The following is a 43,429-nucleotide window of genomic DNA, read 5'->3' on the forward strand; positions in this document are numbered from 1 at the left end:
CGCATCGGCGACGCGCCGATGCTGCCTGAGCTGCTGACGCAGATCCCGGCAACTGAAGCCGTGGCGACGGTGAGCGGCGATGGTGCCTATGACACCAAGGCCTGTCATGCCGCGATTGCGGCACGCGGAGCCGCCGCCGTGATCCCGACCCGCAAGAATGCGCAGACCTGGAAAGGCAGCAGCGCGGGCGTCGAGGCTCGCAACGAAACCTTGCGATCAACCCGGCACCTGGGCCGGACGATCTGGAAGAAATGGAGTGGTTACCACCGGCGCAGCCTGGTGGAAACCAAGATGGGTTGCTTCAAGTTGCTGGGCGAGCGGGTCATGGCCCGAGATTTCGACCGCCAGGTGACGCAGCTTCAGGTGCGCGCGGCGATCCTGAACCAGTTCACGCGCTTGGGCACGCCACACACGATACGTGTGTCCTGAGCAGACTGGGGAAAGGGGTAGCTGCGCTCAGTGGGGCAATTGCGCAACAGCGCCCCCAGGGTGGCAAGCGGGCCATTGCACCCCCGCTCATAGGGCTGTGCTCGGTGCTCCTTCCTCCGGTCGCTATGGCGCTGATTCAGAACGCGGCCAATAAGGCGCAGACGGCGATCTAGTGCCCTGTCCAACAAATTCGCTGCGCGCAAGACGTTGCCGGCGCCGAATGAAAGCACCGCTGCTGTGCCTCGCGCGGAAAGGCACTGAAAGCCCGCGCATGTACTGTGCGCTGTTGTGCGATTGCAGCCTTGAGGCAGCGGAGCAAACGCCGGGAAATTCCTTCTGATACGCGGCGGCGTGGCGGCACGCAGCAACACCGCCTCAGAGCCTATTTACGCGCGACGCCAACATGTGGCACATCCTGTTGAACAGCACTCAGCAGGGCGCGATTGCCGACGACCGCCATGTCGGCCTCGTCATCAATATGATCCGTGGGGCGATCTGGTACAGGCTGGTGTTCGACAAACCGCTGGACGACGCATTCGTTGATGCTCTGACAGGACTGGACGCACGCATGGACTTGGCATCTGGCCAAGGCCCATACCGTCTGGAAGGTCCGCCAGGGCGTCAGGCCACCCGGCCGTGCTACCACTTGCCCAGCGCCACTGCCAGAATGCCGGCGGCAATCAGGGGGCCGACCGGCACCCCCTTGAAGAAGGCCACGCCGATCACGGTGCCCACCATCAGACCCGGCACCAACCCAGGGTTGCTCATCATCAGCGGCACGCCCCGTCCACCAAGCCAGGCCACGCAGATACCTACTGCCACGGCCAGCAGCGATTTCCAATGGGTGAAGGCGCGCATCAGATCCAGCATGGAGATCTTGCCGCTGGCAATGGGCGCCATCACTCCCATCAGCAGGATGATGATGCCAATCGTCAGGCCGTGCCTTTCAATCCATGGCAGTGCCTGCTGCAAAGGCGTCAGACGAATCAACAGCAGTAGTAGCATGGCAATGGCCACCGCCGTGTTTTGGCTGATGATGCCGACTGCGGCGATGAGCAGCAACACCAGCAAGGTGGGATCAAATGCAGGCATAGGACGGAAATCGAAAGGCAACTGCCGCGAATGCGACAAAGCCTGCACTATCGCACGATTGGCCCCTGCGTGGCGCACCGGCCCGTACACTGGCAGGCTGTTTCGCACCGCTGGCAAGAATCTGTTCGACGCCCTGCGCGCAGGGTGGCGCGTGGAACGACGACGCCAGCACGGTGCACCGCACTGAGGAGGAATGTTCGCCATGCAACCGGCCTGGGTGATTCTGGTCTCGCTGCTGTATGCGGGCTTGCTGTTTGCCGTGGCCTGGCTGGGTGACCGCCACGCGGCCTTTACGCAGCATCGGCATGTCCGCCCGGCGGTGTACAGCCTGGCACTGGCGGTCTACTGCTCGTCATGGACCTTCTATGGCGCTGCGGGCACGGCGGCGATGTATGGGCTGGGCTATCTGCCGATCTACCTGGGGCCGATGCTGATGCTGCTGCTGGGCTGGCGCCTGCTGGAGCGCCTGGCCACAGTGGCACGCGCGCAGAAAACGGTCTCCATCGCGGATTTCATCGCATCCCGGTTCGGGCGATCACAACGGTTGGCGGCGCTGGTCACGGTGGTAGCGTTGGTGGCGGCCATACCCTATCTCGCGCTGCAATACAGGGCGGTCGCCAGCAGCCTGGCGGTACTCACGGGCATGGAAAGCAGCCCGACTAGGTTTGCCGATCCTGCGTTCTACATTGCTGCCATCATGGCGCTGTTTGCCATCTTGTTTGGCACGCGCCGCGCCGATGCATCCGAGCACCGCCCCGGTCTGATGCTGGCGGTCGCACTGGAATCGATTGTCAAACTGCTGGCACTGGTGGCTGTCGGCGTGTTCGCCGTCCTGTTCTTCCAGGATCGCCCGCACAACGCCGTGCAGGCCGTCGCCCAGCTGCTGGAGAACACCACGCCTGTGGGTTTCGCGACGCAGACGCTGTTGAGCTTCGCCGCCATCATTTGCCTGCCCCGCCAGTTTCACATTGCCATTGTCGAGTGCGGTGATCTGGCTGACATTCGCCGCGCGCGCTGGTGGTTCAGTGCCTACCTGCTGATCATCAGCCTGATGGTGCTGCCCATTGCCGCTGCCGGACTGGCCCAGTTCGGCATGCGCAGCCAGATCGCGCCCGATGCCTTCGTGCTCGCGCTGCCCATGGCACTGGGCCACGACACGCTGGCGCTGGCTGCCTACATTGGCGGGTTCTCCGCGGCCACTGGCATGGTGATCATGGTCAGCGTGGCGCTGTCGAACATGGTCAGCAATGATTGGGTGATGCCGCTGCTGCTGCGCCGGCACTGGCAACGTGCCAGCGGCAGTGCCACGCCACACGATGCCGCCATGGCGCACACGGCCAGGCAGGTGCTGTGGGTGCGCCGCATCACCATCGTGCTGTTGGCCCTGCTGGCCTATGCCTACTCCCTGGGCATGGACCAGCGCATGCAGCTGGCAAGCTTTGGGCTGTTGGCCTTCGCCGCCGTCGCCCAGTTCGCACCCGCGCTTGTGTGTAGCCTGTACTGGCCTGGTGCGAGCCGCCGCGGCGTGGAGCTAGGCCTGCTGGCGGGTTTTGCCGTCTGGCTCTACACGCTGCTGCTGCCCAGCCTCGCGGAAAGCGGCTGGCTGTCCGCAGGATGGCTGGCCAGCGGCCCGTTCGACATCGCCTGGCTGCGCCCCTACCAGCTTTTTGGCGCCGTGGGTTGGGATCCACTCACGCATGGCGTGTTCTGGTCCTTGCTGGCCAATCTCGCCACTCTGGTGCTGGTGTCGCTGCGCTGGCCTCCGGGCCTGAGCGAGCAGATGCAGGCGCAGCCGTTTCTCGCTCCCTACGCAATGCGCGGCACGGGTGCAGACAGCACAGACCTGCCATCGCATCGTGGGCGCATTCGCGTCGCCGACCTGCAAATGGTGGCCAGCCATGTCGTCGGCGCACAGACGGCGGCACGCGCGTTCGCTGCCCAGGCCCAACAACAGAATCTGCAGTTGACGGCTGACTCGATCGCCGACCGACCTTGGCTGCGCTTTACCGAACGCCTGCTGGCCGGTGCGGTGGGCGCAGCGTCAGCGCGCATGGTGATGACGCGCGCGCTGCAGGGCTCCGGGCTGGAACTGGCAGCCGTTGTGGCCCTGCTTGACGAGGCAGGCCCTGAGATGCGCTTTAACCGCGACATTCTGCTGGCAACGTTGGAGAACATCGACCCCGGCGTTAGCGTGGTGGATGCCGAAATGCGTCTGGTGGCGTGGAATCGTCGCTACGAGCGGCTGTTCAACTATCCACCCGGCATGCTGTACGTAGGATGCAATGTGGCAGAGCTGATTGCCTACAACCTTCAATGCAATCCACTGGGTCTGGCCAAGCCCGCGCCTGCGCCACAGGAGATCGCCACGCAGGTCGACAAGCGCATTGCGCTGATGCGCTCGGGACGCAGCTATACCTACGTGCGCGCGCTCAATGACGGGCGCTACATCGAGATGCGCGGCAACCCCCTGCCCAGCGGCGGCTACGTGACTGCCTACAGCGACATTACCGCTTTCAAGAACGCCGAGCGCGAGCTGCGTGAAATCAACGAGACGCTGGAGCAGCGCGTGGCCGAGCGTACCCGCGAGGTAGAACAGGCCCATGCCACGCGCTCACGCTACCTCACCGCCATCAGCCATGATGTGCTGCAGCCCATTCATGCTGCACGACTGTTCGCCACTGCCCTGCAGGACGAACAGAACCCGGCGCAGATGCGCCATCTGGCCGAGCGCGTCGACGCTTCGTTGACGGCGGCGGAGGAATTGCTCGATGGCGTACTGGACATCTCACGCCTGGATGCGGGCGCGCTGCAGCCGCAATGGCAGCGCGTGAACGTGGCCCAGCTGCTGCAGGCCTTGTTTGACCAATACGCACCGATTGCTGCCAAGCGCCACATCGCCTGGCAGCTGCGCTGCAGCACGCAGCGTGACCGCCTGTGGGTACGCAGCGATCCGCGCATGCTGCGCCGCATCGTGCAGAACTTCATCGCCAACGCGCTGCGCTATACCCAGCATGGGCGCATTTTGATGACCGCCAGGCCTGCCGGCAACGGAGTACGCATCCAGGTCTGGGACACGGGCCCCGGCATTCCGCAGGTCCATCTGGCGCGCATCTATGACGAATTTCACCGCTACCACCAGGTGTTCGACTGGGATGGCCGCGGCCTTGGACTGGGCCTGTCGATCTGCCAGCGCATCTCGCGTCTGCTGGAGCATCCGCTCGAAGTGCGCTCACGGACAGACCATGGCAGCGTGTTTGGAGTATGGGTGCCACATGCCCCCGCCACGGATGCGACAGAATGTTCCTCCACCCTGCGCACTCCTGCCGCGCCCCGAGCGCCTGCGACAGGCGCCGACCTTGCAGACATGTGTGTGCTCTGCCTGGACGACGATCCGGACATTCTGCAAGGCATGGCGGCGCTGCTGGCGCGCTGGGGCATTGCGATGCGCAGCGCGCTGACATTGCAGCAGGCCTTGCAGACCCTGCAGCAGGGCTGGCGCCCAGACTGCCTGCTGATCGACTACCACCTCTACGACCAGCTCGATGGCCTGCAGGCGCTGGCACGGCTGCGCCGGCTGGCTCCCGGTGTACCTGCCGCGCTGATTACCGCCAATGGCAGCGACACGCTCCAGCGCGAAGCCGCACAGCACCAGTGCACTGTGCTCACCAAACCCGTCAGGCCCGCTGCACTGCGAGCGTGGCTGATGGCACAGCGGCGGGCTAGCCGAAGCAGCTAGGGCCTGTGCCACCCAAGGCGATGCGCCATGGCCACGGCCTCGGTACGGTTGGTCGCACCCAGCTTGCGCAGCACGGCGGACATGTGCGCCTTCACGGTCGCCTCGGACGTACCCAGATCGTGGGCGATCTGCTTGTTCAGGCGCCCGGCGGCCACCAGCTGCAGCACCCGCATCTGCTGCGGTGTCAGCGTCGCCAGCCGCTGCGCGGCGTCCTTTTCCTCGTCGCCTGCGCCACCCTCGGCTTGCGCCTGCCCCGGGAACCACGGCTCGCCATCAAGCACCTGCTGCAGCGCGGCAGCCAGCGTGGTCACATCGCTGGACTTGGGGATGAAACCAAACGCGCCATGGTCCAGCGCACGGCGCATCGATTGGGCATCCTCGTGCGCGGAGACAATCACCACCGGCAGCTGCGGATGGCGCGCCCGCAGCCACACCAGCTGCTCGAAGCCGTCGCTGCCGGGCATGGTCAAGTCCAGCAGCAACATGTCCGCCTGGCCATGCCGATCGACCACCGCATGCAGCGCAGGCACATCATGCGCCTCGGCGATCTGCGCATCGGGCCAAAGCCGGGAAATGGTGGTGCGCAGTGCCTCGCGAAACAGCGGGTGGTCGTCGGCGATCAGGATCGTGGGCATATTTACATCTACGCAAATGCTGCCAGCGGGCAAAGTCCCTATTCTCGCGTGCAGCGTACACATATGCCAAGCACGTCGCAGCGATTGCCGCGCATCTGACCAAGCGCGCGGCGCACACGTGCGTTAGCCGACGGTAAAAAACGCCGATGCGCCAGAGCCTGGGCTCCGGGGCATCGGACGTATGTCAGAGGCGAGGTCGCGCACAAATGCGCGCTCGCCAAGGCACGCGTCGCTCAGGTGTTCAGCCGCTCACTCACCAGTGTGTCAACCACGCTCGGATCGGCCAGCGTGCTGGTGTCGCCCAGCTGGTCGGGCGCGTTTTCCGCGATCTTGCGCAGAATGCGCCGCATAATCTTGCCCGAGCGCGTCTTGGGCAGTGCCGGCGCCCACTGCAGGTGGTCGGGCGTGGCAATAGGGCCGATGACCTTGCGCACATGGGCGATGAGCTCCTTGCGCAGCTCGTCGCTGCCCTCGACCCCCGCAACCAGCGTGACGTAGACGTAGATGCCCTGGCCCTTGAGGTCGTGCGGATAGCCCACGGCGGCGGCCTCGGCAACCTTGTCGTGCAGCACCAGCGCACTTTCCAGCTCGGCCGTGCCGATGCGGTGGCCGCTGACGTTAATCACATCATCGACCCGGCCCGTGATCCAGTAGTAGCCATCGGCATCCCTGCGGCAACCGTCGCCCGTGAAGTACATGCCAGGATAGGCCTTGAAATAGGTATCGATGAAGCGCTGGTGATCGCCGAACACCGTACGCGCCTGGCCGGGCCAAGAATCGACGATCACGAGATTGCCCTCCCCCTCACCCTCGACGAACTGGCCTTGCGCATCCACCAGCGCTGGCTGCACGCCAAACCAGGGCCGGGTGGCTGACCCTGGCTTGAGCGCCGTGGCACCAGGCAACGGCGCGATCATGATGCCACCGGTTTCTGTCTGCCACCAGGTATCTACAATTGGCAGCTTGCCATTGCCAACGACCTCGTGATACCAGCGCCAGGCCTCGGGGTTGATCGGCTCGCCCACCGACCCAAGCAGCCGCAGCGACTGGCGGGAGGTCTTCTTGACCGGTTCCTCTCCCTCTCGCATCAGCGCACGAATCGCCGTCGGCGCGGTGTAGAAGATGGTGACCTGGTGCTTGTCAATCACCTGCCAGAAGCGGGCACCATCCGGGTAGCTGGGCACCCCCTCGAAGATCAGCGAGGTGGCGCCATTGGCCAGCGGCCCGTAGACGATGTAGCTGTGGCCCGTGATCCAGCCAATGTCAGCGGTGCACCAGTAGACATCGTCCTCGCGCAGGTCGAACACGGTTTCGTGGCTGTAACTGGCATGCACCAGATAGCCGCCGGTGGTGTGCACCACGCCCTTGGGCTTGCCCGTTGAGCCAGAGGTGTAGAGGATGAACAGCGGATCTTCCGCGTTCATGCGCTCGGGCTCGCATTCGGTGGACTCGGCGGCGGTGATCTCATGCAGCCACAGGTCACGTCCTGACTGCATGACGATGTCGCCACCCGTATGCCGCAGCACGATGACTTTTTCTACCGTGTCCGTGCCCTCTTGCTGCAAGGCCGCATCCACGTTCGCCTTGAGCGGAACCTTGCGCCCGGCACGCAAGCCCTCGTCGGCGGTGATGATGACCTTGGCGCTGCTGTCGCGCACGCGGTCGGCCACGGAGCCTGGAGAAAAGCCGCCAAATACCACGTTGTGGATGGCGCCGATGCGCGCGCAGGCCAACAACGCAACGGCGGCGTCAGGCACCATCGGCAGGTAGACGGTGACGCGATCGCCCTTCTTCACACCCAGGCGCCGCAGTGCGTTGCCCAACCGAGCGACCCGTTCATAGAGCTGCCGGTAGGTCACCTTCTCACCCGGCTGGTTCGGATCGTCGGGCTCCCACAGCAGTGCCACCTTGTCGCCTCGCGTGGCCAGATGCCGGTCCAGGCAGTTGACGCTGACATTGAGCTCACCATCGGCAAACCAGCGGATGTGAAAGTTCTCCGGATCAAAGCTCGTGTCCTTGACGACCGTCGGCTCCTTGAACCAGTGCAAACGCTTGGCCACACGTCCCCAGAAAGCGTCGGGATTCGTGACGGACTCCTGGTACATCTGCGCGTACTGCTCGGCAGTGATGGTGTTGGGGCCGGCAAGGGCCGGGTTGACTGGGTAAACGTCTTCGCTCATGGACATGTCTCCAATAATCAGTTGTCGATGAATCAGGTTCCGCCTTCAGGCCGGCCGCTTTCGCTAACGGGCGCCCGTGCTCACATCCACAGGGCCCTGGAATCTGCGCTCAATGGGCACTGGCAGACGAAGCACCGATGCCGGTCTGGCTGCGCACCGTCAGGGCGTCAAACGCTGCCCGCTCACGCACCGCACGCGCGGACTTGTCCGTCACGGAGAAGAACCAGATTGCGATGAACGCCAGCGGAATCGATACGATACCCGGATTCGGGAACGGCGTGATGGGTGTGGCGAATCCGAACACGTCCACCCACACCGTCTTGGACAGCACCACCCAGAGGGTTGCCACGACCAGTCCGATAAAGCCGCCCAGCGTGGCACCACGCGTGGTGCAGCCGCGCCAGGAAATGGACAGCACCAGCACCGGGAAGTTGGCACTGGCAGCAATCGCAAACGCCAGCCCGACCATGAACGCCACATTCTGGTTCTCGAAAATGATGCCCAGCAAGATGGCAATGACCCCCAGCGAGATCGTCGAAATCTTGGAAATACGCATCTGCATCTTCTCCGTTGCCCGGCCGCGGGCAAACACATTGGCGTACAAATCGTGCGAAATCGCTGCGGCGCCAGCCAGCGCCAGACCCGCCACGACGGCGACGATCGTCGCAAACGTCACTGCGGCCAGGAAACCCAGCAACAGGCTGCCACCGACCGCATTGGCCAGGTGCACCGCCACCATGTTGGTGCCGCCGATCAGGGAGGTGAGCATGTCGAAACTGCCATCCGGATTGGTCGCGTAGTACTCGGGATGCCGCACCAGCAGTGCGATGGCGCCAAAGCCGATGATGAATGTCAGCAAGTAGAAGTACCCGATGAAGGAGCTGGCATAAATCACCGATTTGCGCGCCTCCTTGGCGTTCGAGACGGTGAAGAACCGCATCAGGATGTGCGGCAGACCTGCCGTACCCAGCGCCAGCCCAAGCCCCAGTGACAGGGCATTCCATGGGTTGCTGATGAGCGACTGGCCGGGCGCCATGATGCTGATGCCATTGGGGTGCGCAGCCACCGCTTCGGCAAGCATGCGATCAGGATTGAAACTGAATGCCGCCAGCACCAGAAACGACATCAGCGTCGCGCCAAACAGCATCAACACCGCCTTGATGATCTGCACCCAGGTCGTGGCCGTCATGCCGCCGAATGTGACGTAGATCATCATCAGGCTGCCAACGATAACGACCGCCAGCTTGTAATTGATACCAAACAGCAGCACGATCAGCTTGCCAGCGCCCACCATCTGCGCAATCAAATACAGCGCAATGATGATCAGCGAGGCGCTTGCCGCCAGCAGGCGAATCGGCGTCTGCTCCATCCGGAAGGACGTGACGTCGGCAAAGTTGTACTTGCCCAGATTGCGCAGCCGCTCGGCGATCAGGAACATCACCACCGGCCAGCCAAACAGGAAACCGATGGCGTACACCATTCCATCGAAGCCACTCACGTACACCATGCCAGCAATGCCCAGAAAGGACGCCGCCGAGAGATAGTCTCCGGCGATGGCAAGGCCATTCTGAAAACCGGTTATGCCACCGCCTGCGGTGTAGAAATCCGAAGTCGTCTTGGTCTGCCGTGCGGCCCAGTAGGTAATGCCCATCGTGCCCACGATGAACACCAGAAACATCACGATGGCAGGCACGTTCGCCTGCCCCGGTGCGGCTGCATAGGACGCACCTGACACGGCCATCAGACCGGCAAAGAGAGCGAGGGTCTTTTTCATTGCACGTCCTTCAGAATGGCTGCCAGCATTGGATCAAACACCTTGTTGGAGATGTACACGTACAGGCTGATCAGCACCACCGCGCTGATGCATACCAGTACGGCGCCCAGGACGCCGTAACTCAGCGTCAGATTGCCCACGGGCTGCCCCATCACGTCAGGCAGAAACGCCAGCGTGAGGATGTAGCCCGCATAGATGATCCATGTGATCGTGAAAAAGACCAGGCTGGTGCGTCCGCGTCGTGCCAGTAACTCCTGGTAACGCGGATGCCGCAGCACGCTGGCCACCACCTGCTCGGATGTACTCATTGTCCTGTCTCCTTTGGCACTGCGCGGCGTCAAGGCCCGACAGTGCATTCTTGATATCACCCCCCATGCGCACTGGAAGGGCCGCCTTTTTCGGAGACTTCAATGTACCGGCGCACCGGCGCGCCAACCAGACGACTTTGGTAGTAAGGGTCAGTCCGGATGCCAGGCGCAGCGCACCTGATTCGGCTTCCGCACGCACCGCTTCGCCCTGCCTGAGCCGGTAACGTGCCCCTGCCTGCGCCCTGGACAATAAAAAAGCCCTTGCGAAAACCGACCCAAGGGCTCAATGAGATCTGGAGGCGCGGCCCGGAATCGAACCGGGGTAAACAGATTTGCAATCTGAAGAAAATTTCAGGCACCTCAAGGCGATAGATCAGTGAAAGTCTGACTCTCTCTGATGCCTCACGGCCAAAACAGTCACTGTGTCATTGGGCTCGATCTCAAATAGCGCCACATAGCCCGATGAACCAAAAGAGATAACAAGTTCTCGCAGGAAAGGATTGCCGTCCTCCACTTTCCTGCAACTGTACGGCAGTATCTTCAGAAACTCGATGCCCTTCATGATGGCCGAAAGGGCGCGCTCGGCCACATCAAAATCAGAAGCGTCACGTTCAAGAAGGAATTCGTACAGGCGTCGCAAGTCCTCTTCGGCATCTTCCGTAAAACGAACCGAATACTTCATGCGTTGGCGCGCTCGTCTTTTGCCTGCTGCAGGCGCTGCCTGAGCTTGCCTACCACGGCATCCGCATCCACATAGCGGCCCGTCGCTCGCGCCTTATCTCTGGATACCAAGGCACGTGCTAAAAAGTCCGCTTTGGCCTGGCGCAGGGCAACCTGGCTGCGCACTGCCTTCTCAATGAACTGCGACAGGCTCTCGCCCTCTTGCAGCACACTTTCAGTGTCTTGACGCAGTTGTGGGTCGACTCTCAAAGATGGAAAAGTTGCGGTTTTCATAACAGCCCTTTGCATTGCAATTGCAATGCAATCTAGCATAGCAGCTAACTTGCTGCAAGGCGCTTGATCTGTAAGGCTGTCAATCAGGGCGGGGGGAGCTGTTAGGCGGTGGAAAAGTCGTCGCACCCGAAGGGCTGTCCACGGGCCGTTATCCACGGGCGCAGCCGGTGGGTAACGGACGGTGGGCAGGACGGCTTTTCCACGGTCAACGGCGCTGGGGGCGGGGCTCCGCCACCAGGCCGCCGAACAGGCGGCAATAGGTAGTTTCAAGTCCCCTTCCCTGCTATCCTTTGCGCATGCCTACGCCAAAACCTATTGCCACTAAAACTCCTCCTGCCACCCCCGAGGAGGCGATCGAACGCTACGCAGTGATGGATAGGGCGATCCGACAAACAGGCATCCAGATTGATGAACTGGAATCTGCGCTTGGGATGTACATGATCGGCTTTCACTTCGGGTGGCGTGTACTGGTGGTCGTGCATAACAAACGCACGATTGCCAAGTACGAAGACATCTTAGGCATCAAAATTCGCGAGGTGTTTCCGGAGTACGGCCCAGATGCCGATCGCACCAATGCGTACAAGATCATTCAGTCTGTTTCCAACTTCTGGAAGCTTGTCTCCGGAGACATCAAGCCCCCTGATGGTCTGGACAAGCGCGGACTCGCAGAATAAAGGGTATGCAAACACCTTGACAGGGTAATAAATATCCTTTCAAATAAAGGGTATGTCATACCCTTTATTTATCCCTGCTGCGAAAACGCCTACTGCACAATCCAACGTTGATTCCTTGCGACGGCATGCGCCTGCTGGCGAGCCGCCGACTGCCGCGCCGAGGGGCCCCGCTTGCGGGGAGACTGGCGCGGCATCGGGGCGCTCGCAGGAAGCGGGCGGAACGCCTGCTTCTGGGCTTGTCAACACTTCAACAAGTGCGACGTCGTCTCCTGAATACTTGGAGATAGATTCCAAAAAATCCCGGATTCAACGTCTTCGCAGAACCATTCCCGCAGCAGCCAACATCCTGCAGCAGGAGCTGGGGCCAAGACGCTTCAAGCCTGCCATGGTCACATTGACCTATCGGGATGTGGACGGGTTTGAGGCATGCCACATTTCCCGATTCTTGGACAGCGCACGCAAGTGGATGGCTCGGCGCGGGCATACCCTGCATTACGTTTGGGTGGCAGAACTGCAAAAGCGTGGCGCGTTGCACTATCACGTGCTGATCTGGCTGCCCAAGGGGCTGACCCTGCCCAAACCCGACAAGCAGAGCTGGTGGCCGCACGGCATGACCAAGATCGAGTGGGCACGCAATGCCGTGGGCTACATGGTCAAGTACCTTTCCAAGATGGACAGTGGCGGACTGTTTCCGCGAGGGTGTCGCCTGAGCGGTCGAGGGGGCCTGCCCAAAGAAGGCCGCGCAATCTGTCGTTGGTTGAACTATGCAGGCTGGCTTAAACGTCTGGCAGGGGTCAATACACCCATCAAACGCATCAAAGGCGTGGGGTTGGTCAACATCGAAAGCGGCGAAGTGTTGCCAAGCCCCTGGCATGTTTTCTTCAGCAAGGGCAAGGTGCTTGCCATCCAAATGTTCGCGTACGCGGGCGGTATCGACCACAAGGGGCCGTACTCAATGCTGGGAGATGCGCATGCCTGAGCCGCCAATCGGCAAGGTCGTGCGCATGTACCAGAAGGGCAAGACGTGGTACCACGTCACTGCTGGACGCAATCGGATCTGGACGCCATTGTCCGAAGATAAGCAAGAAGCGCTGATCTTATGGGCACAGGTGGAAGCGCAGTCCGCACAGGGCGCACCTGATTCTCTGGCAAACGTGGTTCAGCGTTACATGCGCGAAGTCATGCCCAAGAAGGCTGCACGCACACGCAAGGATAACGAGGCCGAGGTGCCAAACCTTCTGAGGGCATTTGGTGCCATGCGTGTGGGCGATATTCAGCCCTTTCACGTGCGCCGCTACATGGATGCAAGGGGCGAACAAGCACCAGTGCGCGCCAACCGTGAAAAGGCTTTGCTTTCACACATCTTCAACAAGGCGAGGGAATGGGGTTACACCAACGCAGCCAATCCGTGCCAGGGCGTGCGGGGGTTTCGAGAAGCTGGCCGCTCACGCTATGTGCAAGACCATGAATTCAAGGCCGTCAAGCGCGCGGCAAAGCCCGTCATTGCCGATGCCATGGACTTGGCCTATTTGACGGCACAGCGCCCAGCAGACCTGCTCAAGATGCGCTGGTCGGACATTTACCGCGGCGCTCTGCACGTACGGCAGAACAAGACGGGGGCGCTTTTGTCCATCGAGGTAAGCGGTGACCTGGCCGACGTTCTGGAACGCATCAAGCTGCGGCGCGGTCAGGAGATTGGTGAATGGCTACTACAGCGCGAAGATGGGCAGCCGTTGAGCTATCCGGGCCTGTTCAAGGGCTTTGAGAAAGCGCGCAAGGCAGCCGGCGTGTTCTTCCAGTTTCGCGACATCCGTGCCAAGGCTGCTACGGACTTGGGCGATCTGGCCCATGCACAGCAATTGCTCGGGCACTCCAAGAGGGACATGACGGAACACTATGTGCGCTCGCGCCAAGGAGTGCACGTTGCGCCGCTACGGCTCCGGTAGGAAGGTGTAGAAGAAATGTAGAAAAGGGCTTACCGGAAAACCGTGTAAGCCCTTGATTTATTTGGAGGCGCGGCCCGGAATCGAACCGGGGTAAACGGATTTGCAATCCGGTGCATAACCACTTTGCTACCGCGCCAGGTTTTTCCGCATGGTGCGGAAAAGCGGCGATTCTACACGACTCTGACCAGAGCGCTGGCGAGGCAAAAAATCCCCTCCATGCGCACTGCGGCGCCGCGTCTGCCCGCGCGCATCAGGCCTTCTTGACCTCTTCCCGGTAGACCAGCAGCGGGGCCTTGCCTTCGGTGATGGTCGACTCCTCGACCACTACTTTCTGCACGTTGGTCATGGACGGCAACTCGTACATCGTGCTCAGCAATGCTTGCTCAAGGATTGAGCGCAAGCCCCGCGCACCGGTCTTGCGAGCGATTGCCTTGCGCGCAATGGCCCTCAAAGCTTCCGGCCGGATCTCCAGTTCCACGTTCTCCATGGCAAACAGCTTGGCGTACTGCTTGACCAGCGCGTTGCGCGGCTCGGTGAGGATCTTGACCAAGGCCTCCTCATCCAGCTCGGACAGTGCCGTCACGACGGGCAGCCGACCGATCAGCTCGGGAATGATGCCGTACTTGATCAAATCCTCGGGTTCGATCTCGGCAAACAGCTCGGTGACACTGCGGTTTTCCTTGGACTTGACCGCAGCTCCGAACCCGATTCCGGAGGCCTCGGTGCGGTTCTCGATGATCTTCTCCAGGCCAGCGAATGCACCGCCGCAGATGAACAGGATGTTGGTGGTGTCGACCTGCAGGAAATCCTGATTCGGGTGCTTGCGCCCGCCCTGCGGCGGGATGCTGGCCATCGTGCCCTCGATGAGCTTGAGCAGTGCCTGCTGCACCCCTTCACCAGAGACATCGCGGGTGATCGACGGGTTGTCGGCCTTGCGCGAGATCTTGTCGATCTCGTCGATATAGACGATGCCGCGCTGCGCCTCCTCGATCTTGTAGTCGCAGCTCTGCAGCAGCTTCTGCACGATGTTCTCGACGTCCTCGCCCACATAACCGGCTTCGGTCAGGGTCGTGGCATCGGCCATGACGAATGGCACGTTGAGCATTTTTGCCAGGGTCTGCGCCAGCAGTGTCTTGCCAGAGCCGGTAGGCCCGATCAGCAGGATGTTGCTCTTGGTTAGCTCGACATCATCCTTGCTGCTGCCGCTCTGATCCTTGTGCCACAGGCGTTTGTAATGGTTGTACACCGCCACCGCCAGCGCCTGCTTGGCCTTTTCCTGACCAATGACATAGTTGTCGAGGTTGGCCTTGATCTCGGCCGGCGCGGGCAGATTCGGGCGCGACGCGCCCCCTGCTGCTTCCTCGCTGCTGGCTTCGTCGCGCACGATTTCATTGCACAGGTCAATGCATTCATCACAGATGAATACCGACGGCCCGGCAATCAGTTTCTTGACTTCATGCTGACTCTTACCGCAAAACGAGCAGTAAAGGGTTTTCTCACCAGCGCTTTTCTTCTCTGCCATGCGGGCAATACCTTCTTCAGTTCAGGATGGGCAGAGGCACTATTCGCCAGGCGCCTCTGCCGTCGGATCGGGACTGTGCCGCTGGTGTCGCAGCATACATGCCCCGCTCCGGCAATTCAGGCAATCTTCGCCACAGCAGGCGAAGATTGCAATGGGCCGTTATAACGCAAAACGCCATGTGGCGCACCCTGCAAACGGCTCAAGGGGGCGCACATGGCACGAATGTGTGGTTTTGCGCAGACCCCCCGATGGGGGCCGAGGCGCGTGAGCGCGCCTGACGCGTCAGCTGCGTTTTTCCACTACCTGATCCACGAGGCCATAGTCCTTGGCCTCCGGAGCGGTCATGAAGTAGTCCCGCTCGGTGTCATGTTGGATCTTCTCGTACGGCTGACCAGTACGCTCGGCCAGGATGCGATTCATCTGCTCCTTGGTGCGCAGAATGTCACGCGCATGGATTTCGATGTCCGTTGCCTGACCGCGCGCGCCTCCAAGTACCTGATGGATCATGATCTTCGAGTTGGGCAGTGAATAGCGCTTGCCCTTGGCCCCCGCAGCCAGCAGGAACGCGCCCATGCTGGCGGCAAAGCCCAGACACATGGTCGAGACATCCGGCTTGATGAACTGCATGGTGTCGTACACCGACATGCCGGCAGTGACGCTGCCACCCGGCGAGTTGATGTAGAGCGAGATGTCCTTGTCGGGGTTTTCGCTTTCCAGGAACAGCAGCTGTGCCACAACGAGGTTGGCGGTCTGGTCATTGACTTCGCCGACCAAAAACACCACGCGTTCCTTGAGCAGGCGCGAATAGATGTCAAACGCGCGTTCACCGCGGCCCGACTGTTCGATGACCGTGGGGATCAGCCCCAGGTTCTGCATTTCCAGCATGTTCATGTTCTCTCTCCTAGTGAGCGCGGCGTTTCCACACTGCGGGGGCATACCGCACCCCATGCAAGCATGGTACAAGAATTGGATCGGCAGCGCGGCCGCAGCCTCAATCTGCCCCGCCAACTCCCCAACAAATAAGGGCTTGTGCACGCTGACACAAGCCCCTGCCGGCAATCTACTGTTCGGCCCACCGGCCCAGGCGGGCCAGAATCAGGCCTGTTGCGCGTCCTGCTCGGCCGATTCGGCAGCCTGTGCGGGGTTCATCAGCTCGTCAAAACCGATGGTCTTATCCACTGTCTTGGCCTGGCGCAGCACGAACTCGGTGACATTGTTCTCGATGACCACAGCCTCCACCTCGCCCAGGCGCTGGCGGTCGCTGTAGTACCACTTGACGACTTCATCAGGCTTTTCATAGCTGGCGGCAAGCTCCTCGACATGCGCGCGCACCTGATCGGGCGTAGCCTGCAGCTCATTGGCACGCACCAGCTCGGCCACCACCAGACCGAGCCGGACACGGCGCTCGGCCTGCGGGCGGAAGATCTCGTCCGGGATCTGCGACTGCTCGACGTTCTCCACACCGCGCTGGCGCAGCTCGTCGCGGGCGCCTTCACGCAGGCGCTCGATCTCGGCCTGCACTGCGGCGTTGGGCAAATCGAGCTCAGCCTTGGTCAGCAAGGCATCCAGCACGTTCTGCTTGTTGCGCGCCTGCACGCGGAACTTGACCTCGCGCTCCAGATTCTTGCGGATGTCCGCGCGCAGTCCCTCGACCGTGCCGGCCTCCACTCCCAGCGCCTTGGCGAAGGCATCGTCAACGTCGGGCAGCTCGGCCACTTCGATCTTCTGCACCGTTACCAGGAAGTCGGCCGTCTTGCCAGCCACTTCCTGCCCATGGTAGTCAGCCGGAAAGGCCAGCGGGAAGGTCTTGCTCTCGCCCACCTTCATGCCGCGCACGGCATCCTCGAACTCCTTGAGCATCTGGCCTTCGCCCACCAGGAATGCAAAGCCCTCGGCCTTGCCACCGGCAAAGGCGTCGCCATCGATCTTGCCTTCGAAATCAACGGTGACGCGGTCGCCATCCTGCACCGCCTCATCTTCGCCGCGCGGCGCAAAGGTACGGCGCTGCTTGCGCAGGATGTCGATGGTGCGGTCGATCGCGTCCTCATCCACGGCCACACTGATACGTTCGATCTCCAGATCGGTCAGATCGCCGATCTTGACTTCCGGAAACACTTCGAACACCGCCTCGAAGTCGAGAAAGCCTTCGGCCGCGCCTTCCTTCTCGCTGATGCGCGGCTGGCCGGCGATGCGCAGCTGGGCCTCGCTGGCGGCCTGGTTGAAGGCCTCGCCCACCTTGTCGTTGAGCACTTCGTACTGGATGGCGCTGCCATAGCGCTGGGCCACCACCGACAGCGGCACCTTGCCCGGCCGAAAGCCGTCCATCTTCACCGTGCGGGCCAGGCGCCGCAGGCGCGCCTGCACCTCATCCTGAACGCTGCGCACAGGCACATTCAGCGTGATCTTGCGCTCGAGCTTTTCCAGTACTTCCACATTGACTGCCATGAAAACTTCCCTGTAAGGCCGACGCCGCGCCATCGGCAGCGCCACACTGCCCGGCCTGAGCCGCGCCATTGAAAAATCCGTGAGCGTTCGCCCCAAAAAACCGAACGGTCCACCACAAAAGCTGGTGCGCGGGGGGGGACTCGAACCCCCACACCATTGCTGGCGTCAGGACCTAAACCTGGTGCGTCTACCAATTTCGCCACCCGCGCAACGCTTTACTGGCTTTGGCACCAGTAAAACCGGCCGATTCTACAGATGTTTGCCAGCGCAGCCAAAAATCTGCATCGGCACTGGCGGCGTCGTGCGCCTTACATCACGCCGCCTGCCTCTCGCGCCGCACCCTGAACCAGGCCGCATACATGGCCGGCAGTGCCAGCAGTGTCAGCACGGTGGCCACGATCAGACCTCCCATGATGGCAATGGCCATCGGGCCCCAGAACACACTGCGCGAGAGTGGAATCATTGCGAGCACCGCCGCGGCGGCCGTCAGCGCGATCGGCCGCAGCCGGTGCGTGGCCGCGTCGATGATAGCGTCCCACGCCGGCACGCCCGCAGCGCGCTCCATCTCGATCTGGTCGATCAGAATCACGGCGTTGCGCTGGATCATGCCCATCAGGGCAATTACACCCAGTAGCGCCACGAAACCAAATGGCTTGCCCGACAGCAGCAATGCTGCGGCGACGCCGGCAATCCCCAGCGGGCCAGTGAGGAACACCAGCAAGGCGCGCGAGAAGCTGTGCAACTGAATCACCAGCAGCGTGAAAATGATGAACAGCATCAGAGGCACGCCTGCAGCGATGGAGGCCACACCCTTGGCGCTCTCGGCCACGGCACCGGCCACTTCAATGCGGTAGTCCGTATCGCCTTCGGCGTGCCACTGCCGCTCCAACTGCCGCAATTTCGGCAGCAGTGCCTCGCTGACGGTGGCGCCCTGCATGCCCTCGACCACATCGCCCTGCACGGTAACCGCATATTCGCGGTTGTAGCGCCACAACACGCCCCATTCCCAGGCAAGCTCCGGCGAGGCAATCTGCGACAGCGGAATAGCCCCGCCGAACTTGGTGTTGATGTAGGCATTGCCCAGCGCCGTAAGGCTCTCGCGCTCCTGCAACGGTGGACGCAGCACGATGTCGATGAGCTCATCCCCCTCACGGTACTGGCCAATAGTCTCCCCTTCCAGAATCAACTGCGTGCCGCGCGCAATGGACTGGCTGCTCACGCCCAGGGCCAGCGCCTTGTCCTGATCGACGTTGAAGCGCCATGCCTTGATCGGCTGGTTCCAGTTGTCATTGACGCCGCGCATGTCAGGGTGATCGGCCATCAGCGCGCGCACCGCATCAGCATGTTTGCGCAGCTTGGCGGGATCAGGCCCCACGACGCGAAACTGCACCGGATACGGCACAGGCGGGCCCATCGGCAACAGTTTCACGCGTGCGCGCGCCTGCGGCAGCTGTTGTGCGAGATAGCCCGGCAGCGACTGCAGCAGGACATCGCGCTCGTGCAGCGACTGCGTCTGCACCATCAGCTGCGCAACATTGCTCTGCGGCAGCGTCTGGTCCAGCGGAAGGTAAAAACGCGGCACCCCCGAGCCGATCCAGGTGGCGACATTGCGCACACCGGGCTGACCATGCACCAATGCCTCGGCGCGCAGTGCAACCTGCTCAGTTGCCTGGAAGGAAGCGCCTTCGGGCAACCAGAGATCCACCAGAATCTCCGGACGATTGGAGTCGGGAAAAAACTGCTGTTGCACCCGACTCAGCCCCACCAGACCCGCGGCAAAGATCAGCAGCGTGATGCCGATGGTCAGCCACCGGTGCACGAGGCACCCATCCACGATGGCGCGAAAGCGCCGGTAGAACGCAGTGTCATAGACGTCATGGCCAGCCTCGCCATCCTGCGTGGCGTCCGCCTGCGTGGCCACCGCGGGACCGCCGCGGTTCATCGGGTGGTGCGCGTATTCGTCATCGGCGCGGATGGCCTGCACATGTGCCGGCGTGCGTAGCAGCAGCAGCCCCAGATAGGGCACGAAGAACACCGAGACGATCCACGACAGCAGCAGCGCCACCACTGTCACGCCAAAGATCGCGAAGGTGTACTCGCCGGTCATCGACTTGGCGATGCCGATGGGCAGAAAGCCGGCAGCGGTGATCAGCGTGCCCGTGAGCATGGGCTTGGCGGTAATGTCGTAGGCAAACAGGGCCGCGCGAAACTTGCTGTAGCCTTCTTCCATCTTGCGCACCATCATTTCAACGGCGATGATGGCGTCATCCACCATCAGCCCCAGCGCGATGATGAGCGAGCCCAGCGACACCTTGTGCAGGCCGATGCCCCAGTAAAACATGGCCAGGAATGTCAATGCCAGCACCAGCGGGATGGTGATCGCGACGACTAGCCCAGGACGCATGTCCAGTCTATAGCGGCGCCACCACGGCTGCGTTCCGGAGCGCTTGTGCAGGCCCAGGCTGAGAAAGCTCACCGCAAGCACAATGGTCACGGCCTCAATGAGCACCTTCACGAACTCGTTGACGGCGCCGGTCACCACTTCCGGCTGGTCCTGCACGTTGTCCAGCACCATGCCCGCAGGCAGTAGCGGTGCCAGGCGGCCCACCTCCTCATGCAGCGCCTTGCCCAGCGCCACGATGTCGCCGCCCTTGGCCATGGACACGCCCAATGCCACCACCGGCCGCCCTTCGAAACGTACCTTGACAGAGGGTGGATCCTCGTAGCCACGCCAGACCCGTGCAATATCCCCCAGGCGCAGTTGCTGGCCACTTGCCGCGCGGATCGGCATCGCACGCAGGTCCTCCAGCGCTTCGAACTGACCTTCGATGCGCACGCGCACCTGTTCGTCAGCGCCATGCACGCTGCCTGCCGATGCCACGGCGTTCTGCTGGCCCAGCTGCTGCAGCACTTCGTTCATGTTCAGCCCCAGCTGTGACAGACGCTGCTGCGGCGCCTCGATGTAGATGCGCTGCGGCTGCTCGCCAAACAGCTCCACCTTGGCCACATCCGGCAAACGCAGCAGGCGCTGGCGCACCTGCTCGGCCACGTCCTTCAGCTCGGCGTAGCTGTAGCCATCGCCCGAGAGCGCGTAGATGACGCCAAACACGTCGCCAAACTCATCCATGAAGAATGGCCCCTGCACGCCTTGTGGCAGCTGCCAGGCCATGTCGCCAATCTTCTTGCGCACGGTGTACCAGAGCTGGTCGATCGCCTCAGGCGGACTGTTTTCCGCCAGCTGGAAGATGATCTGCGACTGGCCGGGCTTGGAGTAGCTCTCGATCTTGTCGGAGTACGGCACCTCCTGCAGGGTTCGCTCCAGCCGGCTGGTAACCTGCTCGGTGACCTGCTCGGCCGTCGCGCCAGGCCAGTTGGTCTGCACCACCATGGCGCGAAAGGTAAAGGGAGGGTCCTCATCCTGACCGAGCTGGAAGTACGCGGCCAGGCCCAGCAGCATCAGCACCACCAGCAGGTAGCGCGTCAGCGCCGGATGCTCCAGCGCCCACTTGGAAACGTTGTGGCGGGATACTGGCGGACTGGTGCTCATGGCAGCTCTCCGCTGCCGGAAGTGCTCGCTGCAGGCGCATCCGACGGGTCGGCAGCAAAGCGCACCACACGCTCGCCATCATGCAGCACATGCACGCCAGCGGCCACCACCAGCTCCCCATCCTCCAGCCCGTGCGTCACCACCCAGTCATTACCCTGAACGCCAGCAAGTTCCACGGTACGTTCATGCACCGTCTGCGCAGCGGCGTCAAACACCCAGACGGCGTTCTGGCCGGCATCGTTGCGCCACACGGCCGCGCTGGGCAACAGGATGTGCGTTTGCCCGTCGATGCGCTGTGGCCAGTCCACGGTAACCGTCGCCCCCAGCGGCGGCTGCGGTTCATCGAGAATTTCCACTTTCACGGCAAAGGTGCGCGTGGCCGGATCGGCACTGGCGGCGATCTCGCGCACGCGCGCCTGTTGCACCGTTGTGCTGTCAGCCCAGGCCCGCACTGTCACGCGCTGGCCCACCTTGACCTGCGCCACGCGCTGCTCCGGCACCGCGAACGCCACGTCGCGCGCGCCATCGCGCGCCAGTCGCACCACCGGCGCGCCTGCAGCCACCACCTGCCCCGGCTCGGCCAGCGTTGCCGTGACCACGCCATCGGCATCGGCCAGCAGCCGCGTATATTGCGCCTGGTTGCTCTGGGCGGCCAGCTGCGCGCGCGCCTGCTCGACGCGCGATTCCGCTGCCTTCAACGCGGCAATGCGCCGATCAAGTTCCGCCGCGCTGATGAAGTTCTGCGCGCGCAGCTCCCGATACCGCGCCAGATCAGCCGCCTGCAGGTCACGCTCGGTGATGGCCGCGCGCAATTGCGCCTGTGCCGCGGTGGCAGACAGTTGGAAATCCGTCGCATCCAGTTGCGCCAGCAGCTCGCCGGCGTGCACGCGCTGGCCCTGCATGACCGGGCGCTGCAGCAGCTTGCCGGCGACACGAAAACCCAGATCCGCCTCGCTGCGCGCCGTCACCACACCGGCATACTGAATGGGCGCCCACACGTTCTGTGCGCCCGCTGCGATGACTTTGACCGCGCGCACCGGCGCTGGTGCCGGCTCCGGCGGTGCACAGGCGGCAAGAAACACCGCGACCACCGCGGTGACAAAGACTTGATGCGGAAAGCGCAACATCATCGTATCCGTGCTTGAAGAGAGGATCCTGAACAGGCTCTGGCCACGGCCAGAGCCGCAGCCTACACTGCGACGCGCCATTGTGACGCAGGAGAACGCCGCGGCTGTCCCCTGCGCTGCCGCTTAGGCATGCAACACGCATCACCGCGGCACGCCGACCTGCCCTGGCCTTGCGCCGGAGGTCCAGTGCGCGGCGCATAAAAAGACCGTAAACAGGTTCTAATACGCCCCATGGCCACTTCGACCTCTGCCTACACACCGATCCACCACTACGAGAATTTCCCGGTGGCAAGCTGGCTGTGCCCGGCGCACCTGCGCGCGCCAGTGGCTGCGATCTACCACTTTGCACGCACCGCTGACGACCTCGCCGACGAGGGCAACGCGCCCATGGCCGAGCGGCTGCAGCAGCTGCGTGAGTTCCGGTTATGTCTATGGCAGCAGATGGAGCCGCCGCCGGCGTGGCAGCCGCTGTTTGCGGCGCTGCATGCACAAGTGGCGCGCCACGGCCTGCCGGTGCCGCTGCTGGATGCATTGCTCGATGCCTTCGAGCAGGATGTAAAGAAAACCGCCACCGGGCAAGGCTACAGCGACCGCGAAGAGCTGCTGGACTACTGCAGCCGCTCGGCCAATCCGATCGGCCGGCTGCTGCTGCATCTGCACAACGTGCAGGACGAAGCCTCGCTCGCGCAGAGCGATGCCATCTGCACAGCCTTGCAGCTGACCAACTTCTGGCAGGACCTGCAGCACGACATTCCACGAGGACGCTGGTACGTGCCCGAACGCGATGCCAGCGCATTCGGCGTGACCCGGCCGATGCAGGCGCATGCCATCGCGCAGCGCAGTCAGCCAGCCGCACTGACCCAGCTCGTTGCTGAGCTCGTGCAGTGGACGCGTGAGTGCATGCTGGCAGGAACGGGGCTGACGCAGCGCCTGCCCGGGCGCAGCGGCTGGGAATTGCGCCTGGTCATCCAGGGCGGCCTGCGCATCCTGCAGAAAATCGAACAAAGCGGCTACCAGAGCTACCACGTACGCCCCACGCTCTCCAGGCGGGACCTGCCCGCCATGCTGTGGCAAGCCTGGCGGATGAAAAACGCATAGGCAGGCTCGCAAGTGGGCACTCAGTCCAGCACCTTTTGCCAGAACTGCGCACGGCCCAACGCGGGGTCCAGCACATAGGGTGCGAAGCCGGCCTTGCGGTAAGCGGCCTGCGCTGGCGCGTTGCCATCCAGCACCTCCAGCGTCAACTTGCAGGCCCCGATCTCGCGGGCCACCACCTCGGCCTCCGCCAGGAGCTTCTGGCCGACGCCTTGCCCGCGCCAGCCGGGGGCCACGGCAATGTCGTGCACTGCCAGCAGCGGTCTGCAGGCAAAGGTGGAAAAACCCTCGAACGCATTGAGCAGACCAACAGGCTGCGCTTCGATAAAAGCCAGCAGCACATGCGTACCCGGGCGGGCGGCCAGGGTCTCGGCCAGATGCGCGCGGGCATAGGCCGACAGCGGCTCGCCACCGCCCATGGGGTCGCGCGCATAGCTGTCAAGCAGCGTCACCAGCGCCTGCGCATGCGCCTGGCAGCGCAGATCGGCACGGACAATCACCACCGGTCCGGACGATGCAGAACACTCGAAAATCATGGATTGGAAGCCTCGAGAGGTAGCAGGATCGGCAGTATCGCATCGCCCATGGGTCTTGCCACCAGCACATCCAGACGTGCCAGGCGTTTGCGCAAACGCAGCACCTGCTTGTCTTTCGACAGCAGCGCGGCGCGATGCGCAACGGCCAGGTCGATGAACTTCTGGTCATCGGGGTCGCCGCAGCGCAGCGGAACCGCCTCGGCCTCTGCCACCAAGGTCACCTGCGCATCAAAACGCGCCAGAATCTGCGCGGCGGTGCGCCCGTAATACTGCATGCGCGGCTGCAAATGCGCATAGTCCAGCACATGCTGGAGCTCATCGCGCATGGCCTGGGTGGCAATCCATTGCCAGCGCGCTGGCGCGGCCAGCGCCGCATCGATCTGTGCCTGCAGCTGTTGCGCCTGGGGATCGCCGAACAACAGCCAGTCCAGCACGATGTTGGTGTCCAGCACCAACGCCCGTGCGGGAGCAGCGGTGGCAGCGGCGCCTTGCGGCATCACCGAGGCCACGCCATCAGTGCGCCGGCACCACCGATGCAGCCGCGGGCATATAGCCGCGGCGCAGCTGCGGCAGCAGCGCCACACCCATGGCAACCAGCGAGACCAGCACCACATAGTAGGCAGGCGCCATGGGCGAGCGCTGCATCCACAGCTGCGTCAGCACCGGCGTCACCCCGCCGAACACCGCATAGGCCATGTTGTAGGAAAAGGACAGGCCCGAAAAACGCACCGCCGCAGGAAATGCCTGCACACCGACGATCGGCATGGTAGCAATGGCCCCGACGAAAAAGCCTACCAGGCCGTAGCGCACCGTCAATTGCGTGCCGTCCAGCCCGGCAACCGTGGCGAAGAAGTACAGGCTCGACAGCGCCAGCCCGCCCCAGGCGATCAGCAAGGTGGTGCGCATGCCCAGCCGGTCGCTGAGCCAGCCAAACACCACGCAGCCGATCACCAGCATCAGCGTGGCCAGACAATTGGCCTGCAGCGCCACGGCCGGTGCAAAGTGGTAGGACTTCTGCAGGATGATCGGCGTCATCAGGATCAGCACGACCACCGCCGTGGACAGCGACCACGTCATCGCTGCGGTGATCACGCAGCTGGTGCGATGCTCGCGCAGCACCGTCTTGACCGGCAGTTCCTGCGCGACGGCACGGCGCTCGGCCAGCTCCCGGAAGACCGGTGTCTCGGCCAGGAAACGCCGCAGGTACACCGACACCAACCCGAATACACCGCCCAGGATGAACGGAATGCGCCAAGCCCAGCCGTTGATCTCCTCGGGCGTGAAGAAGTGGTTGATGGCAATGCCCATCAGCGAACCGAGCAAGATGCCGCCGCAAATTCCCGAGGTCAGCACACCAACGCCCAGCCCGAAGTGGCGCGGCGGCACGTGCTCGGCCACGAACACCCAGGCACCGGGCATCTCGCCGCCAATCGCAGCGCCTTGCAGCACCCGCATGACCAGCAGCAACAGTGGCGCGGCAATACCGATGGCCGCATAGGTTGGCAGCAGTCCGATGATCAGGGTCGGCGCGGCCATCAGGAAGATCGACAGCGTGAACATGTTCTTGCGCCCGAGCTTGTCCCCATAGTGGGCAATGATGATGCCGCCCAGCGGCCGGGCCAGATAACCGGCCGCGAAAATACCCAGCGTCTGCAGCTGTACCATCCACTCGGGCAGCGATGGGGGGAAAAACAGGTGCCCCAGCACGGTCGAGAAGAACACGAACACCACGAAGTCGTAGAACTCCAGAGTGCCGCCAAGAGCGGACAGCGAGAGGGTCTTGTAATCGTCGCGCCCGAGTGGGCGCGCAGCACCAGTGGGCATGGAAGGGGACGCACGCATGATGATCGCCTGGTAAAAGATGGCTGCCGCTGCCTGCGTCACAGTACGCGGGCGTGGCAAAAACCCTTTTTCAACAACAAAAAAACCCGCAAGCGGTGGGCCTGCGGGCTCGGGGAGGAAGTCCTGTCAATCGCGCAATCGCTGCTGTGTCACGCCATCGGAGAAACCTACCTAAGCCGCAAGGCCCGGTAGGCAAATAATCACGCCAATATCCAGAAATTCCATGGCGCGCGATTGTACGCCTTGCGCACGCCACGCGCCATCTTCCTTTGCGCGGACGTCATCCAAGCCGCGCCAGCTGGTCGCGCAGCCGTGCCAGCGTGGCCCCGAAACTGGCCACGCGCTCTTGCTCCTGCGCAATCACCGCAGGGGGGGCCTTGGCCACGAAGTTCTCGTTGGCCAGTTTCGCCTGCGCCTTCTTGACCTCGCCTTCCAGGCGCGCGATCTCCTTGGCAAGGCGGGCCTTTTCCGCGGCCACGTCGACCTCCACGAACAGGCACAGGCGCGCCTCGCCCACCACGGCAACCGGTGCAGCCGCTGCGGCCTGGCTCCAGGCAGATTCGTCGGCAAACACCTGCACTTCACTCAGTTTCGCCAACGCCTGGAGTGCTGGTGCTGCGGCCTGCAGGCGCTGCAAGCTGGCTGCATCACTAGCGGTTGCCAGCAACGGTACCCGCTGCGCCGGAGAGATACCCATCTCGCCACGCAGATTGCGGCAGGCATCGACCAGCGCCTTGACCTGGGCCATTTCGGCTTCAGCCACCTCATCGATGAAGGCCGGGTTGGACTCGGGGTATTGCGCAATCGCCACCGACTCGCCCGGCTTTCCGGCAACCGGCGCCACCACCTGCCACAGGGCCTCGGTCACGAACGGAATCAGCGGATGGGCCAGCCGCAGCACGGCCTCCAGCACGCGGATCAAGGTGGCACGCGTGGCGCGCTGCTGCGCTGCATCACCGCCTTGCAGCTGGGTCTTGGCGATCTCCAGATACCAGTCGCAAAACTCGTTCCAGACGAATTCGTAGATGGCGTTGGCCACGTTGTCCAGGCGGTATTCGGCAAAGCCCTGCGCCACCTGGGCCTCGACCTTCTGCAGCAGCGAGACGATCCATTTGTCGGCGCTGCTGCGCGCCGCGGCAATGTCCGCGGCAGCGGCATCTGCGCCACAGTCGTAGCCCTCGCAGTTCATCAACACAAACCGGCTGGCGTTCCAGAGCTTGTTGCAGAAGTTGCGGTAGCCCTCGCAGCGCTTGCTGTCGAAGTTGATGTTGCGCCCCAGCGAGGCCAGCGCGGCGAAGGTAAAGCGCAGCGCATCGGCGCCATAGGCGGGAATGCCGTCCGGGAATTCCTTCTTGGTGTTCTTGATGACCTGCGGCGCGGTTTCGGGCCGGCGCAGGCCGGTGGTGCGCTTTTCCAGCAAGGGCTCCAGCGCAATGCCGTCAATGAGGTCGACGGGATCGAGCACGTTGCCTTCGGACTTGCTCATCTTCTTGCCCTGCGCATCGCGCACCAGGCCATGCATGTAGATATGCCGGAAAGGCACCTTGCCCGTGAACTGCTCGGTCATCATGATCATCCGGGCGACCCAGAAGAAGATGATGTCGTAGCCCGTCACCAATACGGAGGAAGGCAGGTACAGGTTGAAGTCCGACAGCGGATCGTCGGCGCGCTCGCCGCCCGGCCAGCCCATGGTGGAAAACGGCACCAGCGCGGAGGAGAACCAGGTATCGAGCACGTCCGGGTCGCGGCGCAATGTCTTGCCGGGCGCCTGCACCTGCGCCTCGGCCTCACTGCGCGCGACGTAAACGTTGCCGTCCTCGTCGTACCAGGCGGGAATCTGGTGGCCCCACCAGAGCTGGCGCGAGATCGTCCAGTCCTGGATGTTGTTCATCCACTGGTTGAAGGTGTTGATCCAGTTCTCCGGCACGAACTGCGTGGCACCGCTGCGCACGGCATCGATGGCCTTGTCGGCAATGCTCCTGCCGCTGGCATCGGGCTTGGTCATGGCGACAAACCACTGGTCGGTCAGCATGGGCTCGACGACCTGGCCGGTGCGCGTGCAGATGGGCAGCATCATCTTGTGCGGCTTGATGGCCTCAAGGAAGCCGCCGGCCTCCAAATCACGCACCACGGCCTTGCGCGCCTCGAAACGGTCCATGCCCTGGTAGGCTTTGGGGCCGTTTTCGTTGACGTGAGCATCCAGCGTGAAGATTGTGATCAGCGGCAGGTCATGGCGCAAGGCGCAGGCGTAATCGTTGAAGTCGTGCGCGCCGGTGATCTTGACGACACCGGAGCCGAAATCGCGATCCACAAAATCATCGGCAATGATGGGGATGTTGCGATCCATCAACGGCAGCTGCACCAGCTTGCCCACCAGGTGCTTGTAGCGCGCATCTTCTGGATGCACGGCCAGCGCACCGTCGGCCATCATCGTCTCCGGCCGGGTGGTGGCAATCGTCATACCGCGCCTTTGCTCGCCTTCGATGACTTGCGGGCCATCGACAAACGGGTAGGTGATGTAATGCATCTTGCCATCGGACTCGACGCTTTCCACCTCCAGATCCGACACCGCCGTCTTGAGTTGCGGATCCCAGTTCACCAGCCGCTTGCCACGATAGATCAGGCCCTGCTGGTACAGCTGCACGAAGACCTCCATCACGGCCTTGGAGCGCGCCTCGTCCATGGTGAAGTACTCACGGCTCCAATCCACCGTGGCGCCGATGCGGCGCATCTGGTTGGTGATGGTGTTGCCGGATTTTTCCTTCCATTCCCACACCTTGGCGACGAAGTTCTTGCGCGCCTCCTCCGGCGTGGGTCCCATGTCATGGCGGCGGAGGCCCTGCTGCTGCAGCTGGCGCTCGACAACGATCTGCGTGGCAATGCCGGCGTGGTCCGTGCCCGGAATCCAGGCCGTGTTGTAGCCGCGCATGCGGTGGTAGCGCGTGAGCGCATCCATCACCGTCTGGTTGAAGGCGTGGCCCATGTGCAGCGTGCCCGTCACATTGGGCGGCGGCAGCTGAATGGCAAAGTTCTTGCCGGCTGCAGCAGCTTCGGGATCAGGCCTGCCGGTGCCACGGTAGCCGGCGCGGCCATAGCCGCGCCGCTCCCACTCGGGCCCCCAGACCCGCTCGATCTCGGCGGGCTCAAACGATTTGGCAAGGCTTTGCAGGCCGGGTTGAACGGGGGTGTTTGGGTTCATGGTCAATGGACTGCAGCAAGGCCGCCGCGGTGAGGCGCTACCGCGTCAGGCATGCGCTTCCGGGCCAAGGCGGACAACACCGCATCAACAATACTGGGAAAGACGGCGATTCTACCGGGCCACAGTCGCCTACAACGGGCATGCGCTCCCGCGCATTGCACGCCCCCTCCATGACAAAGACCGCCCCATGGGGCGGTCTTTGTCATGGAGGTATCGGCGCGCCTGTCGGCGCCGCAATCAACGGGCGCAGGACGCACCGCCACAGGGCCAGGCCAATGCCGGCGACAGAGCCTGCCCCGTCGGCACTCAGTCGACCTTGGCCGCCTCGATCTGGACAATCACCTTCACTTCCTTGGGCACGCCAAAGCTCATGCCGTAATCCACGCCCCACAGGCTGCGGTCGATCGTGGCAACGAAGTCACCACCGCAAGTCTCGCGGCCCTGCAGCATTCTGTTCTCGTAGCAGTTGAACTTCTGCGCCTCCAGCGTCACGGGATGCGTCTGGCCCAGCATCGTCAGCTGCCCCTTGACTGCCTGCAGCGTATCGCCATCGAACACGAACTCGTCGCTGACAAAGCGCGCCACCGGATGCGTAGCCGCCTTGAAGATGTCATCCGATTGCAGGTGCTTGTCAAAGCCCGGCGTGCCAGTATCGACCGAGTTGATGTGGACGGTGATGTCAGCCTTGCCCGTCTTGGCTGCACGATCGAACGCGATGCTGCCCTCGATGTTGTCAAAGCGACCGCGGTTGGTGGAGGTGCCCATGTGATCGATCTCGAACGTCACGAACGTGTGTGTCGGGTCGATGTTGTAGGTCGCGGCCATGGCCGGTGCCATGGCCGCGAAAGTGGCGGCGGCTGCTGCAGTCAAAAGGATTTTGCGCATGGTTCTCTCTCCTCAGAAGTGGTGGGTGGTTAAAAAAATGGATAGGGGTGTCCGAGGCGCCGCACGGTCAGGGCGCGGTCATGCCGTCGAGCGTGAGCTTGAAGTTGACCTGCACCTCGTTGGCAACCATGGAGGTATCGCTCCAGGCACCATCGCCGATCTTGAAGGCCAGCCGTTCGATCGGCACCGAGCCGGTGGCCACGGCGACGCTGCCGTCGTAGTCAAGCTTGACAGGCACACTGACCTGGCGCTGTTCGCCCTTGATGGTCAGGGTGCCGGTGGCCTCGTACGCGTTGTCGCCCGTGGCCTTGATGGCGGTGGACTCGAAGGTGGCATGCGGAAATGCCGCGGTATTGAACCAGTCGGCCTTGATGAGTTCCGCATCCGTCTCGGCATTGCCGATGGTGGCGCTGGCAGTGTCCACGTCGATCTTGACGCGACTCGTCTCCAGCTGCGCGGGATCAAGTGCGATCTCGGCGGCAAAGCGCTGGAACTTGCCGGTCACAGGCACACCCATCTGATGGAAGGTGAAGGTAATCTCGCTTTGCGCTGGCACGAGCTGCTGCGCCCACACCGCGGGGATCTGTCCCAGCACCAGGCTCGTCGTGGCGATGGCCACTGTGTTCAGAAAGTGTTTACGCATGTCATGGATTCCACAGAGAGTCGAAGAAAAAAGTCCGGCATGGCGCCCACGGCCACGTGACAGACGGCGTGCCCACAGCTACCAGGGCAGCATGCGCCTGAGCAAGCCATCGCGGTCAATGAGCTGGTGTTTGACCACGGCTGCCACATGCAGCGCAACCAGCCCCATCAACGCAAACGCGGCCCACTTGTGCCAGGGCTTGAGCGCCTGCGCCAGCACGGCATCGGGCGATACCAGATCCGGCAACGGCAGCTGGCCGAACAGCACGATCGGAAAGCCCGCTGCCGAGCTGTAGGCCCAGCCCAGCAACGGCACGACAAAGAACAGCAGATACATGGCATGGTGCGTGCCGTGGTGGGCAATGTGTTGCCAGCGTGGCATGGCTCGCTCCACCTGCGCCGGCAGTGCGGGCGGGCGCCGCACGAGACGCACCAGCAGACGCACTGCGGAAAGCGTGAGAATCAGCATGCCTATCCACTTGTGCCAATTGATGAACTTGAGCTTCTGCGGCGAGAACGGCAGGTTCACCATGTAGAGGCCAAAGAAGAACAGGAATACGATGGCTGCGCCAAGCAGCCAGTGCAGCAGCATCGCAGGCGGACTGTAGCGCTCGGTGCGCGAGGGATCTGGAAGTGTCATAAGCCGGGGCTCATCGGGGAGATGCATTTTTTTGGAAAACCGAGTGGTCGCGGTGCACACGATGCCCCTACGCCCAGTCGCAATACTGCGGCAGTCACGAAGCCCGATAAAGAGAACGCCGCGCAACAGATAGTTCCCCTGGCAACAACAGTGAAACATACTGTTTACAAAATCGAGACGATAATCCCACCCTCAGATTGCAAAAATCCTTGTGCGGGCAGGCCCGACGCGCCTGCCAGGGCGCGCCGGAAACCGGCCCGGGGGACCGCCAGTCCGCGAGCCAGCAATGCCGCGCCCATGGCGCTTGCGCAAGGGTGTTGTGCCCCCCTGCAGGCCACCTTGCGCTGCTGCGGTGCTAGCGGACGGTCAGCCGCAGCAGGCGCGCATCAGCGCCATCTTCGAGCACCCAGATGGCGCCATCCAACGCCTGTGCCACGGCCCGGATGCGCGCGCCCATCGCAAAGCGCTGCGCCTCGTGCGCGGATTCGCCTTGCAGATCCACGCGTACCAGCGACCGGGACGACAGGCCGCCGATAAAGGCGTCGCCCCGCCAGTCAGGGAACATGTCTCCCGCGTAGACCATCATGCTCGAAGGCGAAATCACCGGCGTCCACCACAGCACCGGGGCTCTGAATTCAGGCCGCGTGTCGTGGTCCGGGATGGGCAGACCGCTGTAATGATTGCCGTTGGACACCTCGGGATAGCCGTAGTTTTCGCCGCGTTCGATGAGGTTGAGCTCATCGCCGCCGCGTGGCCCCATTTCGTTGACCCAGAGCCTGCCATCACCGTCGAACGCGATGCCCAGCGGATTGCGGTGGCCCAGCGACCAGATCTCGGCGGCCACGCCTGCCTGATCGGCAAAGGGATTGCCGACGGCAGGGGTGCCGTCGTCGTTGAGGCGCAGCACCTTGCCAAGGTTGGACGTCATGTCCTGCGCCGGATCGAACTTCTGGCGATCGCCCGACGTCACCCAGAGCTTGCCCTGCGCATCGAACGCCATGCGATGGCCATAGTGTCCGCGCCCCGTGACCTTGGGTACCTGCCGCCAGATCACCTGCAGGCCTTCAAGGCTGGCCGCCCCGGCCTGCTCGACCAGCCGGGCGCGCGCAATCGCAGCGCCGCTCGTGCCGCCATCTCCCGCTTCGGCATAGCTCAGGTAGACCCATCGATTTTCGGAGAACCCGGGGTGAAGCACCACGTCCCCCAGCCCACCCTGCCCTGCATAGACCACCTGCGGCACGCCTGCAACCGAAATGGCCGCCGCCACATCGGTGGGATCGACCAGCAACAGCCGCCCCGGGCGCTCGGTCACCAGCAGGCGCCCATCAGGCAGGAAAGCCATCGCCCACGGCTCGTCGAATCGGGCCACTTCGCTGACCTCGAAGACGGCCTCGGGGGCAATGGGTGCTGGCGCCTTCTCAGCTGCCGAACCAGCCTGCGTGCAGGCGGCAATCAGCGCGGCCACCACGGAAATGATCAACAAAGGACGCATGGGACATCACTCCTTTTCCGGTCAACGCGCACGCCACGGGGCGCTTGCGGCCATTTGCGCGCCCCGGAGCGCATGCGCCATGGGCGCGCGCACGGGCCAACCTTACCCGATTGGCCGCGCAGTCAGGCGACGCATAGCCCCACGCGTTCGTGGACTTTGCGAACGATCAGCCAGACCAAAATCGCCGAGACTGCCATAGCCCCACGCGTTCGTGGACTTTGCGCGTCACGGCTGGCGCAGCTGTGCACGCAGTTGCGCGCCCAGCTCCGGCTTGTGGGCAAAGGGATCGGAAGGGTTGCGCCCCTGCAGCACATCCTCCAGCCGACTCTGCACCGCACCGAGTGCGTGCGGGTGGCTGTAGATGTAGAACTGGTCGGTGGCCAGCGCCTCGAAAATCATTTGCGCCACCTGCGCGGCTGTGACCTTGCCCGATTGCACGGCCTTTCTGGCCATGGCCTCACCGACGCGCTGGCTGGCAGTCGCAGTGCCCTGCGCTGCGTGCTGCGGGCGCAGGCGCGCGCTGTCGACGATGCCGGTGGGCACGAAGTAGGGACACAGCACGCTGGCACCTATCTGCTGGGTCACCAGCTTCAGGTCCTGGTAGAGTGTTTCGGTCAGCGCCACCACGGCATGCTTGCTGACGTTGTAAATCCCCATGTTGGGCGGCGTCAGCAGACCGGCCATGCTGGCGGTGTTGACGATATGCCCCTGCCAGCCGGCATCAGCCTTGGCCGCGGCCAGCATCATGGGCGTGAACCAATGCACGCCGTGCACGACACCCATGAGGTTGACGCCGAGCACCCACTGCCACTCGGCCAGCGTGTTCTCCCACACCAGGCCACCGGCGGAGACACCCGCGTTGTTGAACACGAAGTGCGGCGCGCCATATCGTGCCTGCACCTGCGCAGCCAGCGCCTGCATGGCCTTGCCATCGCTGACATCCACGGAGCACGCCATGAGGCTTGCACCATGCGCGCGGACGATGGGCACCAGTTCCGCCTCTGTCTGGGCCAGTGCCTCGGCCTGCACATCCACCAGCACCAGATGCATGCCGCGCGCTGCAGCGATCCGTGCGCATTCAAGGCCAAAACCGGAACCGGCCCCGGTCAACACGGCCGTTCGGCCCTCGAATTCGGTCAGCATGGGTTGTCTCCCTGGTTGTTGCTAGTGCATGGCGATCGTGCGTCTTGGCAAGCGCCCTCCGGGCAGCGCGCGGCGCGGCGGCCAGCCACGCGCACCGGCCGAAGAACCGGTTCACAGCAGCTTGACGAGCTGTTTGCCGAAGTTCCTGCCCTTGAGCATGCCGATGAAGGCTTCCGGCGCTGCCTCGATGCCCTGCGCAATGGACTCGCGCGGACGCAGCTTGCCCTCTGCCACCAACTCTCCCAATTCCTTGAGGGCGGCGGGCCAGACCTGCATCTGCTCGCTGACAATGAAACCTTCGATGCGCATGCGGTTGATGAGAATCAGCGACGGGTTGGCCATTGGCACCGGTTGGCCGTCATAGCCAGCGATCAGGCCGCACAGGGCCATGCGAGAGAAGGCGTTCATGCGCAGCATGACCGCGTCCATGATCCAGCCACCGACATTCTCGAAATGGCCATCAATGCCATCCGGGCACGCATCCCTGAGCGCCTGACTGAGCGAGCGCACCTCATTGCGGTGCTCCTTGTAATCAATACAGGCGTCGTAACCGAGCTCCTGCGTGGCATAGCGGCACTTCTCATAGCCACCGGCGATGCCGACGACACGACAGCCCCGTGCCTTGGCCAGCGCGGCATAGGCGCTGCCAACTGCACCAGCCGCCGCAGTAACGGTCACCGTCTGACCAGCCTTGGGTTCAAGGATATGCACCAGCCCGTAATAGGCCGTCACGCCCGGCATGCCGACAGCGCCCAGATAGGCCGACAGCGGCACCCGGCTGGTGTCGACCTTGCGCAGCACGCCGGACTGATTCGCATCGACGACACTGTATTCCTGCCAGCCGCCCATCCCGACGACCTTGTCACCCACGCAATAGCCTTCATGGCGGCTCTCTACGATCTCGCCCACGGTGCCGCCGATCATGACCTCGCCCAGCGGCTGCGATGCCGCATAACTCTTGGAGTCATTCATGCGCCCGCGCATGTAGGGGTCCAGGCTGAGGAAGTGATGGCGCACCAGCACCTGCCCTTCCTGCAACGGGGGCGTCTCACTGGTGACCAGACGGAAGTTCTGGACACTGGCTTCGCCCTGAGGGCGGTTGTCGAGCACGATCTGGCGATTGATGGGCATGGGAGCTCCTTGTTAATAGGTGATTGCGTAAATTCGGCCTGGCAACCTGAATCCGTCAGCAGCTCGCATGGCACACGGGTCAGGTCGCGGCCGACGGACGCTGCTTGAGCACAAAGGTGCCGCTGGCCTTGGCACAGACCTGGCCTTGTTCATTGAAAACACTGGCCTCCAGAAACACGAGCGTACGCGTACGGTGCAGCACCTGCCCGCGGCCAGTCAGCGCACCGGTGGCAGGCCGCAGGAATGCGGTCTTCATCTCCACCGTGATGGCGCCCACCTCAGGTGTCTGCGGCTCCAACGCGGCAAAGGCCATGGTCACATCCAACAGCGTCATCACCACGCCACCGTGGGCCATGCCATAGGCATTCATGTGCTCTGGCCGCGGCAACATGCGCAGATGCGACTGTCCCGCGCCGTACTCGACGAATTCGATGCCGAGGTGCTCGATGAAGGGAACAGTGAAGCCGCGCTGCGTCATGGTTGCTCCTTGCATCCCACAGCCGTTCAGCCGCCACTGACGGCGGTGACGCCGCCATCGACAGCCAGCCACTGGCCGGTGATGTGCTTGCCGGCATCACTGGCAAATAGCAAGGTGATGCCCTTGAGGTCCTCATCATCGCCCAGGCGGCGCAGGGGCGCATGCGTGGCCACGGCATCCTCTCCCCCCATCTGCGCGAGCGTGCCGGCCGTCATCTTGCTGGGGAAAAAGCCGGGACAGATCGCATTGACGCGGATGCCGTACTGGCCCCACTCGGCCGCCAGCGCCCGTGTGAAGTTGATAACCGCTCCCTTGGACGTGTTGTAGGCAATGGTCGTCATCTGCGGCGGATTGCCGCCCAAACCTGCAATGGAAGCCAGGTTGATGATGCTGCCGGCGCGGCGTGCAATCATGCCCTGCCTGGCCAGGGCCTGACTGAGCAGAAAATAGCCCCGCACGTTGAGATTCATGACCTTGTCCCACGCTGCCAAGGGATGTTCTTCGGCCGGAGCGCCCCAGGTTGCGCCGGCGTTGTTGACGAGGATGTCCACCTCCCCGAGCTGCTGGCGTGCGTGCGCGGCCAGGTGCGCGATCGCCTCGGGTTCAGCCGCATCAGCGGCGAACCACTGGGCATCGATGCCGGCAGCCTGCAGCTCGGCGGCGGCCGCCTCCAGCTCAGCCGCCTTGCGCGCACTGATGAGTACACGCGCACCCGCTTCGCCAAGCGCGTGGGCCATCTGCAGGCCCAGCCCGCGCGAGCCGCCGGTCACCAAAGCGGTCTTGCCGGCCAGATCAAACAATTGTCCTACGGTGCGCGCCATGCCTGTCTCCTTGTTGTGATGTTGATTTGCGGTCTTACGGTCTTAGCTCTCGTAATCCATGCACTGGCGCGCCGAACGCACTGCACCGACGAAATCCTTGATGGCGACATGCTCCGGATGGTTCTGGTAAGCATCCAGGGCAGCCTTGCTCTCGAATTCACTGTAGAGCACCACGTCATAGGTCGCCTCCAGGCCCTTGGCCTGCGCTTCGGCAGCGGTGGCGACCTCGAATCGCAGCGTGCCCGGCACCAGATCGGCGCAGGCCAGCAGTTTGTCCTTGAGGCGTTGCATGTTGGTGGCGCGGTCGGCGCCTGCGGCCTGCTCATGCAGTTGCCACATCACGATGTGCTTGATGGTCATGTCGGAAGTCTGAAACGTCAGAACGCCTCCAGCGGCACGTCGATGCAGGTGGTGTCGCCTTGCGCCACCACCTGCAGCCAGGCACCGATCTTGGGCAGTTCGTAATGGAAGAAATAGCGCGTGCAGGCCAGCCGGCCCTGCGCCGCCGTCGATTGTGCCGCAGCGGCTTGCGCCACCGTGGCTACATCAAGCCATATCCATGCCAGTACACCATGACCAAAAGCCTGCATGTACGGGACGGCATTAGCCAGCGTGCGGGTGGGACTGCCCTCGACCTGCGCCCACTGCCAGGCCTGCTCGGTGGCCTGCAGCACCTGCTGCCACGCCTGCTCCAGTTGCCGCGCCCAGGGCTGCAGTGCCGCATGGTCGCTGGCGCGCCGCACGGTGGATTGGATGCGCGCCGTCAACAGCTGCAGGCCGCGCCCGCCTTCCATGCGCACCTTGCGCCCCAGCAGGTCGTTGGCCTGAATGCCGTGCGTGCCTTCGTGGATCATGTTCAGGCGGTTGTCACGCCAGTATTGCTCGACCGGAAAATCGCGCGTATAGCCGTAGCCGCCGTGCACCTGTATGGCCAACGAGTTGGCTTCCAGACACCATTCGCTGGGCCAGCTCTTGGCAATGGGGGTGAGCACCTCCAGCAGCAGGCGCGCGTCGTCTGCACCGGCAGGCGCGCCCGTATGCTGCTCATCCACCAGGCGCGCGGCCAGCAGGTTCAACGCCAGCGCACCTTCCGCATACGCCTTCTGGGCCAGCAGCATACGCCGCACATCGGCGTGCGCGATGATGGGCACCTGCGGCATCGCCGCATTCTTGCCTGCCGCGCCGGGCAGCCGACCCTGCGGGCGGACTTTGGCATATTCGAGACTCGCTTCATAGCCTGCATAGCCGAGCATGGTCGCGGCCATGCCGATGGCAATACGCGCCTCGTTCATCATGTGGAACATGAGGCGCAAGCCGTCGCCCGGTGCGCCAACGCGATACCCGATGGCCCCTGCCGCACCCCGCACGGGATAGCGCCCCTCGCCGAAATTCAGCAGCGTATTGGTGGTGCCGCGCCAACCCAGCTTGTGGTTCAGGCCCGCCAGCGCCACATCGTTGCGCTCGCCAGTCAGCTGCCCATGAACATCCACCAGATGCTTGGGCACGATGAACAGCGAAAGGCCCTTGACGCCCGGCACCAGCTGACCTCTGGCGTCCGGGATCTTCGCCAGCACCAGGTGCACGATGTTCTCGGCCAGCTCATGATCACCGGCGGAGATCCACATCTTGTGGCCGCGCAGGCGATAGCGCGGACCCAGTGGCTCGCTCTCGTAATCCTCGCCGTCAGGCGTGGCGCGCGTGGCCACGTCGCTGAGCGAAGAACCGGCCTGCGGCTCGGACAGGCACATGGTGCCGGTAAAGCGCCCGTTGAATGCGTTGTGCGCAAAAACCGTTTGCTGCAGCGCCGAACCATGCGCCATCAACAGGTTGGCGTTACCGCTGGTCAGCATATTCGCGCCGATGCTGACCGACGCCTTGGCGAAGAAGGTGTTGGCGGCAGACTCCAACAAAAATGGCAGCTGCATGCCGCCAATGGCGTAGTCCTGCGCGGCGCTGAGCAGGCCCGATGCCGCGTAGGCCTCACGTGCCTCGTAGGTGGCGCGCGGCAGGATCACCTTCTCGCCGTCAAAGCGTGGCTCGTCGCTATCGACCAGACGATTGAACGGCGCGAACTTCTCGCGCGCAATGCGCTCGGCCGTCTCCAGCACGGCGTTGAAGGTCTCGCGCGAATGGTCGGCATGGCGTGGTCGCCGCGTCAGCGCCTCGGCATCGAGCCAGTCGTAGAGCAGAAATTCCAGGGTGTCGCGCAGCGCCATGCCAAAACGTCCTCCACAACGAGGGGGCGAGGCCATCGTAACGCGCCTGTCTCGCCGCGGCAGTCACCTGCGCAACTGCCAGCGGCAGGTGGCGCACCACGCGTTGTCGGCATCGCAGGCTCCCGTGGTTGACAGGGCGCGCAGGAGTGCTTACGCTGCGCGACTCACCAGGGGGGTCCCGTCAAGGGGCTGAGATTCTGCTGGGCCGCAAGGCAGCGCAGTGACCCTTTGAACCTGATCCAGTTCACACTGGCGTAGGGACGGTGCGAATGTCTCGCGGGCCATGCACGACGATTGCTGCATGGGACTTGTCGGGCATTTTTCCCTTCCCGTCAGAGCTGGGTCTCCGTTGTTTGCACAGCAAGGAGCCTCCACATGACATCTCTTCCCGCCCCTTCCGTCACCACCGGGCCGCTGCCGGCTTCCACCAAGGTGTTCAGGCACGGCGTGCTGCATCCCGACATCCGCGTGCCCATGCGCGAGATCGCGCTGCATGCCGATGCCGGGGAACCGCCGGTGACGGTCTACGACGCCTCCGGCCCCTATACCGACCCGGCGGCCCACATCGCCATCGCCCAAGGACTGCCGCGTCTGCGCGCAGGCTGGATCGCCGCACGCGGCGATGTGCAGGCCTATGCTGGCCGGCCGGTGGCGCCTGCGGACAATGGCCTCGTGCCCGCCGACCAGCGCTCGCCGGAGTTTCCCTTGCGCCACCTTCCGCTGCGCGCACGCGATGGCCGGGCCGTCACCCAACTAGCGTACGCGCGCGCGGGCATCATCACGCCGGAGATGGAGTTCGTTGCCATTCGCGAGAATCTCGGCCGCGCACAGGCGCGCAGGCACCTCGCGCGTGATGGCCAGGGCTTTGGCGCAGCCATCCCCGACGAGGTCACGCCAGAGTTCGTGCGTGAGGAGGTGGCGCGCGGACGCGCCATCATTCCCGCCAACATCAACCACCCGGAATCCGAGCCAATGGTCATCGGCCGCAACTTCCTGGTCAAGATCAATGCCAACATCGGCAACTCGGCCGTCACTTCGTCGATGGCCGAAGAGGTCGAGAAAATGGTCTGGGCCATCCGCTGGGGCGCAGATACGGTGATGGACCTGTCCACCGGACGCAACATCCACAACATCCGCGAATGGATCATCCGCAACGCGCCGGTGCCCATCGGCACGGTGCCGCTGTACCAGGCGCTGGAGAAGGTCGGGGGCGTGGCCGAGGACCTCACCTGGGAGATTTTTCGCGATACGCTGATTGAGCAGGCCGAGCAGGGCGTGGACTATTTCACCATCCACGCCGGGGTGCGGCTGCGCCACATCCCGCTCACCGCAGAGCGCGTCACCGGCATCGTCTCGCGCGGCGGCTCGATCATGGCCAAGTGGTGCCTGCACCACCACCGCGAAAGCTTTCTCTACGAGCATTTCGAGGAGATCTGCGCCATCTGCCGCACCTACGATGTGGCATTCTCACTGGGCGACGGCCTGCGGCCGGGCTCCATCGCCGATGCCAATGACGCCGCGCAGTTCGCCGAGCTGCAAACGCTCGGCGAGCTGACGCAGATCGCCTGGCGGCACGACTGCCAGGTGATGATCGAAGGCCCGGGCCACGTGCCCATGCACAAGATCAAGGAGAACATGGACAGGCAGCTGGCCATCTGCGGCGAGGCGCCGTTCTACACACTCGGGCCGCTGACCACCGACATCGCGCCTGGCTACGACCACATCACCAGTGCCATCGGCGCAGCCATGATCGGCTGGTTCGGCACGGCCATGCTGTGCTATGTGACACCCAAGGAGCATCTGGGCCTGCCCGATCGCGACGATGTGAAAACCGGTGTCATCACCTACAAGATCGCCGCACACGCTGCTGATCTGGCCAAGGGCCATCCCGCGGCCAGAATACGCGACGACGCCCTGTCGCGCGCGCGCTTCGAGTTCCGCTGGGAGGACCAGTTCAACCTCTCGCTCGATCCCGATACGGCACGCGCCTTCCATGACGAAACGCTGCCCAAGCAGGCGCACAAGCTGGCGCATTTCTGCTCGATGTGCGGGCCGAAGTTCTGCTCGATGAAAATCAGCCAGGACATCCGCGCACAAGCCCGCGCCCAGCAAGGCATGCAGACGATGGCACTGAAATACCGCGCCGGCGGCGATCTTTACATGGCCGCAGACGCGCTCGAGAAGCTGCAGCGCTGAGCGAGCTCCCAACGCGTGGCGCCAGCGCGTGTGCCGCGGCAAGATCGCCCATGCCCCGCAGGTGCAGGCCGCATGCGTGGGCGGTCAGGCGCTGGGTGGCGCAGCGGCTGGGTCGCCACCGTCTCGGCAGCCCTTTCCAACGACAAAAATTCGGGCAGATGGGCCAAGCCAGCCTGCCACCGCCTCCGCGAAACCGACGGCCGGAGCGTCCCATTGGCCGTGCGCGCGCCGCTGAAATGCCATCTCCGGCATCACTTGAGCACATCGCGCGCCGCACCGATGCCCAGCAACGCCAGCACGATGAAAATGGCCGCGACGATGAGAAACAGCACAAACAGGAACTTCGCAATCCCCGCGGCACCGGCAGCAACGCCAGAGAAACCCAGCGCTCCGGCTAACAGCGCAATGACGGCAAAGATGATGGCCCACTTCAGCATGACGGTTGTCCTTTCTGGCGACGCAATCCCCACAGACCTGCAGCAACCCCATCGGCACCGGCGCGCGGCGACGGGCGTGGGTGTGTGTACACCAAGGGTAATTCGCCGCCGTGCCACACCCCGTCAGCAACACCGCATCTGCGGCGTCGGAGAAGACCGACAGACCACTGCGCCCTCGGCTATGATGGACGCCGCAGCGGCGCCCGGCGCCGCTGCGTCACCGAGGGGAGTCCCGCCAAGGGGCTGAGAGACTGATGGGCGGCGCCGCTGTGGGCGCCGCCGGTGCAGTGACCCTTTGAACCTGATCCGGATCATGCCGGCGCAGGGACGGACCGATTCCATCGCACGGGATCTTCACGGATGGCCTGCCAAGCAAGGCAGCGACATCCGGCGCCTTGATTGGCGCGGTGCGTCTCGCGAGCTGCGCATCCGGTTTCACCAACCATCGAGGAAACCATGCATTCGCGCTTTACCGAACAACTCCGTCAGGCCCAGCAACCGCAATGGGACCAGGCCGTGCAGCATCGCTTCGTTCAGGAGCTGTTTGCCGGCACCATCGCCGATAGCGTCATGGCCCGCTACCTGGTGCAGGATCACCGCTTTCTCGACAGCTTTCTCACGTTGCTGGGCAGTGCCATCGCGTGCGCCGACACGTTCGCAGCGCGGCTGCGTTTCGGGCAGTTTGCCGGCATGGTCTCGGGCGATGAAAACACCTACTTCCTGCGCGCCTTCGAAGCGCTTGGCGTGAGCGAGGCCGAACGCGCCAGCGTACCGGACAGCGCCCCCACGCAAGGCTTTCAGGCCCTGATGCGCGAGGCAGCCGCCACGCGTGACTACGTCGCCATCCTGGCCGTGCTCAACGTGGCGGAATGGCTGTATCAGGACTGGGCCACCCGCGATCGTGCCGGCAAGCCCCTGCCCGAGAACTTCGTGCACGCCGAGTGGGTGACGCTGCACGACAATCCGTTCTTCAATGACTTTGTGGCCTTTCTGCGCGAGGAGCTTGATCGCACAGGTCCAGCCCGTGCCGATATCGCGCATGACTTCTTTGGCCGCGCCGTGGCACTCGAGCTGGCGTTTTTCGATGCCGCTTATGCGGCTTGAAAAGGAGACAGGCCATGAACACCATCTGCGCATTCGAACGCATCAAAGCCGCCGCCATCGAGGACTGGACCCGCTACGTCGACCACCCCTTCATTCGGCAGATGGAAGCAGGCACCCTGCCCGAAGCCGTGTTTCGCCAGTACCTGATCCAGGACTATCTGTTCCTGATCCAGTATGCGCGCGCCTACGCGCTGGCCATCACCAAGAGCCGCACACTGGAAGACATGCAGATTGCCCGCGCAGGCCTTAACGCCATTCTGGACGAAATGAACCTGCATGTGCGGCTGTGTGAACGCTGGGGGCTTCGCCCCGAGCAGTTAGAGCATACGCCCGAGCACACCGCTACCGTTGCGTACACCCGCTATGTGCTCGATTGCGGCCACACTGGTGACTTGCTGGATCTGCAAGTTGCACTCGCACCGTGCATGATCGGCTACGCCGAAATTGGCCGGCGGCTAGCACCAGCATTACTTGCCAATCCCGAGCACCCCTACCGGGAGTGGATCAGCGAATACGCCAGTGACGGGTTCCAGCAGGCGGCCCAGGCGGCCATTGCCCACATCGATCGCCTGGCCGGGCAGGCGATGACCGAGGCACGATTTGCCCAGCTCGTGACCATTTTTGCCACCGCCTCCCGGCTGGAAGCCGACTTCTGGCAGATGGGCTTTGACCTGGCGGCAGACACACCCTGTCTCCAACGCTGAGGCTGCCGGCCACGCAGTGGCTGGCAGCCTGGGCGTTGTTGCACAAACGTCCCGAGTCTGCAGGCTAGCGCACCCATGACCAAGCCCGCTGCCGCCCAATACCGCACCACCAACTGGAAAGATTACAGCGCAGCCCTCAAGGCCAGAGGCTCGCTCTCGGTCTGGCTGGATCGTGACATGCAATGGCACGGCCAGCCCACCGGTCGTCGCGGTCGATCACCGACGTTCAGCGATGCCGCCATCCAGTTCTGCCTGACCATCAAGGGGCTGTTCGGCCTGCCGTTGCGCCAAGTCATCGGTTTCGTGCAGAGCCTGATGCATCTGGCGGGCCTGGATTGGCCCGTGCCTGACTACAGCACGGTCTGCCGCCGCCAGAAAACGCTGACCGTGAACATACCCTATCGCCCCAGTCGTGGTGGCTTGCATCTGCTGGTCGACAGCACCGGCGTGAAGATGCTGGGCGAAGGCGAATGGAAAACGAAGAAACATGGCTCGGAAT

Annotated in this window: 36 protein-coding genes, 3 tRNA genes, 1 pseudogene and 2 riboswitches; of the genes and pseudogenes, 10 read left to right on the plus strand and 30 right to left on the minus strand. The window is 63.4% G+C overall.

Going from position 1 to position 43,429, the window contains the following annotated elements; genetic code table 11:
* On the plus strand, positions 1-429 hold a 429-nt coding region (locus AAV94_RS03420; RefSeq protein WP_046740683.1), incomplete at its 5' end, for an IS5 family transposase.
* A gap of 639 nt (positions 430-1,068) precedes the next feature.
* Here AAV94_RS03420 and AAV94_RS03425 read toward each other — a convergent pair.
* Entirely contained in the window at positions 1,069-1,521 is a 453-nt protein-coding gene (locus AAV94_RS03425; protein WP_046740940.1) for a DUF441 domain-containing protein, read from the minus strand.
* 202 nt (positions 1,522-1,723) lie between these two features.
* On the opposite strand from AAV94_RS03425, the gene AAV94_RS03430 reads away from it, so the two are divergent.
* A complete protein-coding gene (locus AAV94_RS03430; RefSeq protein ID WP_046740970.1) occupies positions 1,724-5,257 on the plus strand; it encodes a hybrid sensor histidine kinase/response regulator in 3,534 nt (1,177 codons plus the stop codon).
* On the opposite strand, the gene AAV94_RS03435 is transcribed toward AAV94_RS03430, so the two are convergent.
* From AAV94_RS03435 to AAV94_RS03460, 7 genes are all read right to left on the minus strand, one after another.
* Positions 5,254-5,892: a response regulator transcription factor gene (locus AAV94_RS03435; RefSeq protein WP_046740941.1), complete on the minus strand. Its 639-nt coding sequence runs from the start codon at positions 5,890-5,892 to the stop codon at positions 5,254-5,256. The two genes, AAV94_RS03430 and AAV94_RS03435, sit on opposite strands and share 4 nt — an antisense overlap.
* Positions 5,893-6,125: 233 nt before the next feature.
* Complete coding sequence (gene acs / locus AAV94_RS03440) at positions 6,126-8,078, minus strand: acetate--CoA ligase (RefSeq protein ID WP_197407996.1); 1,953 nt, start codon at positions 8,076-8,078, stop codon at positions 6,126-6,128.
* Between the two features lie 103 nt (positions 8,079-8,181).
* A complete protein-coding gene (gene actP / locus AAV94_RS03445) occupies positions 8,182-9,846 on the minus strand; it encodes a cation/acetate symporter ActP (RefSeq protein WP_046740943.1) in 1,665 nt (554 codons plus the stop codon).
* The gene (locus AAV94_RS03450) at positions 9,843-10,154 is read right to left on the minus strand and encodes a DUF485 domain-containing protein (protein ID WP_046740944.1); all 312 of its coding nucleotides are present in this window, start codon (positions 10,152-10,154) and stop codon (positions 9,843-9,845) included. Before AAV94_RS03450 ends, actP begins: the two co-directional genes overlap by 4 nt.
* 294 nt (positions 10,155-10,448) lie before the next feature.
* Positions 10,449-10,564 (minus strand) — tRNA-Ser (locus AAV94_RS14815).
* The gene (locus AAV94_RS03455) at positions 10,528-10,836 is read right to left on the minus strand and encodes a type II toxin-antitoxin system RelE/ParE family toxin (protein WP_046740945.1); all 309 of its coding nucleotides are present in this window, start codon (positions 10,834-10,836) and stop codon (positions 10,528-10,530) included. The genes AAV94_RS14815 and AAV94_RS03455 overlap by 37 nt, the downstream gene beginning before the upstream one ends.
* Positions 10,833-11,108 carry a YlcI/YnfO family protein gene (locus AAV94_RS03460; RefSeq protein WP_046740946.1) on the minus strand — a complete coding sequence of 92 codons (276 nt, stop codon included), beginning with the start codon at positions 11,106-11,108 and terminating at the stop codon, positions 10,833-10,835. Before AAV94_RS03460 ends, AAV94_RS03455 begins: the two co-directional genes overlap by 4 nt.
* Positions 11,109-11,404: 296 nt before the next feature.
* Here AAV94_RS03460 and AAV94_RS03465 point away from each other — a divergent pair, with 296 nt between their 5' ends.
* The 3 genes from AAV94_RS03465 (at position 11,405) to AAV94_RS03475 (ending at position 13,728) form a co-directional block, all read left to right on the plus strand.
* Positions 11,405-11,782 (plus strand): hypothetical protein, encoded by a 378-nt coding sequence (locus AAV94_RS03465; RefSeq protein WP_156454326.1) that lies wholly within the window; start codon positions 11,405-11,407, stop codon positions 11,780-11,782.
* 385 nt (positions 11,783-12,167) lie between these two features.
* A complete protein-coding gene (locus tag AAV94_RS03470) occupies positions 12,168-12,761 on the plus strand; it encodes a rolling circle replication-associated protein (RefSeq protein WP_156454327.1) in 594 nt (197 codons plus the stop codon).
* Entirely contained in the window at positions 12,754-13,728 is a 975-nt protein-coding gene (locus AAV94_RS03475) for a tyrosine-type recombinase/integrase (RefSeq protein ID WP_231731214.1), read from the plus strand. The genes AAV94_RS03470 and AAV94_RS03475 overlap by 8 nt, the downstream gene beginning before the upstream one ends.
* Positions 13,729-13,790: 62 nt before the next feature.
* Here the strand turns inward: AAV94_RS03475 and AAV94_RS03480 are convergent.
* The 7 genes from AAV94_RS03480 to AAV94_RS03510 all read right to left on the minus strand — a co-directional run bounded on the left by AAV94_RS03480 (position 13,791) and on the right by AAV94_RS03510 (position 22,372).
* Positions 13,791-13,864 (minus strand) — tRNA-Cys (locus tag AAV94_RS03480).
* Positions 13,865-13,978: 114 nt separating this feature from the next.
* The gene (clpX, locus tag AAV94_RS03485; RefSeq protein WP_046740949.1) at positions 13,979-15,250 is read right to left on the minus strand and encodes an ATP-dependent Clp protease ATP-binding subunit ClpX; all 1,272 of its coding nucleotides are present in this window, start codon (positions 15,248-15,250) and stop codon (positions 13,979-13,981) included.
* Between the two features lie 282 nt (positions 15,251-15,532).
* On the minus strand, positions 15,533-16,141 hold the full coding sequence (clpP, locus tag AAV94_RS03490; protein WP_046740950.1) for an ATP-dependent Clp endopeptidase proteolytic subunit ClpP: 609 nt from the start codon (positions 16,139-16,141) through the stop codon (positions 15,533-15,535).
* Between the two features lie 204 nt (positions 16,142-16,345).
* The gene (gene tig, locus AAV94_RS03495; protein ID WP_046740972.1) at positions 16,346-17,695 is read right to left on the minus strand and encodes a trigger factor; all 1,350 of its coding nucleotides are present in this window, start codon (positions 17,693-17,695) and stop codon (positions 16,346-16,348) included.
* 122 nt (positions 17,696-17,817) lie between these two features.
* Positions 17,818-17,904 (minus strand) — tRNA-Leu (locus tag AAV94_RS03500).
* Between the two features lie 104 nt (positions 17,905-18,008).
* Positions 18,009-21,242, minus strand: coding sequence for an efflux RND transporter permease subunit (locus AAV94_RS03505; RefSeq protein WP_046740951.1), 3,234 nt, complete (start codon positions 21,240-21,242; stop codon positions 18,009-18,011).
* Positions 21,239-22,372 (minus strand): efflux RND transporter periplasmic adaptor subunit, encoded by a 1,134-nt coding sequence (locus tag AAV94_RS03510; protein WP_052754894.1) that lies wholly within the window; start codon positions 22,370-22,372, stop codon positions 21,239-21,241. Before AAV94_RS03510 ends, AAV94_RS03505 begins: the two co-directional genes overlap by 4 nt.
* Positions 22,373-22,600: 228 nt before the next feature.
* Here AAV94_RS03510 and hpnC point away from each other — a divergent pair, with 228 nt between their 5' ends.
* Positions 22,601-23,467 carry a squalene synthase HpnC gene (gene hpnC, locus AAV94_RS03515; RefSeq protein WP_046740952.1) on the plus strand — a complete coding sequence of 289 codons (867 nt, stop codon included), beginning with the start codon at positions 22,601-22,603 and terminating at the stop codon, positions 23,465-23,467.
* A 20-nt stretch (positions 23,468-23,487) separates the two neighbouring features.
* On the opposite strand, the gene AAV94_RS03520 is transcribed toward hpnC, so the two are convergent.
* The 14 genes from AAV94_RS03520 to AAV94_RS03585 form a co-directional block, all read right to left on the minus strand.
* A complete protein-coding gene (locus AAV94_RS03520; protein ID WP_046740953.1) occupies positions 23,488-24,000 on the minus strand; it encodes a GNAT family N-acetyltransferase in 513 nt (170 codons plus the stop codon).
* On the minus strand, positions 23,997-24,497 hold the full coding sequence (locus AAV94_RS03525; protein WP_046740974.1) for a putative toxin-antitoxin system toxin component, PIN family: 501 nt from the start codon (positions 24,495-24,497) through the stop codon (positions 23,997-23,999). Before AAV94_RS03525 ends, AAV94_RS03520 begins: the two co-directional genes overlap by 4 nt.
* Before the next feature lie 16 nt (positions 24,498-24,513).
* Complete coding sequence (locus AAV94_RS03530) at positions 24,514-25,842, minus strand: MFS transporter (RefSeq protein WP_046740975.1); 1,329 nt, start codon at positions 25,840-25,842, stop codon at positions 24,514-24,516.
* Positions 25,843-26,122: 280 nt separating this feature from the next.
* Complete coding sequence (locus tag AAV94_RS03535; RefSeq protein ID WP_046740954.1) at positions 26,123-29,041, minus strand: valine--tRNA ligase; 2,919 nt, start codon at positions 29,039-29,041, stop codon at positions 26,123-26,125.
* Between the two features lie 306 nt (positions 29,042-29,347).
* Positions 29,348-29,926 carry a YceI family protein gene (locus tag AAV94_RS03540; RefSeq protein ID WP_046740955.1) on the minus strand — a complete coding sequence of 193 codons (579 nt, stop codon included), beginning with the start codon at positions 29,924-29,926 and terminating at the stop codon, positions 29,348-29,350.
* 67 nt (positions 29,927-29,993) lie between these two features.
* On the minus strand, positions 29,994-30,569 hold the full coding sequence (locus tag AAV94_RS03545) for a YceI family protein (protein ID WP_046740956.1): 576 nt from the start codon (positions 30,567-30,569) through the stop codon (positions 29,994-29,996).
* Between the two features lie 78 nt (positions 30,570-30,647).
* Entirely contained in the window at positions 30,648-31,208 is a 561-nt protein-coding gene (locus tag AAV94_RS03550; RefSeq protein ID WP_046740957.1) for a cytochrome b, read from the minus strand.
* A gap of 355 nt (positions 31,209-31,563) precedes the next feature.
* On the minus strand, positions 31,564-32,700 hold the full coding sequence (locus AAV94_RS03555) for a PQQ-dependent sugar dehydrogenase (RefSeq protein ID WP_046740958.1): 1,137 nt from the start codon (positions 32,698-32,700) through the stop codon (positions 31,564-31,566).
* A 225-nt stretch (positions 32,701-32,925) separates the two neighbouring features.
* The gene (locus tag AAV94_RS03560) at positions 32,926-33,843 is read right to left on the minus strand and encodes an SDR family oxidoreductase (protein WP_046740959.1); all 918 of its coding nucleotides are present in this window, start codon (positions 33,841-33,843) and stop codon (positions 32,926-32,928) included.
* A gap of 111 nt (positions 33,844-33,954) precedes the next feature.
* Positions 33,955-34,974 carry an NADP-dependent oxidoreductase gene (locus AAV94_RS03565; protein ID WP_046740960.1) on the minus strand — a complete coding sequence of 340 codons (1,020 nt, stop codon included), beginning with the start codon at positions 34,972-34,974 and terminating at the stop codon, positions 33,955-33,957.
* 79 nt (positions 34,975-35,053) lie between these two features.
* Positions 35,054-35,452, minus strand: a complete 399-nt coding sequence (locus AAV94_RS03570) for a PaaI family thioesterase (RefSeq protein WP_046740961.1) — start codon at positions 35,450-35,452, stop codon at positions 35,054-35,056.
* A gap of 26 nt (positions 35,453-35,478) precedes the next feature.
* Positions 35,479-36,273, minus strand: a complete 795-nt coding sequence (locus tag AAV94_RS03575) for an SDR family oxidoreductase (RefSeq protein WP_046740962.1) — start codon at positions 36,271-36,273, stop codon at positions 35,479-35,481.
* Between the two features lie 42 nt (positions 36,274-36,315).
* Positions 36,316-36,633 (minus strand): Dabb family protein, encoded by a 318-nt coding sequence (locus AAV94_RS03580; RefSeq protein ID WP_046740963.1) that lies wholly within the window; start codon positions 36,631-36,633, stop codon positions 36,316-36,318.
* Between the two features lie 17 nt (positions 36,634-36,650).
* Positions 36,651-38,489 (minus strand): acyl-CoA dehydrogenase, encoded by a 1,839-nt coding sequence (locus tag AAV94_RS03585; protein WP_046740964.1) that lies wholly within the window; start codon positions 38,487-38,489, stop codon positions 36,651-36,653.
* Between the two features lie 159 nt (positions 38,490-38,648).
* Positions 38,649-38,768: riboswitch (TPP riboswitch) on the plus strand.
* A gap of 96 nt (positions 38,769-38,864) precedes the next feature.
* Between AAV94_RS03585 and thiC the strand changes: the two genes are divergently transcribed.
* Positions 38,865-40,685 carry a phosphomethylpyrimidine synthase ThiC gene (gene thiC, locus AAV94_RS03590; protein WP_046740965.1) on the plus strand — a complete coding sequence of 607 codons (1,821 nt, stop codon included), beginning with the start codon at positions 38,865-38,867 and terminating at the stop codon, positions 40,683-40,685.
* Between the two features lie 251 nt (positions 40,686-40,936).
* Here thiC and AAV94_RS03595 read toward each other — a convergent pair whose 3' ends face one another.
* Positions 40,937-41,122: a DUF1328 domain-containing protein gene (locus AAV94_RS03595; protein ID WP_046740966.1), complete on the minus strand. Its 186-nt coding sequence runs from the start codon at positions 41,120-41,122 to the stop codon at positions 40,937-40,939.
* A 213-nt stretch (positions 41,123-41,335) separates the two neighbouring features.
* Positions 41,336-41,467, plus strand: a riboswitch (TPP riboswitch).
* A 111-nt stretch (positions 41,468-41,578) separates the two neighbouring features.
* On the opposite strand from AAV94_RS03595, the gene AAV94_RS03600 reads away from it, so the two are divergent.
* From AAV94_RS03600 to AAV94_RS03610, 3 genes and pseudogenes are all read left to right on the plus strand, one after another.
* On the plus strand, positions 41,579-42,226 hold the full coding sequence (locus AAV94_RS03600; protein ID WP_046740967.1) for a TenA family protein: 648 nt from the start codon (positions 41,579-41,581) through the stop codon (positions 42,224-42,226).
* Between the two features lie 14 nt (positions 42,227-42,240).
* Entirely contained in the window at positions 42,241-42,930 is a 690-nt protein-coding gene (gene tenA / locus AAV94_RS03605; protein ID WP_046740968.1) for a thiaminase II, read from the plus strand.
* Positions 42,931-43,005: 75 nt separating this feature from the next.
* Positions 43,006-43,429, plus strand: a pseudogene (locus AAV94_RS03610) (IS5-like element ISPa35 family transposase); the annotation flags it as partial.

Source organism: Lampropedia cohaerens (assembly GCF_001005215.1).
Classification (GTDB): Bacteria; Pseudomonadota; Gammaproteobacteria; order Burkholderiales; family Burkholderiaceae_C; genus Lampropedia; species Lampropedia cohaerens.

Excerpts from the sequence above, each read along its gene's own strand:
- AAV94_RS03425 (WP_046740940.1), bottom strand. The coding sequence starts at position 1,521 with ATGCCTGCATTTGATCCCACCTTGCTGGTGTTGCTGCTCATCGCCGCA.
- AAV94_RS03430 (WP_046740970.1), top strand. The coding sequence starts at position 1,724 with ATGCAACCGGCCTGGGTGATTCTGGTCTCGCTGCTGTATGCGGGCTTG.
- AAV94_RS03435 (WP_046740941.1), bottom strand. The coding sequence starts at position 5,892 with ATGCCCACGATCCTGATCGCCGACGACCACCCGCTGTTTCGCGAGGCA.
- acs (WP_197407996.1), bottom strand. The coding sequence starts at position 8,078 with ATGTCCATGAGCGAAGACGTTTACCCAGTCAACCCGGCCCTTGCCGGC.
- actP (WP_046740943.1), bottom strand. The coding sequence starts at position 9,846 with ATGAAAAAGACCCTCGCTCTCTTTGCCGGTCTGATGGCCGTGTCAGGT.
- AAV94_RS03450 (WP_046740944.1), bottom strand. The coding sequence starts at position 10,154 with ATGAGTACATCCGAGCAGGTGGTGGCCAGCGTGCTGCGGCATCCGCGT.
- AAV94_RS03455 (WP_046740945.1), bottom strand. The coding sequence starts at position 10,836 with ATGAAGTATTCGGTTCGTTTTACGGAAGATGCCGAAGAGGACTTGCGA.
- AAV94_RS03460 (WP_046740946.1), bottom strand. The coding sequence starts at position 11,108 with ATGAAAACCGCAACTTTTCCATCTTTGAGAGTCGACCCACAACTGCGT.
- AAV94_RS03465 (WP_156454326.1), top strand. The coding sequence starts at position 11,405 with ATGCCTACGCCAAAACCTATTGCCACTAAAACTCCTCCTGCCACCCCC.
- AAV94_RS03470 (WP_156454327.1), top strand. The coding sequence starts at position 12,168 with ATGGTCACATTGACCTATCGGGATGTGGACGGGTTTGAGGCATGCCAC.
- AAV94_RS03475 (WP_231731214.1), top strand. The coding sequence starts at position 12,754 with ATGCCTGAGCCGCCAATCGGCAAGGTCGTGCGCATGTACCAGAAGGGC.
- clpX (WP_046740949.1), bottom strand. The coding sequence starts at position 15,250 with ATGGCAGAGAAGAAAAGCGCTGGTGAGAAAACCCTTTACTGCTCGTTT.
- clpP (WP_046740950.1), bottom strand. The coding sequence starts at position 16,141 with ATGAACATGCTGGAAATGCAGAACCTGGGGCTGATCCCCACGGTCATC.
- tig (WP_046740972.1), bottom strand. The coding sequence starts at position 17,695 with ATGGCAGTCAATGTGGAAGTACTGGAAAAGCTCGAGCGCAAGATCACG.
- AAV94_RS03505 (WP_046740951.1), bottom strand. The coding sequence starts at position 21,242 with ATGAGCACCAGTCCGCCAGTATCCCGCCACAACGTTTCCAAGTGGGCG.
- AAV94_RS03510 (WP_052754894.1), bottom strand. The coding sequence starts at position 22,372 with ATGATGTTGCGCTTTCCGCATCAAGTCTTTGTCACCGCGGTGGTCGCG.
- hpnC (WP_046740952.1), top strand. The coding sequence starts at position 22,601 with ATGGCCACTTCGACCTCTGCCTACACACCGATCCACCACTACGAGAAT.
- AAV94_RS03520 (WP_046740953.1), bottom strand. The coding sequence starts at position 24,000 with ATGATTTTCGAGTGTTCTGCATCGTCCGGACCGGTGGTGATTGTCCGT.
- AAV94_RS03525 (WP_046740974.1), bottom strand. The coding sequence starts at position 24,497 with ATGCCGCAAGGCGCCGCTGCCACCGCTGCTCCCGCACGGGCGTTGGTG.
- AAV94_RS03530 (WP_046740975.1), bottom strand. The coding sequence starts at position 25,842 with ATGCGTGCGTCCCCTTCCATGCCCACTGGTGCTGCGCGCCCACTCGGG.
- AAV94_RS03535 (WP_046740954.1), bottom strand. The coding sequence starts at position 29,041 with ATGAACCCAAACACCCCCGTTCAACCCGGCCTGCAAAGCCTTGCCAAA.
- AAV94_RS03540 (WP_046740955.1), bottom strand. The coding sequence starts at position 29,926 with ATGCGCAAAATCCTTTTGACTGCAGCAGCCGCCGCCACTTTCGCGGCC.
- AAV94_RS03545 (WP_046740956.1), bottom strand. The coding sequence starts at position 30,569 with ATGCGTAAACACTTTCTGAACACAGTGGCCATCGCCACGACGAGCCTG.
- AAV94_RS03550 (WP_046740957.1), bottom strand. The coding sequence starts at position 31,208 with ATGACACTTCCAGATCCCTCGCGCACCGAGCGCTACAGTCCGCCTGCG.
- AAV94_RS03555 (WP_046740958.1), bottom strand. The coding sequence starts at position 32,700 with ATGCGTCCTTTGTTGATCATTTCCGTGGTGGCCGCGCTGATTGCCGCC.
- AAV94_RS03560 (WP_046740959.1), bottom strand. The coding sequence starts at position 33,843 with ATGCTGACCGAATTCGAGGGCCGAACGGCCGTGTTGACCGGGGCCGGT.
- AAV94_RS03565 (WP_046740960.1), bottom strand. The coding sequence starts at position 34,974 with ATGCCCATCAATCGCCAGATCGTGCTCGACAACCGCCCTCAGGGCGAA.
- AAV94_RS03570 (WP_046740961.1), bottom strand. The coding sequence starts at position 35,452 with ATGACGCAGCGCGGCTTCACTGTTCCCTTCATCGAGCACCTCGGCATC.
- AAV94_RS03575 (WP_046740962.1), bottom strand. The coding sequence starts at position 36,273 with ATGGCGCGCACCGTAGGACAATTGTTTGATCTGGCCGGCAAGACCGCT.
- AAV94_RS03580 (WP_046740963.1), bottom strand. The coding sequence starts at position 36,633 with ATGACCATCAAGCACATCGTGATGTGGCAACTGCATGAGCAGGCCGCA.
- AAV94_RS03585 (WP_046740964.1), bottom strand. The coding sequence starts at position 38,489 with ATGGCGCTGCGCGACACCCTGGAATTTCTGCTCTACGACTGGCTCGAT.
- thiC (WP_046740965.1), top strand. The coding sequence starts at position 38,865 with ATGACATCTCTTCCCGCCCCTTCCGTCACCACCGGGCCGCTGCCGGCT.
- AAV94_RS03595 (WP_046740966.1), bottom strand. The coding sequence starts at position 41,122 with ATGCTGAAGTGGGCCATCATCTTTGCCGTCATTGCGCTGTTAGCCGGA.
- AAV94_RS03600 (WP_046740967.1), top strand. The coding sequence starts at position 41,579 with ATGCATTCGCGCTTTACCGAACAACTCCGTCAGGCCCAGCAACCGCAA.
- tenA (WP_046740968.1), top strand. The coding sequence starts at position 42,241 with ATGAACACCATCTGCGCATTCGAACGCATCAAAGCCGCCGCCATCGAG.